We start from the raw sequence: 57671 nt of genomic DNA on the forward strand, positions 1-57671 counted from the left end.
CACGCCGCCAGCGTTCATCCTGAGCCAGGATCAAACTCTCAAATTAAAGTTTAATCATTTCAGAATTAACATTGGCTATTTAGAAGCTTTGGTTTATAACATAAACCAAACTTTAAACAATCGTTAATTTCCGTTAGTCTGTGATGCAAATCACACACTACTTTACTGTTTTTTTAGGTCGTATCATTTCTGATACTGTTCTTTTTCAAAATCCAAAGCCGAAGCTTTCTATTTTGAATGAAATTTTAAAGAAAATTTCAGGGTTGTTTCACTGTTCAGTTATCAAGGTTCTTGTGGACTTTCAAGCTGTTTTTCTTTGATTTTTTCTACCAGCTCGTCAGTGCTTTATTACTATACCATGGAGTCAATTGTTTGTCAACACTTATTTTTAAGTTTTTTTATCAGACATTTTATATTATTTACTGTAAATTATTAGATAATATATAAATCTGATATTCAATTTTCTCATCTGGCATAAATCATATCTTTTCTGTAACCATTGTAGTTCCTGTTTCACTGCCCTGTTTTATAGGCGCTTGGTTATATTACCACATTCATTATTGTGTGTCAATACCCTATTTTTTAAATCATTATCTGATTATTTGCCTTTATTTTAACAGCGCAGGTTCATAGGATACCATCCTTAATGCCAAATGTCAACCTTTTACCACAAATTTAACTTTATTTTTTCATCCTGATAGCTTCTTATCCAATAACCTTCAGCACGAATACATAGGCTCCCTCTTTCTTTGATATCTCAAATTCCTCCAATATCCTGTATTTACTATGGTTATATGACTTATGGACATAATCACGGTTATGGGAATACAGAATTATGATTCCTCCCTTATTTAGATGCTCACTTGTTTTTATGAAAAAGCGCTTATAAAGTTCATAAACCTCATCTTCTTCCCTTTGCCCAACAGCTCTTGGCATGTTTGTAATTATTTCATCAAAGGGATACTCATGCTTAAAATCAAAAAAATTACGGTTAATATAGTATATTTTATCACCGTTGGCAGCTGTATTTTCCTTTGCTCTTTCAATTGCTTCACCAAAAACATCAAGCCCGTACATAGTACCAGCCTTTACTGCGCTATTCCTTTCAATCAGCATGGTTCCCACACCACAAAAAGGATCCAGCACCTGTGCTCCTTCTTTTAAGTAATCCTTTGCAAGAACTGCAACAAGAGCTGCTACGGAGGGTTGTATGCTGGCTGCGATCACATTCTTTCTGTAACGGAACCTTTCATCTGTCAATGTATATAACTTAACAAGTACATTCAGTCTGCCTTCTCTGTTCTCAATCAACCTAAGCTCCCATTCGTAATCGGAGGTACTGTTGATCATCCGCCTGCCGGTAAGCCTCTCTAATTCAGCTGAAAGTTTTTTGGTAAAAGTGCTTCTCTTACTTAAATCCACCTTTGCTTTAAGCTCTATACGAAAATAAAAAGGAGGTAACCCCTCATGTCTTTGCTCTAAAAATGCAAGAAGACTGCTCTCTGCGAGAGCCTTTGCTCCCAAAACGGCATCAAATTCAATATTTCTTATATCCTCTAACATAAATAACAATTCGGAGTAAGTACGCACAGGCAGAATTTTATTCAAATCCTTGCATTCTGCTATAATACCCGCATTGAATTCCTTTGCTTTTACGCCATCTAATTGTCTAAGGGTAGCCTCAGTATGATTCCTGTTTGTCAGCAGAACTACCTGTGAAGGTACCTGATATCCACTAAAAGTATGTTTTTTTACACCCTTTAACTTTCGAATGAGTTGCGATAGAATCCTCATCTCTTCTTCTACATGTTTTTTATTATCACTGCTTAATGTGGTAGCTCCAAGCTCTTCCACCCTTTCTTCAAACTTATCTAAATAACAGGTATAATCAAAATTCTTCATGGCCGATAAATAAGCGCTTCTGACAAACATCTGCTCTTCTTTTTCGTAGGCATCATAAAGGCTTGAAAGAGTTTCTTCTATTCCCAGTTCTCCTATTATTAAAGCAGCATTTTTTCTGACCTTAGCCTCTTCATGGGAAAGCAATTCAAGCAACACCGTATAGTCATTTCCCATATAATACAAAAGGGCAGTCTTTCCGGAAGCTTCCTTAACTTCTGTTTTTAATAGTATCAAATTTTCCCTGATATTTTCCTGTGCCTTAATTTTATCAAACGTATCACGTATCATAAATTCTCCTCAACCTCTGTTTCTTTTATTATAGCAGGAAACAATATAAATGTCAGCCTAATCCGTAAAATCCTCTGTATTTAAGGCAATAGCGTGTATTAAAAGTGATTTTACAGTCCAATTCATGGGTTTTACGGTGTTGAAAAATGTGGTTTTTTATTGACTTCCCTCCGCTTTTATGCTACTGTTAAAGGTAATTAGATGTTGGGGGAGTAGTCAGCGTATCCAGATAAATCAGGCTGTATTTAATGGATATGCAGTTAAATTATCAGCTTGGACATAGACGCTCTGGTTTAAATTTGAATCGACAAGACCTGTGTCCCGTATAGGGTACGGGCTTTTTTTATGCATAGGGACTATGAGTGAAAGGCTGTTGTTTGATACAAGTGGCAAAATCCTATTAATCAAAAGTTGTACAAGTACGAAGGGAGATTTACAATGGACTTTTTACTATCGGGCATTACCTCTGTTACCATCCCGCAATTACTCATGTATTGCGTAGGTATCCTATTAATTTATCTTGCTATCGCCAAAGGATATGAGCCTTCCTTGCTCCTTCCAATGGGCTTTGGTGCAATCTTAGTTAACCTTCCTTTATCCGGTGTTATTGACCAGGTGCTTCCCGGTATTGGAAATACACACGGTATCATCCAATGGCTCTTTGAATCAGGTATTGAAGCTTCTGAAGCTCTTCCTTTGCTGTTATTTATAGGTATTGGTGCCATGATTGACTTTGGGCCTCTTTTATCAAATCCTATTATGCTATTATTTGGCGCTGCTGCCCAGTTTGGTATCTTCTTTACGATTTCGGCTGCCGTTCTGATGGGATTCTCACTTCCGGATGCTGCATCCGTAGGTATTATCGGTGCCGCTGACGGTCCCACTTCAATTCTGGTGTCCCAAATACTAAAATCCAATTATATCGGTCCCATTGCTGTGGCGGCCTATTCGTATATGGCACTCGTTCCATTGGTACAGCCTATTGCCATCAAAGCGGTCACTACAAAAAAAGAACGCCTTATCAGAATGCCTTATAACCCGGTATCCGTATCCAAGAGATTAAAGATAATATTCCCCATTGCCGTAACAATTATTGCAGGTTTTGTAGCTCCCCAGTCAGTTTCACTGGTCGGCTTCTTAATGTTTGGTAATCTCTTAAGAGAATGCGGTGTCTTAGCTACTCTTTCCGATGCAGCGCAGAATATTCTGGCTAACCTGGTTACTCTTTTATTAGGTATCACCATTTCCTTTAGTATGAGAGCAGAAGCCTTCGTAACCTGGCATACTCTTTTAATCCTGCTTCTCGGTTTGGTTGCCTTTGTGTTCGATACCGTCGGCGGTGTTATGTTTGCTAAATTTATCAATCTGTTCCGTAAAAATAAAATTAATCCTATGATAGGCGCAGCCGGAATATCTGCTTTTCCTATGTCAGCCCGTGTTGTTCAAAAGCTTGCCATTAAGGAAGACCCCACCAACCACTTGTTAATGCATGCAATCGGTGCAAATGTATCCGGTCAGATTGCTTCCGTATTAGCCGGAGGTATTATATTGAACCTGCTAACTACCATTTTAAAATAAACCGGCTGCCTGACAGGAGCTGTTTAGCTTAAACGAAAGGAGTTCTATATGGAAGAGAGATTTTTAACTTCACTTGATATTATGTGGAAGGGTATGCTTAGTATTTTCTGTGTTATCATAATCATTACATTGCTCGTAATGTTATTCCAGTGGGCGGAGAAAAAGATAACAACATTCATTGAGAACAAACGTCAAAAAAAGACCGAATAAATAAGAAATGTATTTCAGCAAAAACTCCATGTCTTTCAGCCGGTATTCCGGCGAAAGACATGGAGTTTCTTTTTGGCTTCTATTTTTATTCTATTCTGCTTTCTGTGCTGCCAATGCAATATAGCTATAAGGCTGGTTAAAATGCGGCAGGAAGAAAAGGTCCACAAGCTTTAATTTATCAATGGTTACTTTCTCCTGAATTGCCAGTGAGAACATATGAAGTCCCATGGATATATCATATTCAGAAGTCATCTGTGCTCCTAATACCACTCTGGATTCCTTATCATAAACGATTCTTATTTTTACCTTTTGGTTATTTTTCTCTATGAAGGCAGGTTTTTGTAGGTCTTCATAATCCACTGCCGCCGCAGGCATCCCCAGCTTTAGGGCCTTGGTAAGGGTAAGTCCTGTTGAAAGCATATGAACTCCCCAAATACTGATACCGTTTGAACCCTGGACACCTAAGGATTCCACTTCTTTTTTGCAGCTGTTATGGGCAGCTACAATACCGGATCTTACTGCATTGGAGGCCAGGGCAATATAGTTGACTTCCTGTATGGAGTTATCGTATACGGTAGCACAGTCGCCAATGGCATATACTCCCTCTGCACTGGTTTCCTGATGCTTATCTACCAGGAATGCCCCATTTCGGAACAACTCCAAATGTCCTCCGCCAAGGGCCGTGTTTGGCTTAAAACCAATCGCCATAATAACCATATCTGCCTTGTACCCGCCTTTATCTGTTACTACTCTTTCGACCTTGTCGGTACCTTCTATTTTTTGCACTGTTTCTCCAAATGCCAGCTTCACACCATGGTCTTTCAGGTTATCCCTCATAATGTCTGTGAAATCTTTGTCATAGTAACCGGAAAGGCATGTCTCCACACAGTCAACTAATGTAACTTCCTTGCCGCAGCGTACAAAGGCTTCTGCCAGCTCCACACCAATATAACCTGCTCCTACCACTACTACATCTTTTATGGCTTCGTCCTTTAGTTTCTCAATTACTTCTTCTGCATTCTGATACAGCTTCACAAGCTGCACATTCTTTAAGCCTATTCCTTCTATTTTAGGTACAATGGGAACGGAGCCGGTAGCAAGGATAAGCTTATCATAGCTTTCATGGTATTCTGTGCCGTCTTTTCCTTTCGCATGGACTATTCTTTTATCATAATCAATTGCTTCCACCGGTGTCTCCATGTATATTCTGGCACCCTTGCCCTCTAACTTTTCCTTATTGGAATAGAACAGACCCTCCGGTCCGCTTATCTGCTTTCCTATCCATAATGCCATTCCACATCCCAAGAAGCTGATATTGGAATTAGAATCAAATGCAACAACCTCATTTTCTTTATAATTATCTAATATTGTATTCAGCGCAGCCGTTCCGGCATGGTTCGCTCCTACTACTATTATTTTACTCATATGCCTTCCTCCTATCAAAATTTGTATATTTCTTTAGAGACATTTTAATCCAAGATTGTTAAATTTGCAACTAGTTATTATTACTATTATAAAATTTTTAACAAATGGCCTCCCTTAAGAATATGATAATATGGCACATTCTTTATTTTATGCATCCTTTTTTTAATTAAAACGAAGGGAGTCTCTTTTTATGATAAAAATCAACCGGTTATTAAAACAAAAAATTGCTGTAAAGAACGCCAGAAAGAAATCTTTACTGATATCCGAAGATGCAAGCCTGTATCTTCCACTGGTAAAAGCAACCAGTTTTGAAGAAGAGGAAACACTGATGCTTCCAATTGCAGATGCACAATCCACACAATTTGTTGACATCAACAAGGATATAAAACCCTTTGGATTTGCCTACTACCGCCCCCAGAACATGTTCTATTCCCTCATGTACTGCTGGCAGCGCGAATTTGGTTATTGCAGACTTTATGATGAAGGCTGCGCTGCCTTTAGTATGATTATAGACTGTGAACCCATTTACTTTGATTATGCGGGTAAAAAATGGATGATTGAATTCTGGAAGGGCCAATATGGAATGACAACAGGCTGTGAAATTGGTGTATACAATACTACGATTCCGTATATCGATATACCCAACATCTTCCATGGTACCTTTTATGAAGCTGTCCCCGACGAAGACAGAATGCCCATGGCCTTTACCCTTATCAAAAAAGACAAGATTCTTTTCTACCGCAGTGAGCTCCACTGGTGGCTTACAGGCTTTAGACTGGGGGAATTCTCCGAGCCCGAGGAATTGACGATGCATGCACAGATTACCTTAAAAGACAATGAAATGAGAGATGCTTTTATTGGAGGTCTTATGCGGGCCGGTTATAAAAAAAATGAAATTGCCTACAGAGAAACTACCGTGGGATTTGTTTATGATAAACCAAAATCAAAGCAGCCCTTTACCCGCACTCCGATTCTGGAATTTATGATGCAAACCAATAATAAACGGAATTGTTTCGCATATAATGAAGCAACGAAATTAATCGGGGATCCGCTGGATAAGTTTGTCTTTGTTAAAAACGAAGCTCCAAAAATGTACAACAAAATGCTTAATATACGTCAATCCCAGAATATATTTAAGGATTTTGAACTGCTCAACAAATACAACCTGGAGAGTAAGGCAGCAGCTATGGGTATAAAAGAACAAAAGTAGCAAAGGAGGCGTTTTATGTATGCAGAGAAAAGGCTCAATAAAGCCTATGTAAATGCAGAGGAAATTCCTATAAATAAAGATACCAAAATCGTCCTTATCAGCGACTGCCACAGGGGAATAGGCAACTGGGGTGACAACTTATTTAATAACCAGAACCTTTATTTTGCTGCCCTTAATTATTATTACGAAAATAATTACATTTATATCGAATTAGGCGACGGAGATGAATTATGGGAGAACCGTTCAGAAGAAGATATTATAGCTACCCACAGCTATGCCTTCTGGATGATGTCAAGGTTCTATGAAAGCAAACGTTTTTATATGCTCTATGGCAACCATGATATCGTAAAGCGTAATCCTGCTTTTGCAAAAGATCATTTTACATCCTACTTTAACGAAAGCTACAAAAAGACCATCCCTCTGCTTCCTGATATCCGTATAAGGGAAGCTTTGGTGCTTCGTATTAAGAACTCTGACCATAAAATCCTATTGGTGCATGGTCATCAGGCCGACTTCTTTAATAACACCCTGTGGCGTCTTGCCAGATTTCTTGTGAGGTATTTGTGGCGGCCTTTTGAGCTTATCGGTGTAAAAGACCCTACCAGTGCTTCTAAAAACTATAATAAAAAGGAAAAAATAGAAAAATATATGATGGAATGGGCAAAAAAGAACCAGCAGATGCTGATTGCCGGACACACCCACAGACCCGCCTTTCCTGCTCTGGGTGAACCCCTGTATTTTAATGATGGAAGCTGTGTTCACCCAAGATGCATTACCTCTATTGAAATCGAGAACGAAATGATTACTCTGGTTAAATGGTCGGTTACAACAAGACCGGACCGTACACTTTATGTTGAAAGAACACCTCTTGAAGGCCCTGTCCCGCTGCTGGACTTTTTCTCTGCCTGAATACATGGGGACTGCTGTAAGAAAACGGAGTATTCAGCAGTCCCTGCGTAGAAATAAATTACTTCGTAATTAATTTCATAAATTACTTCGTAATTAATTTCATAAATCACTTCATAATCATCTAGGACATTTCACTCAATTTTAACAGCTTAAACATATTTGATACAAATTCTACTGGTATTCTTTTCATAAAGAATACATTTATGGAAAGGAACAAAGAGTGGACAAATGAAAAAAAGACATCATTCACTATCAATCAAAATCAAAATTTCCCTGTTGTGCGCCGCATTCATTATTATTGCATCTGTGGTAAACTTTACTGTTATAAACAGAGTATCCAAAGATACTATCACAAGCAATACACAAACGACTATGAAAAACCTGGCAGATTCTTATAGTAAAAATGTGAATGAAGCAGTTTCCAACATCAGCAATTCAGCGCAGTTTTTAATGCAGTCACAGGAAATAAAGGCGCTGATGCAATCCGGTGATGCATCGAAAGAGGCAGATACCGGCAGTATAGACGGCTACATCTCCATGTTTCTTACCATGGACGAAAACAGGGAGGATGTAAGCCTTGTAAATACAGATGGTATTATACTCTATAGCTCTAATGATTCTTTAAAGGGCAAGGATATATCCGACAAAGATTATTTTACAAATACTCTGAAAAATGGTACAAGTGCCCAGAGTGACGTATTTGTTTCCGATACCAGCAATACTCCCTCTATCACCTTCTCAATCCCTTTCCGAGACATTGAAATGGGACAGGGTATGGCCCCCATACAGGATAATACCGATACCATGCAAGCTTCCGGAACTGCAAACAACACGGCAGCTGCTTCATCGGAAGATTCGGCAGCCACTCCGGATGCCAATCGATCCGATGCGGAAATTCTCGGTGTAATCACCGTTACCGTCAAGGTCTCTGAATTCAGCAGCCTTTTATCCGATATTTCTTTATCCAGCATGGATAGTGCCTATGCCTATCTATTGGATACCAGCGGAAATGCTATCTATTATCCGAAGTCCGAGGTTATCGGCTCCAGTTTAGATATTGATTCTATTGATAATCTGGTAAAAGGAATAAAAACAGGCGAAACATCAAAGAACACTACATTAACTTACAGCTATGACGGTAAGACACTCTTTGCTTCTTACAGCCTTCTAAAAAGCAACAACTGGATTCTGGTCCTTGCGGCAGAAAAGCAAGAAATAATGGCTCCCCTTGAAAAGGCCACCTTCAATTCCCTGGTCATCACACTTATTCTTACTGTCCTTTTAAGTCTGCTGGCGTATCTGTTTGCAAGCAGCATTACCAAGCCGATCAGGAGGCTTACAGGCTATATTAATAAGACCGCAGGATTGGATTTTACGGAGGATTCCTCCTTCCGGTCACTGCTTAAGAACAAGGATGAAACCGGTGAAATGGGCAGAGCAATTGAAACCATGCGTGAAAACCTAAAGAACATGATCCAAAAAATCGGACAGGCCTCTGACAACATGCTTCAGACCGCTGACAGCCTGAATGGTATTACAAAATCCGTAAACGATTACGCTTCCGATAACAGTGCAACTGCCGAAGAGCTTTCTGCCAGCATGGAAGAAACCGCCGCCACCACAACCCTTATCTGCAATAACATTGCAAATATTGAAAACCACTCTGCGTCCATCTATACAAAGGCTACGGAAGGAATCAATAAATCCGGCCATCTAAAGGACCGCGCAAGCCGGCTGAAAGAAACCACGGAGAGTGCCGTTATCAGAATAAAAGAAATCTACGAACAGTTTAAATCTGATACCTCCTTAGCAATCAGCCAGGCCGAGGCAGTAAATAAGATTAATACCTTAACCAATGTCATCAAGGAAATCGCAGACCAGACCACTCTGTTAGCCCTGAATGCTTCCATAGAAGCCGCCAGGGCAGGAGAAGCCGGCAGAGGATTTTCCGTAGTAGCCAACGAAATCGGCTCACTGGCAGACCAGTCCGCAGGCACTGTTAAAAATATTAATGCCATTACCGCCGAAGTGAATACAGCAGTAAAGGCATTAACAGAAAGCCTCAGCCGCTCTCTTACCTTCTGGGAAAAGGATATCCTGACAGACTATAGCGCTTTTCTTGAAACCAGCAGCGAGTACGGCGAAAATGCAACGGAAATCAACCAGTCCCTGGAGGCAATACACGGCGGCATTGATTTGCTAAAAGGTGAATTAAAAAACATCAGTACCTCCATTGTCGAAATCAATAACATGGTTGAGGATTCCTCTGCCGGTGTCGGAGATGTCGCTGCAAGAGATACCGATATCGTCACCCTTACCTCCGATACCCGAAAGATGGTGGAAAGTAACAGGCAAAATGCCACAGAGCTTGATGAAATCGTCAAGTCCTTTAAGCTCTGATATAAAAATCAAGAAACAATTTTCACTTTTGTATAAAATTTAATTCACCTGATTGATGGGCTTGCCAAGAAGATAAGCATGGATATTATCTGCCAGCATATCAATGAGCCGCTGTCTCGTTTCGAGGCACTGCCAGCCGATATGTGGTGTCAGGATGCAGTTATCAAGAGAAAACAAAGGGTTGTCCAAAGATGCCGGTTCCTTTTCCAGTACATCCAGGGCAGCCCCTGCTATCTTCTTATTCCGAAGAGCCTCCACAAGGTCCTCTTCCTTGATAATCGCCCCTCTTGAAGTGTTAATCAGATAAGCTTCCGGCTTCATGAGAGACAGCTTCTCTTTATCAATTAAATACCTGGTTTCTTCTGTTAACGGACAGTGAACGGTTACAAAGTCACTGTCCGTTAGCAATTCTTCTAATGTAACAAAGCGGATATTCTCATCCATAAAATCTCTCCGGGTTCTGCTGTACACTAATACCTTCATATCAAAGGCTCTTGCCTTTTTTATGACATCTCCCGCAATCTTTCCTGCTCCGATTACGCCTAAAGTTTTACCGCTTACCTCAAAATGGTTCACCTGAAGATGCTTTGTAAAATTATCAAACTTCCCTCCTCTTATCATAATCTGCTGTTCCGAAAGAGAAGAACATAAAGACAGAATGAAAGAAAAAGCCAGTTGGGCAACTGCCGCAGAACTGTAGGAGGGGATATTGCATACGGTTATATTCCTTTCCCTTGCTGCCCTTATATCGATATTATTATAGCCTGTCCCTGCCTCGCATATTAACTCTACGCAGGAAGGAAGCTTCTCTATCAGCTCCCTTCCCATAGGAATTTCCTTGGTAATTACTATCTGCTGATCTTTTGCTCTTAAGAGCATATCCTTGGGGTCGGTTTTCTCATAGAGAGTAATGTTAACTTCTTTTTTTAAGTTATCCAGATTTAACTTTTGGTCAAAATCTACCTTTGAGGAGTTTAAAAACACTGCATTTTTCATTTTTCTTACCATGCTCCTTTCAACCTTTTTTCTTTTTTCCTGTAGTGTAGCACCAACTTTTTAATGATGCAACAGGAAAGAGCATAAAAACTTTTGAAAACGTTGTAAAAACAACAGATTTATCCCTGATATCCTGTATAATGGTTATATCAGCAAAAGTTCAACCACTAATGGATGTAAAATGGAGGGTATAAATATGCTTAGAAAAATTATTAAAATAGACAAAGAAGCCTGCAACGGCTGCGGATTATGTGTAAACGCCTGCCACGAAGGTGCTATCGGCTTAGTTGATAACAAAGCAGTTCTTCTTCGGGATGATTACTGTGACGGACTGGGTAACTGCCTTCCCGTATGCCCCACAGGAGCCATTACCTTTGAAGAAAGAGAAGCTCTGGAATACAATGAGGAAGAAGTTCTTAGAAAACAAAAAGAAGCGAAAGAGAAAGAACAAGTGAAGGTTCCCTTTCACGGCTGTCCGGGTTCCCAGGTCAAAAGCCTTCGCCCTGCTGTAACTCCTGCCACAGAACAAAAGTCTGCTCCTGCCACAGAAAGTATCTCAAGGCTGATGCAATGGCCCGTCCAGATTAAACTGGTGCCTGTAAATGCTCCCTACTTTAATGGTGCCGATCTTTTGATAGCTGCAGACTGCACCGCTTATGCCTATGCGGGATTTCATGAGGAATTTATGAAGAACCGGATTACCGTTATTGGCTGTCCCAAGTTAGACGATGTGGACTATTCTGAAAAGCTTACTCAGATATTCTTACAGAATGATATTAAAAGCATTACGGTCGTGCGTATGATCGTACCCTGCTGCGGCGGTATTGTTAACGCTGTAAAAGCTGCCATGCTGGCAAGCGGAAAGATTATTCCCTGGCAGGTAGTCACCATTTCCACCGATGGTACACTTATAAATTAACAATCTGCCCATTAAAAAGAGGATATCCGCAAAATGATGAATCTGTCATTTTGCGGATATCCTCTTTCTTATTTATTTCGCAAACTTACTTTGTTTAAGTTAAATACAGTCATACCTGCTTAGTCGGAAAATAACTGTGAACAGTATACGGTACCATTTACTTCATATACACCGATACCAATGTGACGGTAACTTGCATTCAAAATATTTGCCCTGTGTCCGGTAGAACCCATCCACTTATCCATAACCTCTTCCGGTGTATTAAAACCGTAGGCAATATTTTCACCCGCTGCACCTACACTGACATTGTATTCCGAAAGAACTGTACTCCATTCTGTTCCATTCGGTCTTGTATGGGAGAAGGATTCCTTAATCTCCTTTGCACGTTTGTTTGCCGGTGCAACCAGCTCCTGGGACATGGTTAAAGCTGATACTCCTGCCTTGGCGCGTTCTTTATTTACTATTTTAAGAACCTGGCTTGCATAGCTGCTGTCATAGGTGTTTGTATCTTTATTTGAACCTCCTGTAGTAGGAGTCGGTGTTGCTGTGGGAGTTGGCGTCGGAGTAATCGTACTTCCGGAAGATTTTACAGTAACGGAAGCTTTCCCGGAATACACACCATAATATTTTACGCCCTTGGAACTCTTTACAGCTCTTACTTTATAATAATAGGTCTTTCCGCCGGATACGGATTTATCCGTATAGCTTGTACAGGTTGAGCTTCCAACATACTTGTAAGTTCCGTCTGCACTTGATGCACGGTATACATAATATCCGCCGGCACCGCTTACTGCTGACCATGCTACTGCAGCTGTACCGGATGTGCTGCTCTGGGCTGCAATGTATGCTGCTTTTTTAAGAGTAGGGGTTACACCTGCTGCCGCAGAAGTCTTACTGTAATACTTCACACCGCTTACTGTTTTATAAGCTTTTGCTTTGTAATAATAACTCTTTACAGAAGACAGCCCTTTATCTACATAACTGCTGTTTGAAGTCTTTCCGATATATTTGTAACTTCCGTTAGAAGATGCCGCACGGTATATTTGATATCCGCCGGCCTTGCTCACGTTCCCGGCCTTTAAGGTGACCGTTGTGGCCGTTCTTACTGTTGCTTTCACTTTGGGAATTGCTGATTTCAAAGGATTTACTGCCGCTGCTTTTGCAGTAGCCGTTGTGACAGATGCTGTAACACCGTTTGCAGCATTATTCATATCGAGATCCGGAATAAAGACGGATGCAATTGTCAGAGTTGCTATAAGAATTGAAGATATGAAAAATCTTTTCATATATTTTTGCCCTCCTAATTGTTCATCACAAGTAAGTTGCTCATTCAGGTTAACATAATGACATAGGAGGGTCAACACACAGATTCTGGAAGCCATTATTAACCAAAGTCTCTAGGGGCTTCCCCTTTATTCGCCGATAAAACTGTTATCCAACGTTACAACAGGTTCATATCTTTCATTCAATTTCTTTAATTCCTTGTCCATATCGGAAAGTAATTGCTTCCTTTGCTTCTCACCGTAAGAATAGGGAATCAGCATATCAAATATTAATTTAACTTTATCATCTTCTTCTATAATACGAAAATCATGAACGGATGCTTCCGGTTCAATTTTCTTAATAATATCTATAATCTCTTTTTTTCTTGACAGGCTCTCTTCATCCTCTAAATTCACCGGGTCCACGTGAATCACGAGAAAGATACCCATTTCTCTTAGAATATCCCGCTCAATCCTGTCAATGATTTCATGGACTCCCTCCAGGTTTTCCTTTGCCTGTACCTCTACGTGTATGGTAGCCATAATATGGGAGGGTCCGTAATTATGGACTATAAGGTCATGGCATCCCAAGATTCCTTTATAACCCTCAACCCTTTTCGTAATATTTTCATAAGTTTCCTTATCGATTGCTTCGCCTAAAAGAGGCTCTAAGGTCTCCTTTGCAATGTTAAAGCCTGCAATAATAACGACCGCGGATACCAAAGCTCCCATCCATCCGTCAATTTTTAATCCCGTCGCCTTCCCTATTACAATAGAAAGAATCGTAACGGAGGTAATTAACACATCTCCAAAGGCATCGGTCCCGGTAGCTTTTAATACGCCGGAATTAATCTTTTTTCCAAGCCCTCTGTTAAATAATGCCAGCCATAGTTTCACCAGCACAGAGAGAATAAGAAGGACTAATATTCCACTGTTAAATACTACAGCTTCCGGCTTTAATATCTTCCCAAAGGAATTCTTAAAGCAGGTAAAACCCACCTGCAATACCAGGAAGGCAACAATAAAAGCGGCAATGTATTCCGATCTTCCATGCCCGAAGGGGTGCTCCTTATCCGCAGGCTTTTGGGAAATCTTCGTGCCGACTAAAGTCACGATAGAAGAGGCCGCATCAGAGAGATTGTTAAAAGCATCCGCTGTGACAGAGATACTGTTTATTAGAAATCCGCCGATGAACTTCACGGCAAACAGCAGAATATTGCAGATTACCCCTATAAATCCCGAAAGCATGCCATAGGAACTGCGCACCTTGGAATTATTGGTATTCTCATAATCTTTTACAAATTTCTTTACCAGAAACTCTGTCATTGCAACCTCCACAAATCTGTAATAGTTAATATATTACCATAATTTGAAAGGAAATACCATAGAAGGAAAATAAAAGCTTCTAACAGCAGTCATTTGCCTGTGCCGTTAACGGCAGGGGAAACCAGCTCTTTATGCAATTTCTTTTATCAGCATTCAGCCTTTTGCAATACTGGGGCAATCTGATTTCACCGGCAGCAGAAAACAGCAGTGCCGTTGCTTCAAGGGCCGTAAGATTAAGGTCAGGTTCTTTGTCTTCGCTATGCACAGAAGGCTCATTTTCTTTTACGGTAATCTCAAGTATGGTTTCATCAACAGCCAGGGTAATGGACCCCTCTACCAGGGGCTCCGCTGCTGCCTTTGCTTCCAGGAATGCCCGTATAACCGCTTCCCAGTCCAGTATCCGGTAGCTTTCACAGGTAATTACCCGAAAAGATTCCGCAATCTGAATCAGTACATTTATCTTATCCCTTTCAAGGGGAGAGGCCGCAAAAATATGCTTCCCTTTTCCTGCAAAGGAGAACAGTGCTTTTAATACATAGGGGTAATAGTCTGCATCCTCGAGTAAAAACTCCGAAATACGGCCATCCTGCCCCAGGGCTAAATATCCTATAAATTCCGAATCCAAAAGCACGGCATAGGGCTTACCCTGCCAGGAGCAAAGGATGTCATAAAACTCTTCTGTTTCACGTATTGCTTGGTTCTTCTGTTTCTCATAAAGAGAATATGCCTTCTTAATAAGACTGTCTTCTTCCAAAGGCACAAGCTTTACCTGTGAGGTGTCAAGCTCTTTCAAACAATGGCGTATATTTGTATCCGTAACTTCAAACTCTATTCGAATACCGGAGGGTTCAAACCCAAAATATTCATACCGCTGCCTTTGCCCTCCCAGGAAGATATACTGATACCCCTGATCCTTTATTTCTTCTATTACATAGCCCATAAGCTCTTTCATATAGCCCTTGCTTCTGGCATAAGGGTGAACGGATACCACACCGATACAGCAGGCCTTTAGACTGCTTTTACCCATCCGGTAAGATATGGGCATGGCACACACCAACGCCTTAATCTTTCCTTCTTCCATTATCAGATAATGATAATCGGCATAATTCTTACCATCTGCGTACAGCTTTGGAAGAAGTTTTTTAAAGTCATGGGGACACTGATCCTGGCTGAAAACATAATTTATAAAATCAATGATATCCTCATATTCCTCTTTATTTGCCCTTCTGCAACAAATCATTCCATTCCTCCTTATCCTTTCTTTTATCTGGTCTTCTGTCTCCGGTTGTTTTTGTCAGCTCTGTCACCATCTTTTGCAGCCAGTACAGAATTATCTTGAAAGCAGTTGTTCTAAAAATTCTTTTCCTTTTATAATATCACGTTTTTGCTCTTCTCCTTCGATTTCACGTTCAATAGTGATAGCACCGGTATATCCAATTTCTTTAAGTTTTCCGATAAAGGCCGGGTAATTCACGCGCCCTTCTCCAAGAGGTCTCTCTTCTCCTAAATGAACTCCGTCCGCCGGATAAAGACCGTCCTTTCCATGAACCCCCATAACATATCTTCCCAAGATATCCAGGGCATCAACAGGATTGGCCTTACCATACATTAGAAGGTTGGCCGGATCAAAATTAATTCCGATATTGTCCATCCCGGTATCTTCAATGGCACGCCTTAAGGTAACCGGGGTCTCCTGCCCTGTCTCAAACAAAAAATTCTGCTTATTCTTTTGGCATACCAAAGCAATCTGTTTTACTGCTTCTACAACCCGGCGGTAATTTTCATCATATGGATTTTCTGGCAGAAAGCCCACGTGGGTTACAAAATCCCTGACAGGAAGCTTTGCTGCAAACTCGGAGCCTCTGATAAGCGCCTCTATACGCTCTTTTCTGTATTTTTCAGGAACCAGTCCCAGGTTAAGCTGCCCCTCGTAGAAATCCCAGGTGATAGGTCCCGGCCATCCGCACCAGAAGGCAGTAATATCAATCTCAAGCTCTTTGATTTCCGTGTTTATCCTCTTAGCCGTATCCTCTGTCATCATCCCCTGATTCCAGCAAACCAGCTGACAATTATCCATTCCCATTGACTTTAATTCTTTCATTTGCTCAGGAAAAGATTCATTTAAATGCACCAATACCCCGATTCTCATAGAAATACCTTCCTCTCTCCAGTTACTTTTAGTTGTTACCAAGTGCCATCTCAAGTTCTTTTAAGCAAAGCCTTACGGAACCTACTCCTTCGGAAAGAGGAAGCACCGCTATCTCTTTCTCCTGTGTCAGACAGTCCGCCGCATCCGATAACTCCTGCTCTCATCTTCTCCACCACCTTTCTTGTTAATTAATTAGTCCAGTGTCTTTACTAATTAATTATCATAAATCGAACGCTTTGTCAATACATACGGCTTGACTTTTGATTAAGAGAATTTTATAGTTATCTTAATTGTTCCTAGGCCTTTAAAGGCAAAGGTCATGCTCTGCACCACGCGGAAGTATCAATGGATATGGGGAATACTCATGAAGATAAACCAGCAGTATATTAAAAATACCAATATGAAACAGCTCTACCAGCTCCTTAAAGATAATACGGTTGCCTCACGGGCCTACCTTGCAAAGAAAACCGGTTTAAGCAAAACCACCGTATCTTCTCTGATTGACGAGCTGATACAAAGGGGATTCGTGGCAGATAACGGAGCTGCTCTTAGCACGATGGTCGGAAGAAAACCCAACCACTTAAGCCTGACCGGAGAAAAACATTGTGTGGCAGCCATATACTGGGAATCCGAGGAAATGACCGGCGCACTTGTCTGTTTAGACGGAGCGGTACTAAATAAGCAAACTCTTGCATTAGGGGGTACTTCACAATACAATAAGTGTCTGCGCCAATTATTTGAGGCTCTTTTAGAAAAGAGGAATAGCTCCTGTGAAATTATCGGCCTGTGCATTATATTGCCTGCCATGATAGATAAAAAGAACAAAAAGATTCTCTCCACGATACTTTCCTTAGAAAACGAAACTTCGGTCATAGAGAATATAAGAACGGAATTCGAAGGATTTCCCATTGCCTTCTTTAATGATACTGCCTGCATGGCTTATGCAGAAAAACCCCATACAAAACAGGAGGAGAATACCTTTACCTATGTCAACCTGGATCAGGGAATCGGCGCTGCCCTCTTTGTTGACGGAAAGATATTGGGCGGTGCCAGCGGCACCAAAACACAATTCGGGCATTATTCCGTCGATGCAAACGGGATGCCCTGTTCCTGCGGGAACAGAGGATGCCTGGAGGTTACAATTGGAGAGAGAGCCCTGGACAGGCTTGTCAGAGAATACGGAGGCAGCACAGCTTTAAAAGAGCAAAAAACTCTGTCCTATCTTGACATCGGAAGTGCTGCCCTTGGCGGAGACTTTGCCGCCCAGCGTGTTATCCGCTATATCGCAGAGAATCTGGCTGTAGGCTTAAGCAACCTTATCAGCCTCTTCCGCCCGGAAAAGATTATCCTTGGCGGCTCCGGCAAAGGTCTTGGCACACCGTTTCTGGAGGAGCTGACCCATACCATTAAAAGCCACGGCTTTCAAAAAATGGTGGAAGAGGTTCAGATATCTTATTCCGCTTTGGGAGACGATGCCTGTTTTATCGGGGCAATGGAATATTATTTTGATAATTGCTTCTGTTTTACAGCAGATTCCGGGGAGCAGATCTTTCTGGGCTAGATGATGCAGATAAGTCTGTCCCTTTACACAAAAACCATGCATAAAAGGAGTCTGATTTCTCTTCTATGCATGGTTCTTATTTATTTTACAGCAGTTTCTTTTCTTAGCATTCTGTGTTTTGCATGTTAGTTATATGTTCCAATTCCAGCTGGTTTATCCTGTCGACTTTGGGAGCAGAGCTGCCTCCTGTAAAGTCAGATTTTAACCATATGTCCACCAGGTATTTTGCCAGTTCTACGCCAATGACTCTTTCTCCCATGCACAGAATCTGTGCGTTGTTGCTTTTTCTGGCTCTCTCCGCAGAAAAGGGATCATGGCAGACAGCTGCTCTTATGCCGGGTACCTTGTTGGCACAGATAGCCATTCCGATTCCCGTACCGCAAAAGAGGATACCCCTGTCATATTCTCCTCTGGCTACCGCATCTGCAACCGTATAGGCAACATCCGGATAAAGCACGATATCCCCTTCCACAGCCCCAAAGTCAGTGAGTTCCAGATTTTCTTTCGTCTTTAAGTAATTCAATATTTCCACTTTAAGCCTGTATGCGGCTTCATCACATCCAATTGCTATTCGCATAGTAACCTCCTTTCTGCATGCCGCATGTTTACTTGCGGAACTGCCTAAATCAAAAGTGAAAAATGTATTCTATTTTTCACACTAACCGCCATGTCTTCCTCAGTACACCTCAAGTTTGTGCCGAGGATTTCGCAGGCATTTGTGTGAATTATGCTTTTCAATAATTCACACTAGAGCCTTAATTACTACAGTACTCCGCCTTCTTTTACTGCAATAATACGGCAGGGGCAAGCTTCGATTCCCAGAATCTTTAAGGGCAGCATAAATACCAGTGTTCTTTCATCCTTTATTTTATCAAGGTTTGTAAGAGATTCTACTATTGCCAGGTTGTTCTGAAAAGCCAGGTTGTGGTTAGGCTGATCGGGTACATGAAAGTTCTCCAAAGAAGTTGCATCGGTTCCGATAGCAATAATCTTCTTCTCTTTTACCAGCCATTCCATGGCATCACAGGCAACGTAAGGGTAGGGTTCCCATTCTTCTGTCCTCCATTTTTTATCAAGTCCCGTATGAAGAAATACGATATCGCCTTCCTGTATCCTATCCTCGTACTGTTTAAATTCCTCCAGCGACATACAGTCTCCGGCTTTTTTATCCGTAAAATCCAAAACTACCGCTTCACCGATGAGACTGGTTAAGGGAAAGCTCGCTGCATCCATTCCGCCTTCTACATGATGGAGTGGAAATTCCACATGGGTGCCGCAGTGGGTTTGGAAGGCTACATCTCCGGCTACATACCAGGTGCCGGGGCTGTGAGGCTCTCCTCTTTCTCCCAGCTCATTTACGTCATAAATCCTTGCACTTAGGGTAAAGGGCTCCTCGCCCGGAATCATATCGTGGCTTAATTCCACGACCTTAGTAAAATCAATTTTCATCTTAATAACCATGCCCTTTCCTGTACCTGCAAACTTTGGGCCGCAGGCACTGATTTGATATTCCTTCTGTTATTTTTCATTGCCGGATATATTATTTATTATATTTCATTGTTTCTTAGTGCTTTAAAACGGTCGATTGCAATTGCTACCAGAATAACAATACCGGTAATAACCTTTTCCCAGTAAGTGGAGACGGCAAGAATGGTAATGGCATTGGAGATGACTCCCATGAAGATACCACCCACCAGCGCTCCGATTATTTTACCTTTTCCTCCCGCCAGGGAAGTTCCGCCGATACAGGCTGCCGTAACAGAGGGCATTACCCAGTCAGAACCCACTGAAGGCTGTGCAGTTCCAAGACGGCAGGTTATTAATATTCCTGCAATAGATGCCATAAAGGCGCATATTCCATAGGTCAGGATTATCACCTTTCCGGACTTAATACCTGCTATTCTGGCAGCCTTAGGATTGCCGCCTACTGCATAGATGTAACGTCCAAAGGGTGTATAGCCGGCTATGTAGGCTAATACAATACAGCTTAAAATCATAAACAGGGCAGGATAGGGTATCACATGAAACAGCATTCCCTGTCCTAACTTTACTGCCGATTGCGGTATTCCAAGTATGGGCGAGCCTTTTGTTATAACATAGATTACACCTGTAAAAACAGACCCGGTAGCCAGTGTTACAATAAAGGGTACCATATTAAGCTTTGTAATTAAGATGCCGTTTAGGCAGCCGCAGCCAAGGGCCAGAACTAACACCAGCACGATTGCCACAAATGGGTTCATTCCCGTATTAACCATCAGATATGCACTGATTACACCGGACATTCCGGCTACTCCGGCTACGGACAAATCAATTCCGCCGGTTAAGAGTACCAAGGTCTGCCCAAATGCTACTATAGTGGTCCACGATATGGTTCTTATCAGTGTTGACAGATTATATTGGCTGATAAATGCCGGTTTTATAAGAGCCAAAACCACACACATTACAATTAGGACTATAAAAATCATGCCCTCCGTAGGCATATCCAAGAGGCTCCATTTCTTCCTTACTTTCTCCATTTTCACTTCCTCCTCTACTTTAAAGCTATCTCTAAGATATCCTGCTGCTTCATCTTTGCTGCATCTTCAATTCCTTTTACTCTTCCTTCATGCATAACCATGATTCTGTCTGCCAGGAGTAAAAGCTCTTCGTGCTCGGAGGAAACTATTATAACTGTCATGCCTTCTTTGGTTAATTGATGAATCAGACTGTATATTTCACTCTTTGCATTTACATCAATTCCTCTGGTGGGTTCGTCCAGAAAAAGAATCTTAGACTCCCTTGCCAGCCACCTTGCAAGAATTACCTTCTGCTGGTTTCCGCCGCTAAGGCTCTTTATCTGCGTTTCGGTAGAGGGTGTTTTTATCCTGATTTTTTCGATATAGCTGTTAGTAACGCTTCTGGCTTTCTCTTTCTTTAAGAAAAGACCGTTAAAGATTTCATTCAAAGAAGAAATCACCATATTTTCACGCACGGACAGCATGGGAAAGATTCCGTGGTTTCTTCTTTCTTCCGGAACAAAACCCATTCCAAGGCTGATGGCCTGTGTGGGATTCTTTATCTCCACTTCCTTGCCGTCTATATATATCTGCCCCGTACTTTTTTTGGTAATGCCAAAGATCGCACTGATAAGTTCCGTACGCCCGGAACCGACAAGTCCTCCGATACCAAAGATTTCTCCTTTTCTTACTTCAAAGGATACCTCGGAAAATTCCTTCTCCCTGCTGAAATTCTCTATCTTTAACAGAATATCCGGCTTCAATTCCCGTATGGCACGCTCTGTTTTCACAACCTTTTTTCCTGCCATATGCTCAATCAGGAGGGATTCATTCATATTCACCGTATCATCTTCATATACCACCTGCCCGTCCCTCATAATGGTAATACGGTCTGTTACCGCTAAGAGTTCCTCCAAATGATGGGTTATGAAGACAATCGTCTTACCCTGGACCTGCAGTTTTTTCATCAGCTTAAGCAGTACCTCTGTCTCCTGGGTGGTAAGAGAAGCCGTAGGCTCATCAAATATCAAAAGCTTTGCACCGGTTGCCAGAACTCTTGAGAGTTGGATCAATTGCTGTTGTGCGGTACTTAACCTGTATACTATATCAGACGGATCAATATTTAATCCGATTATATTCATAACCTTAACTGCTTCTTTTTTGGTTTTTTCCCAGTTTATCATTCCGAACTTGTTCTTTATTTCATTTCCTAAAAATATATTTTCTGCAACGCTGACATATGGATTCAGATTCAATTCCTGGGGAACCATTCCGATTCCCTTTGCTATAGCTTCTGCAGGGGAACTTATTTCTATTTTTTCTCCGTCCAAAAACAATTCTCCCTGCTCGGCCTTATAAATCCCCATCAATACATTCATTAAGGTACTTTTGCCTGCACCGTTTTCGCCAATTAACCCGCGTATCTCCCCTTGGGGTACAGCAAGGTTTACATCTTTTAAAGCTTTTACACCCGGAAATACTTTCGTGATTCCTCTCATTTCCAACAATAACTTTTCCATCCGGTACTCCTCCAGGGATATCCGAGTATCCCGGAAAAGCCGCAGCCTTTCCAAGATACTCTATCATTTCTATTTTGTTAAAAATTGGTCAACATTATCCTTTGTCACGAAATTTGCAGGTAATTCAAAATTTGATGCGATTGGTTCTTTTCCGTCGGCAAGCATCATCATATTGTAAACACTGTTATATCCATATGCCGTAACGCTCTGCTTTAAAGTACAAAGGATTGTGCCATCCTTTACATAACCCATTGCTTCTTCATCCTCTGCCATTCCTACAATCAGTACCTTTCCGGACTTTCCGGCATCTTTTACCGCTCTGGCTGCACCATCGGGTGCTGCACCGTTACAGCCATAAATACCTTTTAAATCAGGGTATGCGGACAGATAGCCCTCGGTAATGGATAATGCCTTTTCTACGGAATCATCGTCCGCCTGAGTATCAACAATCTCTATGTCCGGATAGTTCTCTGCAATACTATCTTTAAAGCCTTTTACACGGTCCTGATGATTGGAAGCACTTAAGCTTCCTGCAAGTACTGCCACCTGTCCTTTTCCGCCGATAGCATCTGCAAGTACCTTTGCAATATCATAGCCATCCTGATAGTTAGTGGAATGTCCGCAGTAGAAAAGCCTGTTGGAATCGGGAGCATCACAGTCAAAGGTGCTTACCTTGATTCCCGAACCTACCAGCTCATTAATTACAGAAGTGGTTGCAGAAGGATCAATAATAGCTACGGATATACCATCCGGCTGTGAAGCTGCTGCTGATTCCATCTTAGCAATCTGGTCTGTTACGATTGCTTCTGCGGGAGCATCCCAGGTATACTTAACGGTAACTCCTTTTGCTGCAAGCTCTGCAACCGCCTGGTCAATACCTACCTTAACGTCCTCATACCATTCATGTACAAGTTTCGGAATAAATACAAAATTATAACTGGTTTTTGCAGGTGTATAACTGCTGTAATCTACTTTTGTCAAATCAATCGTCTGGTTATCATCTGTTGCTTCCTTTGTGGCCTCAGGTGCTTTTGTTGCATCTGCTGCCTCCGTAACCTTAGCCGTATCCCCACTGCCCTCGGTTCCCTTGTTGTTTTCTTTTGAATTGCTGCAGCCGCCCATCATAAGGACTATCATTGCCACACATAAGATTCCTGTTAATACCTTCTTCATTTTTTCGAATCCTCCTTTAAATTAATATCTATATTTACCTTATCTCCCAGGTAAACATCTTAAATCAGAAACGGGAATGCCTGCCCATCGTATCTTTTAAATCCATATATAACTGCTTGTACATTTCAAAATATTTTTTGTAAACCACATTATTTTCTATCACAGGATTAACGGGAGGATTCATTTTGACCCACTCCTCAATCACCGAAGTTTCCTTTATATTTTCCGTACCCATAGCTGCCATAAAGGCGTCTCCTAAAGGTGCTTCCACGGGGTTTACCGGTGTGTATACCGGAAGTCCCGTAACATCCGCAAAAATGGATTTCCATAATTCCGATTTGGAACCGCCGCCTACCAGGATTATCTTGTTGATTTTGTCTTTTCTTACATCATCTTCGTCTCCGGTCATAGCTTCCATAATGTGCAGCAGTGAGTATGCTACCGATTCCAGGACCGCCCTGTATATATGCGCTCTTGTGTGGGACAGGGTAAGCCCGAATATCAGTCCGGTTGCATTCTCATCCCAAATTGGAGTCCTCTCCCCCATAAAGTATGGAAGAACAATAATCCCATTGCTTCCTGCTCCTATCTGGTTTTCTGCAATCTCCTTTTCCAGCAGTTCATAGTTAGATGCATCTTCATTTCCAAAAAAGCTCTTTACAAACCATCTGGGCAGGGCACCAGCCGTTGAAGCACCGCCATAGGTATAGCTTAGCTTCTTACTGTCAAAGCCATAAGGCATGGATACCAGACTCGGATTGTCCGGCAAACGGTCATGAAGAAATCCCCAATTCAATGACGTGCCTAGCACTGCGGCATTATCTCCATTTCTTACGATGGTTGCACTTATCATAGAAGCAATACAATCTACCGTACCGGCACATATCTTTACTTCATGGTTAAAACCAAGCTTTTCCTGATATTCTGCATTCAGCGTTCCTATGATTTCACCGGGCGCATGAAATTCCTTGGGAAGTGCTTCATAGGGGATTCCAAGCTCCGTACACATTTCTTCCGACCATTCCCGCAAGCGGTAATCAAAAATTCCGCCTACATTTCCGGCTGAGCAGTAATCAACGGTTACCTTACCGGTCAGCTTGTATAAAATGTAACTGTGCACCGGAAGGATAAAGCGTATCTTCTTCCAGTTTTCCGGTTCATGGTTTTTAACCCACAGGAGCTTTGTAAACCCAAAGTAAGAGTCAATTCCATTTCCGGAGATTTCAAATATCCTGTCTTCACCGACATTCTTTCTTATCCATCTGCTTTCCTCTTCTGCTCTTCTGTCCATCCAGATAATAGACGGCCTGATAGATTCCATAGAGGCATCACACATAACCCCGGTTCCTCCGTAAAGGGCACTGATGCAAATTGCTTCCACGGCTTTTTCATCAATCTTTTTCACAACAGCCTGAATGGTTTCTGCCGCTGCCTCAAACCATACTGCCGCATCCTGTTCCGCCCAGTTATGATGCTTTTGGATGATGCCGTAGCTTTTTACCGCCTGGGCAAGTACTTTACCGTTAATATCCACTGCCACTGTTTTAGTGCTGGAGGTGCCGATATCACAACCGATAAAAATTTTCTCTTTCACGAAAGTTCCTCCAATGCCAGAAGGTACTCTTCCTTACTGGGCGTCTTTCCATGGAATTCCACTACATTTTCCATAAAGGAAACTCCTTTGCCCTTTACCGTGCGGCACAGTATGGCAGAAGGCTGTCCTTTTGTCTGCTTTGCTTCATCAATTGCCTTAAAAATCTCTGTAAAGTCATGTCCGTTTATATCAAAGGTCTTCCAGCCAAAGGCTTCCCACTTCGCTCTAACATCCAGCATATCCTTTACCTGCTTGGTGGAGGCATCGTTTTGGAGTCCGTTCATGTCAATGAAGGCAGTTACTGTATCAAGCTTATACTGTGCGGCTGTTGCTGCCGCTTCCCATATCTGGCCTTCGTTAATTTCTCCGTCTCCTAACATACAGTAAATCCTGCTGCCAATATTCTGGTGCCTGTTCCCTAAGGCCATGCCGTTTGCTGCAGACAGCCCGATTCCTAAGGACCCGCTGGTCATTTCCACTCCGGGAGTTTTATTCATGGCCGGATGCCCCTGAAGCATTCCGCCAATGCAGCGAAAAGAGGTCATCAGCTCTTCTCTCGGAAAATATCCTACATCGGCAAGTACTGAATACAACCCCGGTGAAGTATGCCCCTTTGAAAGTACAAATCTGTCCCTGTCACTTCTGTTTGGATTTTGGGAATCATAATCCATCTCTCCGTAGAATAATGCAACCAGGACGTCCATCATGGAAAGAGAACCGCCTATATGCCCTGACTGGGCACTGAATACCATTTCAATAACATCCCTTCTTAATTGCTTTGCTTTCTGTTCCAATTCGACAATATTCCTTGTCATCTTACCCTCTTTCCCGAATATCCAATCTGCAATTGGATATTCGTTAATTCGTAATTGAAAAATTTATTTTTCAACTTACTATTTGCCTTTTTGCACTGATTGCGATTCTGGCTTCTTCCATAATCCTTTCAGCCGTGAGTCCGTATTTTAAATACAGCTCTTCCTGAGAACCAGATTCTCCAAAACGGTCATTTACGCCGACTCTTCTGATAGGAACCGGATGATCCTGCCCTATAAGTTCAGCTACCGCTCCGCCAAGTCCTCCTGCTTTCATATGATCCTCTGCAGTTACTATGGCGCTTGTTTTGGATGCATATTCAAGAAGCAGTTTGTCATTCATGGGTTTAATGGAATAAACGTTTAGAACTGCGGCACTTATTCCCTCCTCCTCCAGTGCCCTGGCAGCCTTTAGAGCCGGCTCAACCATCATTCCGCAGGCAGCTATGGTAACATCCTTTCCGTCCAAGAGAACATCTGCTCCCCCCGGAATAGAAACCTTATCCTCAAAATAGATATCTTCTGCCATATCTCTTCCCAGTCTTAAATAAGCAGGTCCGTCATACTTCATCATGGCATCAACAATTGATTTGGTTTCCGTCACATCTGCTGATACAAATACTTTAAAGTTCGGCAGCATCCTCATTATGGCAATATCCTCTAATGCCTGGTGAGTAGCACCGTCCTGTCCTACACATAGACCGCTGTGTGTAGCAATAATCTTAACATTTAGATTAGGATAGGCTATTGACTGCCGTATCTGTTCAAAGGGTTTCTCTGAAACAAACATTGAAAAACCTACTACTACAGGTATTAATCCTGTTGCTGCCATACCTGCTGCTGTGGAGAGCATGTCTGCTTCACTGATTCCCATGCCGTACATTCTATCCGGATATGTAGCAGTAAACTTCGTCAGACTTAACGCTCTTGCCGAGTCAGCGTTTAAGACCACAAGATTAGGATAGTTTTCTGCATTCCTATTAAGTGCTTCAAGCAAAACAGCTCTGAATGATCTTTTCATATTAACCTCTTTTCTGAATATACAATTATCAATTGTATATTCGTTTATTGGTAGTTGAAAAAACAGCTTTTGTTTTTTCAAACTAACCCTTTTGCATATTACAATTATGCACATATTGCATTACTTTCTTTCACTCCACATTTCGTTTTTATTTCTGGATTACGCTTTAAGTATATATTTATCTTTCAATATAAACAATGCGCATATTATACGAATTATCGTCTTTATTATTGTGCATTATGCACTATTATATATTTATTTTTCTCTTGTATATTGAATTTTTTCCAAATTAATGTATAATGATAGCAGATGAACAGCTTCATTTTTCATTTATATAAATGGTTTTAATGTGTATGGGAGGAATTTTAATATGGGTACTATCGAAAACAAAAGAAACATTCTGGCCACAACCCAGTTTCTTTTATCCAGTTTCTCATCGGCAGAGCGAAAAGCCGCCGATTATGTACTGGCCAATCCCCAGGAGGTTTCAGCAATGTCCCTCCAGGAATTTTCCAAGAAATGCGGCTGCGGACAAGCTACTATTATGAGGTTTTGCAGAACCATCGGAGTTTCCGGCTATTCTGAAATGAAAGAATTGCTGGCTGCCCAGCTTTCAGAGCATACCGACACCAGAGAGCCCATAGCTATAAAACCCGATATCGGCATGACTGAAATTGTAGAGAATATATTTGAAATTAATATCATGACATTAAGAAGAACCCTGGATATTGTGGCTATTAAGGATTATGAAGCCGCCTGCGACGCAATCATCCGGGCCAAGCGGATTGTATTCCTTTCTTTGGGAGATGCCATTCTTCCCTGTGAATTCGCAAACAGGCGCTTTCGCCGTATCGGTCTGACTTCTTACGTGGACAGTGACCCGGATATGCAGCTTATCAATGTATGCAATATGTCTAAAAACGATGTTGCCATAGCCGTATCCCACACCGGCAGCAGCAGACATGTGGTGGAAGGCATTAAGCTTGCAAAACAATTCGGTGCAACCACCATCTGCATTACCCAGATGGGAAAGTCAGAGCTTACAAAATACAGTGATATCAAGCTTTACAATGTTACTACCGACACTACTGCCGGGAAAGAAATTATCGCAAGGCGCATTGCAGAGCAGGCTATTCTGGAAGCTCTATGCATGGGTGTCGTCTCCAGGATGCGCAAAACTGCCGAAGAAAAGATGCTAATTACAGCCAGGGGGCTGCGTGTAAATAAGTTAAAAAGCAAAACTCCCAGGGATTAAAAACCATCACTCCATCAACGCCGCTCCATTTTGGAGTAAAAGAAGGGCTGCTTGCATTTTGACCGGATTAATCAAAATACAAACAGCCCGTTATATATTTATTGCAATTGCAATTCATACAGCTTTCGATAGATTCCATTTTGGTTTAGTAATTCCTGATGGGTTCCGCTCTCCCTCAACCTGCCCTTATGCATTACCATGATGATATCTGCATGCTGTATGGTAGAGAGCCTGTGGGCTACCATAATGGTGGTCCTTCCCGTCATAAGTTTTTCTAACGCTTCCTGAATAAGCTGTTCCGTCTCAGTATCAATATTCGCTGTAGCCTCATCCATAACCAGAATAGCCGGGTCGAAAGCCAGGGTTCTGGCAAAGGACAAAAGCTGCCTTTGTCCGGCAGAAAGGGTACTGCCCCTTTCCGTTACCGTTTCTTCATAGGTATTATTTAACTCTTCAATAAAATGGTCTGCATTGACATATCTTGCAGCACTTTTAATTTCTTCCTCCGCAATCTCTTCATTCCTAAGGCGGATATTACTCTTGATATCACCAGTAAAGAGAAACACTTCCTGCTGTACCTGTCCGATTGCTCCTCTTAGCTGGTCCGTATCCATATCCTTAATATCCACGCCATCTATGGTAATACGGCCCTTCTGGATATCATAATACCTGCCGATAAGGTTCAAAATCGAGGACTTGCCGGCACCTGTAGCTCCCACAAAGGCAGCTCTCTGCCCAGGCTCTATCACAAAGCTTACATCCTTTAGTATCCAGTTCTCTTCCTCATAGGCAAACCAGACATGGTCGAATTCTATCCTCCCCCTGATAGCAGACAGCATTGTGGGACTTTCTTTTTTTACCACCAGCGGCTCTTCATCCAGAATGGTAAAGATTTTCTCCGCACTGGCCATGGCTGACTGGAGAGTTCCTATCTGTTCGGATAATTCCTGAATCGGATCAAAAAAGGAACCAATATACTGGATAAAAACATAAAGGGTCCCAATTGTAATCGCGCCCTTAATAACAGCGCTTCCGCCTACCCCAATAATAATTACCATAGCAATAACAGAAAGCATGTAGATGGAGGGACGGAAAATGGCAAATACCATCATTTCCCGAAAGTTTGCTCTCAATAAGTCTTTGCTTTTCTCTTCGAACTCCTTCTGCTTTTCCTTTTCCCTTACAAATATCTGTATTATCTTCATCCCTGATAAATGTTCGGAAAGATAGGTATTAATAGCAGTAAGTCTGGTTCTTACCTGCCTGTAGGTCTTTCTTGATATGTGGGTAAATAAGGAGGTAAGGGCAATAATTACAGGGATCAGTAAAAAGGCATAAAAGGAAAGCCTGACATTAAGGCTTAGCATCACCACAGCAAGGCCTATAATCTTAACAACATTTTTAATCATCTTAACCAGGATATTGGCATACATATCATTCAGTGCCTCTACATCATTGGTTACCCTGGTTACAAGCCTTCCCACTGGCGTAATATCAAAGAACCTTAAGGATAATTTTTGTATGTGCTCAAAGACCTCCTGACGGATATTGTAGATAATATTCTGCCCTGTTAAGGACAATATCCAGGTCTGGAGGAAATTGCAGACAAAACTTGCCAGCAGCACCAAAAGATAGATAAGTGCTATATGCCTTACTCCGGAAAAATTCTTCTTCGTAATAAATTCATCAATTACCTGTCCTACTAAAATCGGGCGGTACAGTTCCAGCCCCGTAATGCATAATACCAATATTAAGGAAAAGGCTACCCAGAGCCAATAGGGCCCTGCATATGCCAGCAGCCTTTTCAGCACATTCCGTTTCTTACCGGTGCCATATTCTAATGTTTCTTCCATATTCTACCCCGTTCTAAGCGCATATTACTATGATTAAAATAATCCCGCCATAATGAATCCAAAATCATACGGCTTCCAGCTGCTTTTCCAACTGCTGTTTTTCATACATTCTGGCATAGATACCATCTTGTTTTAAAAGTTCTTCATGGGATCCGTACTCTGCCATTTCCCCGTTATCAAGGATCAGGATCCGGTCTGCATTCTGCACGGTAGATATTCGGTGTGCTATCATGATAGTAGTTTTACCGGCACGGTCCCGCTTTAAGTTTGACAATATCTCTTCTTCTGTATTGGTATCCACCGCAGAAAGAGCATCATCCAAGATAAGTATCGGCGCATCCTTTAGCAAAGCTCTTGCAATGGAGCTTCTTTGCTTTTGCCCTCCTGAAATGGTAACCCCCCTCTCCCCTACCAGAGTTTCATACTGGAGAGGAAATTCTATAATATTGTCATGGATGCAGGCGGCTTTTGCTGCCTCCTGCACCTTAATCATCTCGTTTCCTGTGGTACCAAAGGCAATGTTATTGCGGATAGTATCCGAGAACAGGAAATTATCCTGGGGCACATAGGCAATGTTTTCCCTAAGGGTCTTTAGGGGAATCCTGTTGATATCATGCCCGTCTATGGCAATCATTCCAGGCTCCGTATTATATAAACGAAGGAGAAGATTAGCAATGGTGGACTTACCGCTTCCTGTTCTTCCAAGCACCGCTAAGGTAGTGCCTTTTTCAATATCAAGAGTAATGTCTTTCAGAACTTCTGATGTTACCTCGGTAAAAGCAAAAGTAAGACCGCAAAAGCTGATATCGCCTTCCAGGCTTTCAACAGGCAGCACATCCTCCCCATCAAAAATCTCCGGTTTCTCTACGAAGATCTTTTGTATTCTCCTTGCAGAAGCAATTCCCTGGGAGATAAAGGTAATGCTGTCTCCTGCTGCCAGCATGGGCCATACCAGCATACCGACATACTGGTTAAAGGCAATAAAACGCCCCAGGGTAATCTCTCCCTGAATTACCAGATATCCGCCGTAAAGCAGGGTAATAAGGCTGGAAATTCCGATAACGATATCCAAAAGAGGAATCACCGTTGCCTGAATTCTTACAACTCCCATGTTCTTATCCTTATTCTCCTTATTTGCCCTGGCAAAGGCGGCAATTTCTTTTCTTTCCTGAACAAAGGCCTTGATTACCCTTACACCGGATATACTCTCCTGTGCCATGTCAGAAAGGTCGGAAAAGGCTTTTTGCTTCTCATCAAATCTTTTTTCAATGGATTTTCCGTAAAATACTCCTCCTACCGCAATAAATACCAAAGGTATGGCAGCAAGAAGTGTCAGCCCTAGGTTCACATGGAGTATCATTTTGCACAGCACCATAACTGTCATGATAACCGCATCAAAGGTGCAGATAACTGCCGGTCCCGCTGCCATACGGATAGCATTTAAGTCATTGGTAAAGTGGGCCATCAAGTCCCCTGTCTTATTCTTATTGTAATAGCCCATGGAAAGAGTCTCCAGGTGGGCAAACATATCATTCCGTAAATCACATTCTATATTTCTGGCAGAGCCAAAGATAAAATAACGCCAGGCAAATCTTCCGACAGCCAAAATAATTCCCACAATAAGTATCTTTACAATACCGTTAAGAAGCCCGTCCATTCCAATAGTCTGCATTTCCAGTCCGTCAGTAATATCCCCGGTAAATTGGGGTATGTAAAGGCTTGCAAAATCCACTATAAACAGGGTAAGCACTCCCAAGGAATAGGACAGCCAGTATTTCTTTATATGTTTTACTATTTTATTCGCTTCTTTCATCCAAAAAACCTCCCTTATCTTCCGCACATCTATTTATTATGGAGTAATTCAGAGAGGATTTCAAGCGTTATTTCACAACTCATTTACACTTTACCTTTAACGTGCTAAACTACAACAAAGGAGGACAGCCATGAGTGACTTTTATATTGATCCTGTTATGTATACAACAAGACCTTCCGGGGAGGGACGTCTCCAAAAAGAGATAAGGGTGTATGACCTGCTTGAAAAGCTGCAAATTCCCTTTATCCGGCTAGACCACGATGTTACGCCTACCATTGAGGCCTGCCATGACATTGATAAACTTCTTGCTATTAATATTTGCAAGAACCTATTCTTATGCAACTCACAAAAAACAAAATTTTATCTCTTATTGATGCCAGGTGATAAAAAGTTCAAAACCGCCGAGTTGGGACGCCAGATTAACAGCCCAAGACTTTCCTTTGCTCCGGCTGAATATATGGAAGAACATCTTGACATCACGCCCGGCTCTGTCAGTGTACTGGGACTGATGAATGACAGGAATAACCGGGTGGAGCTGTTGGTTGATGAAGACGTCTTAAAAGAAGAATACTTCGGCTGCCATCCCTGTATTAACACATCCAGCCTTAAGCTTAAAACTTCTGATTTAACAGATAAAATCCTTCCCTTTATTCATCATACAATAACGGCGGTAAAGTTACAGTAATATTGTTCCGGTGCAAGCGGTATAATAATATAGGCTAAAAGAAGTTTAAAAAGAATGGGGGATGTTAATGAAGATATTAGTCGATGCGGATGCCTGCCCGGTAAAGAGCATCATAGAAAATGTGGCTAAAAGCCTTAATATAAAGGTCCTTATGGTGATCGACACCAGCCATATATTAGAATCAGATTATTGTGAAATACTACAAGTCAGCAAGGCGCCGGATGCCGTGGATATCGCCCTTATCAACCGCACCAAAGAGGGAGATATCGTAGTAACACAGGACTATGGTGTTGCCTCCATGGCCCTTGGAAAAAAGGCTTACGCCATCAATCAAAACGGCAAATATTATACCGAAGAAAATATTGACCTCATGATGTTTGAACGGCATCTTGCCGCAAAACAAAGAAGAGCCGGAGGCCGCATCGGCACCATCAAAAAGCGTTCCAAAGAAGATGATCTTCATTTTGAAACCGCCTTTCTAGGGTTGTGCAGCCAGGCTCTCCTAAAAGGATAATTGCTTTTTAAGTTATGCCCTGCTCTCTCTGGCGTTTCTCTTTACAAAAGCATCCAGAGCCCGTGCAATGGCTGTTCCAATAACAAAGCAGGTAACTGCCTCTACCAGACCATTAATTCCTACAAAGGCAATTACAAACTGAAAGATATTTCCGCCTCCAAGGCTCTCTGAAATGCCCTGGATATAATCACTGCGGTAAAAAAATGCTAGCAGCGCTGTCATAAAGAATAGGGTATTAAGTAAGGCTCCGCTAAGGCTTGCCGCAGGATAAGCAATTTCTTTCAGGCCGCTCTTTCTTAACCCAATAAATATAAGGCCGGAAAGCCATCCCATCAGAATACGCGGTATCAGGCAAACCACAAAGGTCGCTACCGGATTAATGCCAAGAAGTGCGGCACCAAAGGGGCTCATGCCAAAGCACTGGATAAAGCTTGTGATACCAAATACTCCGCCTAAAAAAGCTCCGGCGGCGGGCCCGGCTACAATAGCTCCTACCGTAACAGGTATAACAATCAGCGTAATCTCGAGTCCAAAGGTTTTAATATATCCAATAGGGGTAAATGCCATCAGAATAATAATGGCAGTCAGTAATGCTAATTGTGTTAATTTTTGTGTATTTACTCCGGTTTTTGTTTTCATTTGAATTCCTCCTTGCTTCTCTCTTATTATTCTTCGTTTTTCACTTAAATATGTTTCCGGTTCTGCTGTTATTGTTTTATCCATCTTAACCTGATATTCATGGCCTTACCGCCAAAAAATCAATTTTTAACAAAAAACGCTGTCTGCCTCACGGATTACCGGTAACCTCAAGGCATAACAGCGTTCTTTTTCTATGTAACTTTGCTGTTTATGCCAAAGCACAACAGCAGAAACTAAAAATTCGCTTACTCGTTTTCCTTTAGTTCCCGCCGTTCTTACCGCCCGGTCAAGACTGTTAAGATTCCCAAAACAATAAACAGAAGTGCTTTTCTTTCCTGCCCTTATTCTACCGCCCCATATGCCAGGTACAGTGAATGGTTTCAGGATGGAACAGCCGGAAAAAGGGGTATCCCCTCTTGCCATAGCAACTCCTCCTTATGTTTTTGTTCTTTTATTTTAGCTTTAATTAATAAAAATAGCAAGAAAAAATTTTCGGCCAGGATAAATCACGGTAGTGTTTTGAAAAAAGTTAATGTATAATAAAGCAAACCAATATCAATGGGGGATATTATGTTTGAAAATTTTATTCAAAAGGTCAAAGAAAATAATTGGCCTGTTTACGGCATAGAAGTCTTTTATCAGGGACTGGTTGTTAATAAGTACGATTTTGTTCCCGAGAACCGGCATCCTATTTATTCGGCAACGAAAGTATTTACTTCAACTGCTGCAGGCATCGCTGCAGAAGAGGGTAAATTTTCAATTGATGCTTCCCTTTACGATTATTTAAAAGAGGAAATACCAACTGATGTCACCCATGAGCAATTAGAGACCTTACGAAAAATAAGCATTAAGAGGCTGCTCACTATGTCAGTTCCAGGATACCCCTTCCGCCCGGAGGGTAATAACTGGCTTGACTTTTCTCTGACTTTTCCTATCCAATACAGCAATACGCCTGTCTTTGATTATTCCAATATCCCGGCATATCTGGCGGGAGCGGCTGTGGAAAAGGCTGTGGGTGAACATCTTATAAAGTATCTGGATACCAGATTATTCAAACCGCTTGGTATCGAAAATCCCGAATATATGAATTGTCCCTCCGGACATTTTTATGGAGCTTCCGGAATATCTCTGACAGTAAATGAATTGAGCAGACTGGGACAGCTATATCTGCAGAACGGCCAGTACAATAACAAACAAATCCTCTCTGAAAGCTGGGTTAAGGAGGCTACCGCCATCCAGCAGATGAACCGCGAAGGAGGATACGGTTATTATTTCTGGAAATACAAAGACGGATACAGCATCAACGGTAAATGGGGTCAAAAATGCTATGTCTTTCCAGAACAGCAGCTTATGATAACCTATCTGGCAGATCTTGAAAAAGGATCGGATGCTATCAGGCTTACAATGGAACAGGAAATTCTGCCTGGATATGGAATCTAATGCGAAAATTTGAAAAGCAATTTTCACGTTCCATTTGGGCAGCACCGCAGATTGCGGGCAATCTGCTGGCAAGCCTGCAAAATGCATGGGGATTAATATGAATTTCTTTTACGGAAAATATAAGTAACAAAAAGCCCCTGTCATCCTGATTTTCCGTATATTTAATTAGCTCAAAGGATTTCTCCATATCTTTAAAATCAGTCGGTTGGATTAAATCTTCCTCTTTTATTTTGGAATCCGCTTTGTGTTTATGTCCAAATCCGCTGATAAACAGGAGGCCATAATCTGCAATATGGCTTTCGACTTCCCTTAGCTGCTGTTTATCCGGTCTATAATGATTAATCAGAATATTATCAAATATCCCAAGAGCAGCTAAAGAGTCTTTAACACTCAAATCAATCTGCCTTGTATTTACCGGATACCCTTTTCTTTTTGCAAACATATTCAAACGCTCAAGTGCTTTGCAGCTAAAATCCACTCCGGTAACACCAAATCCTCTTTCCAGCAGATATAAAGTATTTCTGCCATCTCCGCACGCTATATCAAGAACCGTGCCGGTTTTAAAGTATTCAATATTTTCAGTCACTGACTCTTCCGGACTTAATGGATTGTCACTTCTGTTTGCAAATTTTTCATCCCAATATTCTTTGTTTCCCATATACTCCATACTCATTGCCTCCTGCCTGTCTGTTCTGCCTTCTGACCGCTCTATAGCCGGCACAATAAACTGATCTTAAAAATATACCGGCAGTATTTCCTGGGTCTTTGCATCGGCAAGACCCTTGGTGGTCAGCTTGATCTTTGGAATCACAGAGAGCGAGAGGAAAGCCAGGGTCATAAAAGGGTCGATTCCCGCCTTGATGCCAAGCTTATAAGTCTCTTCTTTTAATTTTTCAAGGATTTTATCCACAATCCCGGCATCTTCCTCACTCATTAATCCACCGATAGGAAGAGGTAATTCACCAAGTACTTTTCCATCCCTAACTACTGCCAGTCCTCCATTGCCAGCCCTGACACAGTTGGCCGCAAGACTCATATCCTCCTCCGTGGTTCCCGCTACAATAATGTTATGGGAATCATGTGCAATGCTGGAAGCCACTGCTCCCGCCTGCAGGCCATATCCTTTCATAAGCCCGATTCCGATATGACCGGTATTTAAGTGCCTCTCTATTACCGCAAGCTTAATGATATCTTCGGATACCTTAATTCCCGACCGGTAATTTTCTTCCTCGTCACAGGGAAGTATCAATTCCTTTGTTATCAGCTCACCGGGAACAAGCTCCATAATCCGTTTAAAGCTGCCCTGGTTTTTAAAATAGAAATCCGAAGGCTTTAATTCGCTGCAATGAAAAGACCTGAAGATTCTCTTCCTGTCCTCTGTAAAAGCGCAGTCTGCATCTCTTTTGACCACAGGATTTCCATCCTGTACCGCTCCGCCGTCCTTTGCTACAAGCTTTCCGTCCTTATATACGGAATCAACCGTAAAATGAACCAAGTCCTTCAAGATTACCATATCTGCACAATAGCCCGGTGCTATGGCTCCCATGTCTTTTAGCCCGAAATACTGTGCAGGGTGCAGGGTTACCATTTGAATGGCAGTAATCGGATTGGCTCCATATTCAGTTGCCTTACAAAGCAAATAATCCAGATGTCCGGTATGAAGTAAGTCTCCCGGATGTCTGTCATCCGTTACCAGCATGCAGCGGTTTGAATAAGGAGGCTTTAAAAGATCCTTTAAGCTCTCCATGTTTCTGGCTGCTGTCCCTTCTCTTATCATAATCCACTGCCCTCTTCTAAGCTTTTCAAGAGCTTCGGACTTTTCACCGCACTCATGGTCCGATTCAATTCCAGCCATGCAGTAAGCATTGATATCCTTCCCCCTTAAGCCCGGTGCATGCCCATCTGCTATCTTTCCATAATACTTTGCCAGTTCCAGCTTTTTTATCAGCTCTTCTTCTCCGCTTACGGTTCCTAAAAAGTTCATTACCTCTGCAAGTCCCAGAACTTTTTTCTCTCCCATGAATTCCAGCAGTTCTTCTGCCTGCAATACTGCCCCGGATTCCTCTAAAGGGGTAGCCGGCACACAGGAGGGTAACATCACGTAGACTTTAACCGAAAGCCCCTCCGATTCTTTTAGCATATACCGGAGTCCTGCTCTTCCGGCCACATTTACAATCTCATGGGGATCGGTAATGACGGCGGTTGTACCGTGGGGAACCACTGCTTTTGCAAAAGCCCCGGGGGATAGCATGGAGCTTTCTATGTGGATATGTCCGTCAATAAAACCCGGCGCTATGAATCTATTGCGGCAGTCTATTATCTTTGCCTGCTGTCTGATTAGTGATTCCGGCTGCACATACCGTCCGACTCCAACTATCTTTCCCTTATAAACAGCTACATCTCCAAACTCCAATTCCCCTGTAAATACATTCACAATTCCGGCGCCTTTAAAAATAGTATCCGGCTGCCTTTTCCCGGCTGCAGCCTGTATTCTCTCCTGCTGTATGGTTACTGACTGCTTAAATCCTTCTGATTGCAGCAACTCATCTGCCTTTATCCCTTGAAACACTTCCATACCTGCTACCTCCTTACTAACGGTTAGAATCCTTCTAAGAATCTTACTATCTGCAAATACCCTGATAGCTGCTGAATTTTTTAAATACTATATTACTCAAATGTCTATGCAATTGTCAAATAAATTATTTATGAATTATTCTCCCTTCAAAAAAAGAGCCTTATCGGCTCTTTTTATGTTATAAATATAGAAATCCTAACCCATTGTAACAATAACCTCATGTACCCTTCCATCACCTGCAAAGGGTATCACCGCAGAAACTATTTCCTTACCGTCTACGGACATTCTTTCAATACCCTTTGATACATGGTTGGGATTATTTACAGTAATCCTGTAAATATCTCCTCTGAATTTTCTGGTCACCTGGTAAGTATCCCATTCTTTCGGAATAGCAGGGTCTATAAGTATTCCGTCATAATCCGGCTTAATGCCAAGGATATATTGTGTTATGGCAACGAAGTTCCAGGAAGCAGTACCAGTCAGCCAGGAATTCTTGGCTTCGCCAAAACGCTTTGCGTCCTTTCCTGCTATCATCTGGGAATAGACATAGGGCTCCATGCGGTGTATCTCACTGTATTCTTCCGTATACGCCGGGGCAATTCTGGTATAGTAATCAAATGCTTTATCACCTCTTCCAACAACCGCCTCCGCGCACATGATCCAGGCATTGTTATGGCAGAAAATACCTGCATTTTCCTTGTAGCCCTCAGGATAGGTGGATATTTCACCATACTCTACATAATATTTTGTAAAGGCTGGGTTATTTAGCACAAGGCCATACTTGGTTCCAAGCCTTTCCTCCACTGCATCAAGGGCATTAACAGCCTTGCCGTCCGACAGCCCAAGACCGCCCATAATACAAAGTCCCTGGGACTCAATAAATATCCTGCCTTCCTTACATTCCCTGCTGCCAACCTTCCTTCCAAAATCATCGTAAGCCCTTAAAAACCACTCCCCGTCATAACCATACTTCATGATAATTTCTTCCATCTCATGGACTTCTTTTTCTGCTCTTAAGCCTTCCGTCTCATTTCCGGTCTTCTTCATAAGAGCTGCATATTCCTTACCGATGTAAACAAACATTCCCGCTATCATAACAGATTCTGCCACTCTGCCATCCTTGCTGGTAGTTGTCTGAAAAGATTCTCCCGGTTCCAGGGAAAAGCAGTTTAAGTTCAGGCAGTCATTCCAGTCGGCCCTTCCGATAAGGGGCAGCCCGTGGGGCCCCAGATTGTGAATGACATGATCAAAGGCTCTTTTTAAATGGTCAGCCAGTGGCGCTGCCTTGCTTTCATCATTATCATAGGGAGTGGATACGTTAAGAATGCCGCAGTCCCCGGTTTCCTTAACGTAGGCAGCCACAGCAAGTATAAGCCAGAGCGGATCATCATTAAAATTTCCTCCGACTTCATCATTTCCCCTCTTGGTTAAAGGCTGGTATTGGTGGTATGCCCCGCCGTCTTCTAACTGGGTGGAAGCCAAATCTATAATACGTTCTCTCGCCCTGTCCGGTACCTGATGCAAGAAACCCAATAAATCCTGGTTCGAATCCCGAAAGCCCATACCTCTGCCGATACCGGATTCAAAGTAAGAAGCACTTCGGGATAAATTAAAGGTCACCATGCACTGATACTGATTCCAGATATTCACCATACGGTTTAACTTCTCATCCCTTGAAACAAGAGTATATCCAGAGAGTAAATCTTCCCAGTAGTCCGCCAGTTTCTTAAGAGCCCCGTCTGCCTTCTCTGCCGTGGAAAATTCCTCCATCATCCGATAAGCTTTTGTTTTATTAATTACATTCTTTAATTTCCACTTATCCTCAAGGTCATTTTCCACATAACCTAAGATAAATACATATTCTCTGGTCTCACCCGGATCCAGGCTTAATTCCAGACTATGGGAAGCAATGGGGGACCAGCCGTCAGCCACAGAATTTTTTGATTTGCCTTCCAATACGGCGTCAGGATTCTGGAAACCATTATAGGTACCAAGGAAACTCTCCCTGTCAGAGTCAAAACCGGCAGTAGGAGCATTTACCGAAAAGAAAGCATAGTGGTCACGCCTTTCTTTATATTCTGTTTTATGGTAGATAACGGAACCTTCTATTTCCACCTCTCCGGTATTAAGATTTCTCTGGAAATTCGTCTGGTCATCCAAGGCATTCCACAGGCACCATTCTATGAAAGAAAACAGGGTTATATTCTTATTGGAATTTCCTGTATTCTTAATTACTACTTTATGTACTTCGCCATTGAAATCAAGAGGTACAAAGAAGGTGATTTCCGTCTCTATGTGGTTTTTCTCACCGGTTATTTTGGTATAGCCCATTCCATGGCGGCATTCATAACGCTCCAGCTCTTTCTTGACAGGTGCATAACCGGGCGACCATACCTCCTTACCGTCATTAATATAATAATAGCGGCCTCCTCCTAAATCCAAAGGCACATTGTTATAGCGAAAGCGTGTGATTCTCCTTAGTTTCGCATCTTTATAAAAGCTGTAGCCGCCTCCTGTATTGGAAATCAGAGAAAAGAAATCCTTAGACCCTAGATAATTTATCCATGGATAAGGGGTAGCAGGAGTGGTAATAACATACTCTTTCCTGGCATCATCAAAATAACCGAATTGCATATTGTGCTCTCCTTTACATTCATATTTTCACTAAACTTTCGTAACAAAATCCGTAACCTTCTATATTCTCCATTATACATTATAACTCATTGTGATGCAATAATCATCCAAGTACAAACATAAATCGCCTCAAAGTATTTTACGAAACTTTCGTATTCTCTTATGAATCTTCCTGTTTATATATTATAATTTTCATATCTCCTATTCATTTTTCATGAATATTTTAGAATTAATTCCTTTTTTTATTGATAATATTGTGATAAACTACTCATAGTAAATATATAAAATATATGAACGGCGGTAAAAGCACCGCCTTTTATCAGAAATTCGAAAAGCAATTTCTGATAACCTATATTATCCGGAATGGAGAGATTAGCCATGATGAATGAATATAAATTAAAGGATTCCACCCTGGATGATAATGCCGCTATTTATGCCACCAGGGAAGAAAAAAGTGAAAAACAGAAATTAAAGGAGATGAACTTTAAAGAAAAAGTTTCTTATCTAAAGGACTATTATCTTACAAAAACACTTATTGGATTAGTCGCTCTTGGATTGGCTGCTTATTTCATATATACCGTCGTAACTCCAAAGCCCGAAACCCTTCTGGATGCCGCTATTGTTAATTATGCTTTTTCCGATGGTGCAATAGATAAAGTACACGAGGATTTGAATAAATTGCTGGTGAAAGATCCAAAGAAAGAGAATATTATGGTCGATGCCTCCTTTTATCTGGGGGACGGAAGTAATCCTTCTGAATTTACAATCGGAAGCATGCAAAAGCTTCAGACCTTTATGTCCACCGGAGAGATTGACGTTATTATTGCACCGGAATCTGTCTTTCAGACCTATGCTACGGCAGATTTCCTAAGCAAGCTGACAGATGTTCTTCCAACAGAGCTGTTAACTACTCTTTCAGATTCCATCTTTAACTCTGCTACAGACAATAATGCCGTATCCGGAGCTTACGGCATTTATCTCGATAACACAGCATTGTTTAAGGATCTTTCCATTGCTTCGGACAGGCCTGTACTTGGAATCCTTGTAAACTCCAAGCACCAGGATAACGGAGTGGCATTTATCAAATATCTTTTTGACTATACGAAATAACAGGAATTATAAATGGGCTGATGTCCAAAAGCCGGTTTGGCATTTTGGCAGCAGCCCATTTTGTAAGTATCTTATTCTTTTGCTGTGATATAGTTCTTTGCTGTCAGAAGCTCTGCAATTAATACAGCTCCTCCTGCGGCCCCTCTTAAGGTATTATGTGAAAGTCCGACAAACTTGTAATCAAATACGGTATCTTCCCTTAATCGTCCGATGGATATCCCCATTCCGCCTTCATAGTCCCTGTCAATTCTGGTCTGTGGACGGTTATCCTCCTCTAAATACTGGATAAACTGCTTGGGTGCCATTGGAAGATTTAATTCCTGCGGAAGACCTTTAAATTCCTTCCATGCTTTTAAGATTTCTTCCTTGGAAGGCTTCTTCTCAAAGTCTACAAAGATAGCAGCGGTATGTCCGTCCGTTACCGGCACTCTGATACATTGAGTTGTAATAACAGGACTCACAGCCTTTTCAAGCTTTCCGTCTACTACTTTTCCAAAGATTTTTAACGGTTCCTGTTCACTCTTTTCTTCTTCCCCGCCGATATAAGGGATTACATTATCCAGCATTTCCGGCCATTCAGCAAAGTTTTTACCTGCTCCCGATATTGCCTGATAGGTAGTGGCTACCACAAGCTTCGGACCATATTCCCTTAAAGCATAAAGGGCAGGTGTATAGCTTTGGATGGAACAGTTTGGCTTAACAACGATAAAGCCCTTCTTCGTTCCCAAACGTTCTCTCTGATAAGGAATCAGCTCCAGGTGCTCGGGATTTAATTCCGGAACTACCATTGGTACATCAGGAGTCCATCTGTGGGCACTGTTATTGGATACCACCGGTGTTTCATTCTTGGCATATGCTTCCTCAATAGCCTTAATCTCTTCCTTGGTCATATCTACTGCGCTGAACACAAAATCAACCTGACTGCAGACTTCTTCTACATCGTTGACATTTTTTACAATAATATTCTTAATAGCATCAGGCATTGGAGTAGGCATCTTCCATCTGCCGCCAACGGCCTCCTCATAGGTCTTTCCGGCACTTCTGGGACTTGCAGCTATAACAGCCACTTCAAACCACGGATGATTTTCTAATAAGGATACGAAACGCTGGCCTACCATACCGGTACCGCCAAGAATACCAACTCTTAACTTACTCATACAAACCTCTTTCCGGCAATCCACCCTGTACTAAGACCCACACGTACCGCAAACTTGCTTGCGATACTGCCCAAATAAGAAGTGTGAACAGCCTATTCTGCCTATTCCATATTTATGCGGCAAATGTAATTGTGTGTGTTCGCGCATCACGGACATCTGTCGCTCCAATGAATATATTACTATTACAATCTATAAAAATCAACCTTTTTCTATTAAATATTCATTTATTGTAAAATTTGTTGAATAATTTTCTGTTTTTACGATTATCATTGGCACTTATTTTCCCATGTTTTCAATGGATTCATAATAGGAAAGCAGCTGCTCTTTGAGCCCGGCATAGGTTTCTATCTTATTAACGCTCTGTCTGAACCTGGCAGCCATAGGATAACCGTAGGTATACCAGGCAACATGTTTACGCATCTCCCTGATACCGATATATTCCCCCTTATATTGTACGGCCAGCTTTCCATGATACAGCATCATATCTACCGCTTCCTTTAAGGAAGGTTTTGGAGACAATGTATTATTATTCATGTATTCCTTAATTTGCTTAAATATCCAGGGGTTTCCCTGGGCTCCTCTTGCTATCATGACAGCATCGCAGCCAGTTTCTTTTTGTATCCGGATGGCATCCTCCGGTGAAGATACATCTCCATTTCCGATTACCGGTATAGCTACGGCTTCTTTTACCTTTCGGATAATTTCCCAGTCAGCCTTACCGCTGTAATATTGCTCTCTGGTTCTCCCATGAACAGCTATGGCAGCGGCACCGTTTGCCTCTGCAATCTTTGCCACCTCTGCGGCATTTACTTCTGCTTCATTAAACCCACGTCTGATTTTTACAGTAACCGGCTTATTAATTGCCCTGGACACAGCGTATACAATCTCTCCAATCAACTTAGGTTCCCGCATAAGCGCAGAGCCTTCTCCGTTATTTACTACCTTGGGGACAGGACAGCCCATATTGATATCCAATATATCAAAATTCCTGTGCTCAATTTTCCTGGCAGTCTCACTTAAAATAGCCGGGTCCCTCCCAAATAACTGCAAAGCCACCGGTCGCTCCTCTTCCTTTACAAGAAGAAGCTCCTCTGTATTTTTATTATGATATTGTATACCCTTTGCACTGACCATTTCCGTATAGATCAAATCGGCTCCCTGTTCCTTGCAAAGCAGACGAAAGGGTAAATCCGTTACCCCGGCCATTGGCCCAAGTACCAGATTCCCCCCTATCTCAACATTTCCTATTTTAAAACCCATCGTAACCCCTTTACCTTTTATTTTTACTGTAAATAATCCGAAGTCCTTTTAAAGTAAGCTGGGGGTCGTAAACATGAATATCCTCTGTGGAATCGGCGATTATCTTTCCCAAACCTCCTGTTGCAATTACTTTGATATTCGGTATCTTGGATTCCTCCATGATTTTGCGGATGATATATTCAGTCTGACCGATATAACCGTATACCAACCCTGCCTGCATACTGGATATCGTATCTGTTGCCAGAATGGATTCCGGCTTTCTGATCTCGATTTTCGGCAGTTTGGCCGTTTCGTTCCAAAGTGCATCCGCACAAATACGTATGCCTGTGCTTGTGATACCGGCAAGAAAAGTCCCATCTTCTGATATCAGGTCATAGGTAGTTGCCGTTCCAAAATCAATAACAATTAAAGGACCGCCGTAAATATCATAAGCAGCCACCGCATCTACTACACGGTCAGCACCGACTTCCTTGGGGTTGGCAACATTTATCTTAATGCCGGTCTTGGTACCGATGCCAACCTCCATGGGATTTCTTTTGAGATATTTCACAATACCGTTTTTTAGGGAGTGCATAATACCAGGTACCACACTGGCTATAATAACCGCCTCCACCTCTGATGGTGCAATCCCTCTATAATTTAACAATTCACATATGGTAAGGCCATATTCATCCGAGGTTCTTTGAAGCTTGGTCGTAATACGAAAACTCCCGGCCAATTCCTCTTCCCTAAATACTCCACAAGTTATATTGGTATTCCCTACATCTATTACTAATAACATACAAACTCCTTTCCTGCCAGCTAATGCAATCTATAATTGTTCTCTGATTTAATAGGATATTTCTTCTCCCAGAAAAAACACCTTATAAAATAGTTCCAGAGATTCTAACAATTCCTCTTTGCTTCTCTGCAGTTCCTTTATCTTTAGAACGCTTCCGATTTCATCAAACAGAATATCTCCTTCATCGCTGCTTACATTAAATAAAAGGGTTCCTTCTTCATCAAATTCCAGAGTCAGGACTCCTCCCACATCCTCTGTAAAAAGAACACACATAATCTTTAGTTCTTCCTTAATACTCTCCGGCAAACTGTCAAAATCCCCACTTAAATAATACTTTTGTTCATAGGCACTGCTTGCACATAAAATAATATTCTCCTGATACATAAAAATAGCCATGTCCCTTCCTGTCTTATCTGATTTCAATTCCACCCATTAAACATGTTCCGCGTATATACACCGTAAATATGCTTTCTTTTCTGTTAGCAGAACCGTTTATCCTGCTCTCTACTCCTCCCATAATGGGAACACAGCTTACGGATACCTGCACACCGGAAGGCAGAAAGATATCAATGGAACCCATAATACAAATTACGTCAATCACAATATCTCTGGTGATTACCGCATTCCGTAAATCCAGCTCTATTCCTCCCAAAATGGCGGTAATCTCCCCTCCAGTGAATTCTTCCGTACATTGGACATTATGTGAAGACAAAATACTGGTATAATTCTTCTTCCCGGAACCTGTCCTACTTGATCTCATATCCACATTCTCCGCGTTGCTGTTTGGAGGCACATCTTCTGTAAAGCCTTCCTCCGAATAGCTCTCTCTGTAGAACTCTTCTTTCGCAGTATATTCTCCGGCACGGCTTTCATCTGACTTATCCTCAATGGTGTTATTCTGGTCCTTCTCTTCCTGCCTGCCTTTTAAAATAATCACAACGCCGAAAAGTATCAATATGAACGAAATAAGAAGTCCCTTAACTGCACCTTCTCTTAGTATTCCCAGGTTGGAACCAATCCACATAAGCCCAAACCCAAGAAAAAAGACTCCCCATAAAAATTTTGATGTTGTATTCTTCATATATAAAACCCCTTTACCTTCTGAACTTCCATATAATAATGCCCGGGAGTTCTTCCCTATATCATATATAAAAATTCAAAATAATTCAAGAAAAAACTTATGACAGGGCAGGACAAATGCATGAAGGATGTCTTTGGTAATGCACAGCAGAATTCGAATCAAAAAAACTTCCCTCTAAAACCGGAAGCTCCTTTTGATATCCCTAATATTTCTGTTCCTAAATCAGTGTTTTTGAAATGCCTGTGCCGCAAAAACAGCGCTGGTGCCAGCCGAATAATACTTTATACATATCCAAAGATACCCCTGACAGATACTTCCCCGGAAACAACCGTGGTTATCTCCTTTTCTTTTGTCTCCACCAAAAGCGCTCCCTGCTCGTTAATTCCAAGGGCTGTACCTGCGTACTCTCCTTCTTTTGCTAATACACGTACCTGCTTTCCTCTATTTATCAGATACTTTTCATATTCCGCTTTCAATTGTGTCAAATCGCCCTGCTCTGTAAATTCTTCATAATACTTTTCCAGGCTATTGCAGATTTCTGCAATTAACAGGCTGCGGTTAATATCTTTTCCCTTTTCAAGGGACAGGGAAGTGGCACTAGAGCTTAACTCTTCGGGAAAATCCTTCCTGTTGGCGTTAATCCCAATACCCAGGATTATATTTGGTTCTTCGCTTAAAAGTCCCGTAGCCTCCGTTAATATACCACATGTCTTTTTCCCGCTTATCACAATGTCATTAGGCCATTTGATAAAGGAATCAAGGCCGCTCACCCTGCGTATGGTGTCATTAACAGCTATCGCTGCTACCAATGTTAACATGGGACAGCTTTCTGCAGGCAGTTTGGGCCTTAGAATAAAGGACATCCAGATACCGCCCCGTTTAGGCGAGCTCCAGTCCCTTCCCAGTCTTCCTCTTCCGCTTGTTTGTTCCTCTGCGAGGATAAGCAGGCCATGCCTGGCTTTCTCCTCTGTTTCCCCTTTTATCAGTCTTTTTGCCTGTGTATTGGTGGAATCAAGCTGTTCAAAAAGGAGTATCTTTCTTCCCAGGCTCTTGGTTTTTAGCATTTCTTCCAGATAGGCTGTATCTATCTTATCTTCTTCCATTCCCATACTTCATCTCTATCTTTCTTAAATTTGCGGCAGCTTTCCTCCTAAAACTGGAATAGGAGAAAGGCAGACATCAAGTAAACAAATGCACCTACAACAAAAAATCCAATGCTCGCCTTATTGTTATGGTCCTTTACCCTTTTCACTCCGTTTAATACATTAACGGTACCGGCAAGCAGTAATACACTTATCAGAATACCATAATTCTTCGGATGCAGAAAATATATCACCGCAAGTATCACCGTGAGAATCCCGATTACTACATTTATAATGTCCAGAATAAGCTTTTGTTCCTTTATTATTCTAATCAAATTTTGCATATTAATAGCCATGCCTTTCCTGTATCTGCAAACTTTGGGCCGCAGGCATAAATTTGCGTGTGAAAATTTATTTTTCACACTAACACCCATGCATGCCACATCTGCTTGCAGATGCGGCACTGCTTAAATGAAAAGTGTGAAATGTCTTTTATTTCACACTAATCCCCATGCATATCGCAAGCTCGCTTGCGATACTGCCCAAATAATAGACTATCCGGTTTTAGGATAATCCTTCCTTTCTTATCATATAGAATGGCTGTCCCCCCGTCAAGTAGCAATTTAACCTTCCAGCAGCAAAACAGATTGCAGGTATCCTCTTTTATCCACTGCCAACGTGGGAAAGATATTTTTTAAAATTAACGATAATCGTACTAAAAAAATTACCTGCCGGCGGCTTATTATGAACTCCGGAATCTTTATACAGATTCCAGCATCCGAATCATAGCCGGCTGGCAGGCAAGTTTATGTTGTAACTTTATATATTTCCCAGGGTAGCTACCATTACTGCTTTTATGGTATGCATCCTGTTCTCCGCTTCATCAAATATCACGTCTGCATGGGCCTCAAAGACATCTTCTGTCACTTCGTAACCTTTAACTGCAGGCAGACAATGAAGGAATATGGTATTTTCTTTTCCTATCTTATTCATAAGCTCTGCATTTACCTGATAGGGCTTTAACAACGCTATCCGTTCACCGGCTAATGCTTCTTCTCCCATGGAGCACCAGACATCCGTATACACGGCGTCTGCTCCCGTAACATCTTTTATGGAGTCTGTGACGGTAACTGTTCCTCCGGAGATCTTATTATACTCCCGGCACTCGGCAACAAGCTTTTCATCCGCCCATAATACTTTGGGAGATAATATGGTAAAATGAAGTCCCATCTTGGCACTGCCTATCATAAGGCTGTTTGCCATATTGTTACGGCCATCTCCAACATAGACCAGATGAAGCCCTTTTAAAGTACCAAACTGTTCCTTTAAAGTAAGAAAATCAGCTAAAATTTGTGTAGGATGGTCAAGGTCCGTTAAGCCGTTCCATACCGGAACCCCACTATACTGTGCAAGCTTTTCTACGGTTTCCTGTTTAAAGCCGCGAAATTCAATCCCATCAAACATTCTTCCTAATACCCTGGCCGTATCCTCAACACTTTCCTTGTGTCCCAACTGGATATCATCCTTTCCCAGGTACTCCGGATATCCTCCTTCATCATTACATCCCACGGTAAAGGCGCACCTTGTTCTGGTAGAGGGCTTTTCAAAAATCAGTGCGATATTTTTTCCTTTAAGGCTGTTACCGGTAATTCCCTGCTTCTTTTTCTGTTTTAAATCCTTTGCCAGGTCAATCAGATATTCAATTTCTTCCGGTGTATAATCTTTTAAGGTTAGAAAACTGCGTCCTTTTAAATTCATACTTTATACCCATTGAATATCGCAGGCATACCTGCGATACTGCCACAAATAAAAATGAGTGAAAGAATCTAAACGTGGCATCCTTTCATTTTTAAATTTTCTTTCACTCTTGTCTCTTTTTTGCTATTTTATGGTACACGGTTATGTTTATTTATACATATTATCTTATTTTTATTCATATGTCAAGGAGAATTCCCGTAGTTATTACAGCAAAAAGCTGGTTATCTTAATCAACTTAAGATAACCAGCTTAATAATAAGTGTTTGAAACAAAGGAATTTCAAAATTCTTTTTCTGACTCCGTTCATAATTCGTCCGTATGCGGTTTATGAACTCCTCTTCTGTATAAACAGCAAATTTTGATACATGCAGAGTTTTAGCCGCCAGTTCTAAAAGACTGATGTATAGCTCTTCATAAGTCCAGTCCTTTGGAAGCTTTAAGCTTGCCGCCAGGTTCTGACAGACTCCCTCCAGGAATCGTCTTGTATAAACCTCCGGATTACCGTAATCCAGCCTGTAATATTCTAACAATGCCATCTTTACCGCTTCGTTTAAGTGTATAAACCGTTTTATACATTCCTCTTCCAAAAGATGGATGTCCAAATAATAGATTTTTCCGTTTAAGGATTTTAGACAACGCAGACCGTCAAAATACCCAAGGTCAATATTTCTCTTACTCTTTTCCGTATTAAATTCCAATATTCCGCCCAATTGAATTCTGGGTGATATCTGAGTGATATGAACATCTTCCGGGATCTTAACATACTTTTGCAAACCTATTCCAAATATACGTACAACGAGAATATCCTTGTAGCCTCTGTTCACCAGCATGTCCACGGGCACATTATTAAACATGCCGCCGTCTAAGTATCTTTGCCCATTCATCTTTTCATTTTTAAAAGCCGGCAGCAGGGCACTGGCCAGAAGATAATCCTTTAAGCTGTCCTCCCCAAGTTCCTGTGCGGTTATTTCCAGTTCTTTTAATTTGTTCACATGAAATGTTCCGAAAACAAATTCAATTGGAGAGTTTTTAATCTTCTCCTCATCTATTTTCTCTTGCAGCAGTTCTTTTAAAGGCGTTATATCAATCCCTTTTTCTGTGATGACCCGGTTGGTATCCTTTGTTAAGGATCTCAAATCCAGGTTTTTGATATCCTTCTTTATAAGGTACTGCATCTGCTGATCATTGACATTCATAATATCGGAGTATGTAATGTTCTTCCAGAGCTCTTCCGCTGCTTCATAATTCCCCATACACATTAAAGCCCCGTTTAAAGCTCCTACGGATACTCCCGATACCCCTTTTATTTTAACGTTACATTCTAAAAGAGCCTTCCAGACACCAATCTGGTAGGCTCCTTTCGCTCCGCCGCCTTCGAGAACAATTCCATATTCCTTGTCAAAGTCAAACGCTTTTACCATGTTTTACATTAGCTCCCATGCATATCACAGGCTTACCAGCAGATTGCAAGCAATCTGCTATACTGCCCAAATAAGAAGTTTCAAAAATACATCGTATTTTTCACACTTTTCTGCGATTATTAGATAGGTTTACGAGGTTATTCTATATGTTTGTGGCGATGTTTAATTTATTTACTTTCTTCTTCCTTTTCCGTTGTGGTTCTGTGTACATAATTCTTTATTAAATCCTGATTCAGTATTTCCTCGGAAGTCTTCTTTATTGTAATTGCCCGGTTATAATCCTCTTCATACTGGAAGGCATCTAAAGGTGTATCCGTTTTGATATCCCATGCCCTGCTTCCGTCAAAAACACCTTCCCTGGAGATTTCAAACATTGTATTATTATGGATAAAAGAACCTCTGAATAAATATGCCGTAAAGGCTACAAATCCATCCTTTGCATTGCATAAATCCTGCCCAAGCACATAGGGCTGGTTAAACTTAAGCCCCATAATGTTTGCAATAGTCGGAAGGAAATCTATCTGACCTCCGGTAGTGTGTATGGTTTCTTCTACACCGCTGCCGGGAACGTGTATCATAAGAGGTATACGAAGCATCTCGTCGTAATCATAGGTTCTTCCAAGATATTTCTCCATCATCTCCTTATTATTGTCCATATTAAGGTTTAGTGCATGATGGTCACCATAAAGAGCGATGATTGTATTGTCATACAGCCCCGCACTCTTTAATTCCTGAATAAACTGGCCAAATGCTTCATCAAAATAGCGAACCGTCTCTAAATAGGATCCGAACTTGGTACCCACGTCCTCTTCCTTTAGTTTTAAGGTAACATCTTTATCATCTATTACGAAAGGATGATGTGATGTGAGAGTAATGATAAAGCTGAAAAATGGCTGCTTTTCTTTTTGCAGGACTCCTATCGCCTGATGGAACATGGATTTATCGGAAATACCAAGGCCGATGATATCACTCTGGTCCAGGTCTTCCATGCTGTAGAAATTTTGAAAGCCCTGTCCGGGATAAGCCGCTTCACGGTTCCAGAATTCTCCCTTGTAGCCGTGGATAGCAAATGCATCATATCCCTTGTCCCTTAAGAGCCATGGAAGCCCGTCAAAGGTATTGTTCTGATACAGGGTATAGCACTCCCTGTCGATTACAGGATAAAGACTGTTTAAAGTAGAAAACTCTGCATCAACCGTATTTCCTTTTCCGATATTGGTATAATAACGGTCAAAATATAGAGTGTCCTGCTTTAAGAAAGCATTCAGGTTAGGAGTCAGGACTTGCCCGTTGTACTCTGCATTGATTACAAAATTCTGCAGGGCTTCCACCTGAATCAATATGAGGTTCTTGCCTTCCCCGATATTCTTATATTTCGGACCGCTGACCTGTGGTGTCACTTCCTTAACCGTATCCAGAACTTCCTGCTCCGGTACCTCTTCCGTTATCACACTTTCAGCAATTGCATTATAAATATCATTTACGTGGTTGGAGAAAAACTCCACACTGTTTACTTTATCAATTGTTTTGCTGTCAAAAGGATTAACGACCAGCAGAACAAATATACTGACAAAACCTATGGCAATGTATTTTAACTCTCTTTTACTGCTCCAGGCTGCCCTCTTAGTGTTATCCTTTAATAGCTTTTTAAAATAGTAATAGATAACAGGAATATCTGCAAACAGCAAAAAGCTTGCAGGTATCAGAGTTGCAATAAAACTATCCGGAACCGCAGCAACATTTTTCGCCTGCCACAATTGTTTTATGGACACTGTCTGATTATAATAATTGTAATACATAGCATCCGCAAACATAAGAAGGCTTAAGAGGCTGTAAATAATTATGAATATAATATTTTTTCTTTTCAGCCTGCTCCTTATAAAGCTTAGGAATATAAGCCCCAATGCAGCGACACTGACCAAAACGAATACAATGTCAGAAACATCTACATCAATCAACTTATAATATACAACCAGCTTTATTGCGAAAAACAATAAAATCATATAGGGAGACTTTATAATCTCCTTCACTTTTTCCACTTTCATCCTCTCCTTAACAGCAACCTTACAAATTATTTACGAATATTGACTCTAATTTATAATATCTCATTGCCAATTTTTTATCAAGAAGGGAATTCTTAAGTTTATCTTAACGATTTCAAAATTTTTACTCTTTCGCCTTTATTTTTTCTAAAGGTTCTGAAACGTTAACCGCATATTCCGGCCTCGAATCCCCTCGTTTTATCGGTGCTACATAGTTTGCTGCATTGATAAGCACCTTCTTTATATCGTCCCTGTAAAAGGTAGGATATTCCTCATGCCCCGGTCTGAAATAGAAGACTTTCCCTCTTCCTCTGTAAAATACACATCCGCTCCTGCATACTTCTCCTCCCTCAAACCAGCTGATAAAAACCAGCTCGTCCGGGTTTGGTATTTCAAATTGTTCGCCATACATCTCTTCCATAGGCAGCTCAATGTATTCTCCGATTCCTTCCGTAATAGGGTGACCGGGTTCAACCACCCACAAACGTTCCTTTTCATCTGCCACCCGCCATTTCAAATTGCAGGAAGTTCCCATAAGCCTGCGAAAGATTTTGGAGTGATGTCCCGAATGTAATACGATAAGTCCCATCCCATTTAAGACTCTATTTTGAACTTTCTCTACAATTTCATCGGATACTTCATGGTGTACCATATGTCCCCACCAGAACAAAACATCAGTGCTCTCAAGCACCTCATCAGTAAGGCCATGCTCCGGCTCATCCAATGTAGCCGTCCTCACCTCATAATTCTCATCATCTTGAAAGTACTCTGCCAGGACCTTATGTATGCCCTCCGGGTAGATTTCTCCTACCTTTCCTCCCATCTTTTCATGACGGTATTCATTCCATATTGTAACACGTATTTTTTCACTCATATTTAAATTTCCTTTCTCTTGGCATTAATATTTCCAAAATGCCTCCATTTTATAAAAAATCATTTTTATATGCAGGTATTTTTTTAAATACAATCCCGTTCTTTCAACAATTAACCTTACTATTCCTAAGCTCTGTTGTCAATTGCTGTTTTATAATTTTTTTTTATATTTTCAAGAGCCCAAAGTATTCTTAGATAATTCAAACTTCTGCAATACGAGCAAGGGCAGAAACCGCAAGAAACCGGCTCTGCCCTTAATAATTATCAGCATATTTTATATTCATCTTAGAATTTACACAGAACTCGAAATGCTTATACGTTAATTTGGTCCAGTAATTTGATTACCTTTTGAATCCTAACAATATCATTGGGTTCAATGCTTCTAATTTCCTGTGCAACAATAGTCTCGATTTTTTTGATTGCATTCTTAATTTCATCGGAAACTCTGTTAATCACGTCGTTTGCCACCATTGATTCAATTTCTCCGTCATTTAAGCTTAACTTGTATTCACCCCTGCCAGTTTTTACGATAATTTTACGTTCATTGGCCCGCTTAATTATTCCTGTCACCTTTCCTGATGTAAATTTATATGTATCTTGTAAATACGTTTGAATTTCTGATGCTTTTGCCGCATATCCAGATTTCTGATGGCTAAAATACTCAACAAGTTCTTTGAATCCTTCCGGACTTAGTGAATTATTTCTTTTATTATCACTATCCATTTCTTCACACTCCCTTTTTTATTTCATTATACACCATCAATTCTTTTCAGTCAATCTTTTGTTATTCAAAACTTTGGAATTTTTGAATTAAAAATATAACTGATTTAAACTTAACTCCTTACTATAAACGTTCAAAAAACAATAGTTGGAGATTAAAAAGACCCCGAATTAATTCGGAGTCTTTAAATAGTATAAACTTTAATTATTAATGTTATAAGGATAATTTTTTATTATTTGTCGCTTATTACTTCTGTGATGGACTTTGCAAGACCTGCAATCCCCTGAATATCGGAAGGGATAATAATCTTGGTAGCTTTTCCGTCAGCTGCCTTCTGGAAAGCTTCCAGACTCTTAATCTGAAGTACTGCTGTGCTGGGGCTTGATTCATTTAAGAAACGGATACCGTCTGCATTTGCTTTCTGGACAGTAAGAATAGCTTCTGCCTGACCTTCTGCTTCTCTGATGGTAGCTTCCTTTACAGCTTCTGCATGGAGAATGGCTGATGCCTTCTCTGCCTCTGCTTCCAGAATTACGGACTGCTTCTTTCCTTCTGCCACAAGAATTTGAGAGGTCTTTTCACCTTCTGCGCGAAGGATGGCTTCTCTTCGTTCACGTTCTGCCTTCATCTGCTTCTCCATGGCATCCTGAATAGCTGCCGGAGGAATGATGTTCTTTAACTCTACACGGTTTACCTTGATTCCCCAAGGGTCTGTAGCAACGTCAAGGGATACTCTCATCTTTGTATTGATAATCTCTCTGGAGGTTAAGGTTTCGTCTAACTCTAAATCACCGATAATATTACGAAGAGTAGTAGCTGTCAGGTTCTCAATAGCAAGAATGGGACGTTCTACACCATATGCAAAAAGCTTGGGGTCTGTAATCTGAAAGAATACAACCGTATCGATCTTCATGGTAACATTGTCCTTTGTAATAACGGGCTGAGGAGCAAAGTCTACTACCTGCTCTTTTAAGAGCACTCTCCTTGCTACCTTATCAATAAAGGGCACCATAAAATGAATACCTACAGTCCAGGTTGCCTGATATCCTCCAAGTCTCTCCAATACATAGGAATGAGCCTGGGGAACAATACGTACACAGGATGCTACAATAATTAGTACAACTACTAATAAACCAATAATAACCGGCATTTAAACTCCCTCACTTTCTTCTTCTACAATTAATTTTACACCAGAAACTTTTTTAATGAGGACTTTCTTTCCCTCTTTGATAACAGCCGAATCCTCATAAGCTCTGGCTGTCCATTCCAGACCGTTTACCTGAACAACTCCGGTTCCATTAAAATTATCAATGGTTTCAAGAACCTTTCCGGTGCTTCCTTCCAAGCTTTCATAATTTGTCTTTACTCTCTTGCCATTAAAATATTTTACCGCAATAGGCCTTGTAAAGTAAAGCAATACAAAGGATACCACGATAAATGCCAAAATCTCCAGAATAATATTATCTGAAAACAGAGAAATTATAAAGGATATCACGGCTCCTCCGGCAAACCATATGGATGCCAGTCCCAGGGTAAATATCTCGATAAGTAATAAGATAATAAGTGCAACTAACCAATAAATGGAATCCACGGAACATTTCCCCCTTCCGTAAGTTTTGATATATTCATTTTACTTCATAATCTATAAAATAACAACATCCGCCTTACTTATTTTAGGATTTTAAGTGATTTTTAATCCTTCTCTAATCTATTCCTCTTCTGGCGGTATATTTCGTACATCAGCAAAGCCGCCGCCACTCCGGCATTTAGGGATTCTACCTTTCCTTCCATTGGTATAATGACATTACAGGTAGAAAGTGCCGCAGCTTCTTCACTTAAGCCTTTTGCTTCATTTCCAATAAGGATGGCTGACTTCTTAGGATAGGAAAAAGAGTCATATTCCACAGCGGCTTTTAAATGGGCTGCATAAACTTCAATTCCTGCTGCCTTTATCTCCTTTAAAGCCAAATAGAAATCCTTTACATAGACAAAGGGCATTCTGAAAATGGCCCCCATAGTAGCCCTGATTACCTTAGGATTATAGATATCCACAGAGGACTGGCTTAGAACAATGCCGGTCATTCCTGCTCCTTCTGCTGTTCTTATGATAGTCCCCAGATTCCCGGGGTCGCGAAGGTCTTCTAAAAGCAGCAGGTTTACGTCCGTCTTGTTTACTATTTCTGCAAGCTCATATTCTTTTCTTCTTACCACCGCCAATACTCCCTGTGGAGTTAATGTATCACTTGCGGCTTTCATCACCTGCTCTGTTACTGTCTCATAAGATATTCCCTTAAAATAATCCGTATTATTTCTGGTCTTTTCCTCATAGAGCTCTTCTGTTACATAAGCCTTTATAAGATGTCCTCCGTCCCTTGCTTCTTCAAACATCTTGATTCCTTCCGCCACAAAGGCATTCTGTTCCTGACGTTCCTTATGTCTGGCCTGCAGTTGGATTAAATTCTTTATCTGCGGATTTGATGTGCTGCTAATCATAATTTACCCCGTTTCTGCGCTTATAATTGCACCTTCCAACCGGCACTGCAGCACAGACTTATGCTTGCTGCTTCTACTGGTAATAGTGCTTAAGGTAATCCATCCATTCGTTATATATTTCTCTTTCGGACTTTCCAAGAGAAGTCTTCCAGTCTTCTGTTTTGATAAGCTTTATAACACTGTCCCATCCATATTCTTCTTTCAGATATTCAATATAGGTGGTAGAAAAAGTATAACCGCCCATATCAGAGAACTTAACAGGATTTTTTGTTCCTGTATCCTTATAGGAAGGCACCTGCATCTGACTAAGATATTCCTTATAAAAAGGTTCCCCATTGGCAAGGTACAGGGCCATACCTTCCGTAAGCCATAGCCTTATACCGGGATTTAGCGTACTGATGCAGGCATGAACCATTTCATGAAGAACGGCTTGTTGAATATCATTATATTGATGCACCTTGCCGGGATTGGCAGGTGAAGTCAGTATAACTTTCGTTTTGATATTATCTCCTATGTACCAGTCCAAATGCAGAAACAGTGCCAGATAGCCGTATTTCTTACACTGCATGGTTTTCTGGCTGTCATAGATATAAATGCTTATCTTCTGCTGTGTGTTAATTCCCAGCGCTTCCATAAGCTTTGGTGCTCTTTCTTCTGCAAGGTGAAAAACATCCTCTGCCGCTTCTTTTTCCTTTTCATAATAAACCTTTACACAAGTTCCCTTCAAGCATTTCATTCCAGGTTCTTTTAACCGCATTGCCGGTATAAAGTTAAGAGTGATTATTACTATGGCAAATAAGAAGAACCCTCCCGTAAAGATCGCAGCCTTTCCTATAACGGATATTTTTCCCTTTTCTTTTTGGCTCTTAATTCTTTTATTCATTATATAGTATTTCCTTTCCTTTTTGGTAAATAAACCTTACCTGAAAAGGAAATTTATAAGAAGTAACCGGAGTCATTTTTTACATGTGACCGGGGTCATTTTCATTAAAATACCGGTTAAGTTTAAGGGCAAGAGCTGTCCGGTCCTTTATTCCGGTCTTTTCATATATGACACTGACATAATTTTTCACAGTTCCTACGGAAAGATATAATTGCTTTGCAATTTGCGCATTTGTACAGCCATAGGATATCAGCCTGCAGACCTCCCTCTCTCGTTCTGTCATGGTATGCAGGATACCGGTATCCTCTGCAGGCTGCGGGATGGTATTTTCTTTCTTCTCTTCCTGAAAGCTGCTAAAGCTGCTGATATATTTTCTGCAATGGCTGACGAGTATGTTGATAATAACCGCTATACAAAGATATTCCAGCACTCTTGGAAAAGCTCCGTAAAGCATTATGACCTTTACTCCTTTAAATGGCTCTATCCATGGCTGTAAAAGATAGAATCCTGTGACAAAATGAGAAAGCAGAATCGTCAGTACTGTGGATCCATAGCAAAAATACAGTATCTTTTTTTCTAAATACAAGGCAGCTATTATTGTTGGTAATATAAATAGGAGCAGCACCTGAAAGGTCAGGAAAATATAATAAATCCCAGTTACTGCTGTCACAGACCCTATTAAAAGGTACTTTACCCAGGCTTCATCAATGTGTAAGATATCAATCATGACGGTTGGCAGCAACAGAGGGATTACTGTTGCCGCTATGGTCCCATTTACAATACTGGTCTGGAGGTCAAATATTTTCAGCCAGCAAAGAATTGCTACCAGGAATTCAAAATACAGTACTATT

51 protein-coding genes (1 of these 51 running past the window's edge) are annotated in these 57671 nt (G+C 41.3%); 12 read left to right on the plus strand and 39 right to left on the minus strand.

Annotation, left to right across the window (positions count from 1 at the left end):
* Positions 1 to 705: 705 nt before the first annotated feature.
* Complete coding sequence (locus BUF11_RS22305) at positions 706 to 2190, minus strand: methyltransferase (protein WP_073591101.1); 1485 nt, start codon at positions 2188 to 2190, stop codon at positions 706 to 708.
* 438 nt (positions 2191 to 2628) lie between these two features.
* Here BUF11_RS22305 and BUF11_RS22310 point away from each other — a divergent pair, with 438 nt between their 5' ends.
* Together BUF11_RS22310 and BUF11_RS24530 are read left to right on the plus strand one after the other, a co-directional pair.
* On the plus strand, positions 2629 to 3768 hold the full coding sequence (locus tag BUF11_RS22310; protein WP_073591102.1) for a sodium ion-translocating decarboxylase subunit beta: 1140 nt from the start codon (positions 2629 to 2631) through the stop codon (positions 3766 to 3768).
* A 48-nt stretch (positions 3769 to 3816) separates the two neighbouring features.
* Entirely contained in the window at positions 3817 to 3978 is a 162-nt protein-coding gene (locus BUF11_RS24530) for a hypothetical protein (RefSeq protein ID WP_175562129.1), read from the plus strand.
* 90 nt (positions 3979 to 4068) lie between these two features.
* On the opposite strand, the gene nox is transcribed toward BUF11_RS24530, so the two are convergent.
* Positions 4069 to 5403 carry a H2O-forming NADH oxidase gene (gene nox, locus BUF11_RS22315; protein WP_073591103.1) on the minus strand — a complete coding sequence of 445 codons (1335 nt, stop codon included), beginning with the start codon at positions 5401 to 5403 and terminating at the stop codon, positions 4069 to 4071.
* Between the two features lie 190 nt (positions 5404 to 5593).
* On the opposite strand from nox, the gene BUF11_RS22320 reads away from it, so the two are divergent.
* From BUF11_RS22320 to BUF11_RS22330, 3 genes are all read left to right on the plus strand, one after another.
* Positions 5594 to 6613 carry a DUF4474 domain-containing protein gene (locus tag BUF11_RS22320; RefSeq protein ID WP_084558827.1) on the plus strand — a complete coding sequence of 340 codons (1020 nt, stop codon included), beginning with the start codon at positions 5594 to 5596 and terminating at the stop codon, positions 6611 to 6613.
* A 15-nt stretch (positions 6614 to 6628) separates the two neighbouring features.
* Positions 6629 to 7522: a metallophosphoesterase gene (locus BUF11_RS22325; RefSeq protein WP_073591104.1), complete on the plus strand. Its 894-nt coding sequence runs from the start codon at positions 6629 to 6631 to the stop codon at positions 7520 to 7522.
* A 228-nt stretch (positions 7523 to 7750) separates the two neighbouring features.
* On the plus strand, positions 7751 to 9922 hold the full coding sequence (locus BUF11_RS22330) for a methyl-accepting chemotaxis protein (RefSeq protein ID WP_073591105.1): 2172 nt from the start codon (positions 7751 to 7753) through the stop codon (positions 9920 to 9922).
* 39 nt (positions 9923 to 9961) lie between these two features.
* On the opposite strand, the gene BUF11_RS22335 is transcribed toward BUF11_RS22330, so the two are convergent.
* A complete protein-coding gene (locus BUF11_RS22335) occupies positions 9962 to 10918 on the minus strand; it encodes an NAD(P)-dependent oxidoreductase (protein WP_073591106.1) in 957 nt (318 codons plus the stop codon).
* A 196-nt stretch (positions 10919 to 11114) separates the two neighbouring features.
* On the opposite strand from BUF11_RS22335, the gene BUF11_RS22340 reads away from it, so the two are divergent.
* Positions 11115 to 11837, plus strand: a complete 723-nt coding sequence (locus tag BUF11_RS22340; RefSeq protein WP_073591107.1) for a 4Fe-4S binding protein — start codon at positions 11115 to 11117, stop codon at positions 11835 to 11837.
* Between the two features lie 119 nt (positions 11838 to 11956).
* Here the strand turns inward: BUF11_RS22340 and BUF11_RS22345 are convergent, their stop codons facing one another.
* The 4 genes from BUF11_RS22345 to BUF11_RS22360 all read right to left on the minus strand — a co-directional run bounded on the left by BUF11_RS22345 (position 11957) and on the right by BUF11_RS22360 (position 16574).
* Positions 11957 to 13123 (minus strand): CAP domain-containing protein, encoded by a 1167-nt coding sequence (locus BUF11_RS22345; protein ID WP_073591108.1) that lies wholly within the window; start codon positions 13121 to 13123, stop codon positions 11957 to 11959.
* Between the two features lie 126 nt (positions 13124 to 13249).
* Positions 13250 to 14425 carry a cation diffusion facilitator family transporter gene (locus BUF11_RS22350; RefSeq protein ID WP_073591109.1) on the minus strand — a complete coding sequence of 392 codons (1176 nt, stop codon included), beginning with the start codon at positions 14423 to 14425 and terminating at the stop codon, positions 13250 to 13252.
* A 79-nt stretch (positions 14426 to 14504) separates the two neighbouring features.
* Positions 14505 to 15665 (minus strand): GNAT family N-acetyltransferase, encoded by a 1161-nt coding sequence (locus BUF11_RS22355; RefSeq protein WP_073591110.1) that lies wholly within the window; start codon positions 15663 to 15665, stop codon positions 14505 to 14507.
* 90 nt (positions 15666 to 15755) lie between these two features.
* On the minus strand, positions 15756 to 16574 hold the full coding sequence (locus BUF11_RS22360) for a sugar phosphate isomerase/epimerase family protein (RefSeq protein ID WP_073591111.1): 819 nt from the start codon (positions 16572 to 16574) through the stop codon (positions 15756 to 15758).
* Between the two features lie 364 nt (positions 16575 to 16938).
* Here BUF11_RS22360 and BUF11_RS22365 point away from each other — a divergent pair, with 364 nt between their 5' ends.
* Positions 16939 to 18135, plus strand: a complete 1197-nt coding sequence (locus BUF11_RS22365) for an ROK family transcriptional regulator (protein ID WP_073591112.1) — start codon at positions 16939 to 16941, stop codon at positions 18133 to 18135.
* Between the two features lie 103 nt (positions 18136 to 18238).
* Here the strand turns inward: BUF11_RS22365 and rpiB are convergent, their stop codons facing one another.
* The 8 genes from rpiB to BUF11_RS22405 form a co-directional block, all read right to left on the minus strand.
* Entirely contained in the window at positions 18239 to 18712 is a 474-nt protein-coding gene (gene rpiB / locus BUF11_RS22370) for a ribose 5-phosphate isomerase B (protein ID WP_073591113.1), read from the minus strand.
* Between the two features lie 185 nt (positions 18713 to 18897).
* Entirely contained in the window at positions 18898 to 19596 is a 699-nt protein-coding gene (locus BUF11_RS22375; RefSeq protein ID WP_073591114.1) for a cyclase family protein, read from the minus strand.
* Positions 19597 to 19682: 86 nt separating this feature from the next.
* Entirely contained in the window at positions 19683 to 20651 is a 969-nt protein-coding gene (locus BUF11_RS22380; RefSeq protein WP_073591115.1) for an ABC transporter permease, read from the minus strand.
* A 14-nt stretch (positions 20652 to 20665) separates the two neighbouring features.
* Positions 20666 to 22150 (minus strand): sugar ABC transporter ATP-binding protein, encoded by a 1485-nt coding sequence (locus BUF11_RS22385; RefSeq protein ID WP_073591116.1) that lies wholly within the window; start codon positions 22148 to 22150, stop codon positions 20666 to 20668.
* A 69-nt stretch (positions 22151 to 22219) separates the two neighbouring features.
* Positions 22220 to 23323 (minus strand): substrate-binding domain-containing protein, encoded by a 1104-nt coding sequence (locus BUF11_RS22390; protein ID WP_073591117.1) that lies wholly within the window; start codon positions 23321 to 23323, stop codon positions 22220 to 22222.
* Positions 23324 to 23387: 64 nt separating this feature from the next.
* The gene (locus BUF11_RS22395) at positions 23388 to 24917 is read right to left on the minus strand and encodes an FGGY-family carbohydrate kinase (protein ID WP_084558830.1); all 1530 of its coding nucleotides are present in this window, start codon (positions 24915 to 24917) and stop codon (positions 23388 to 23390) included.
* Positions 24914 to 25732: a transketolase gene (locus BUF11_RS22400; protein WP_073591118.1), complete on the minus strand. Its 819-nt coding sequence runs from the start codon at positions 25730 to 25732 to the stop codon at positions 24914 to 24916. Before BUF11_RS22400 ends, BUF11_RS22395 begins: the two co-directional genes overlap by 4 nt.
* A 70-nt stretch (positions 25733 to 25802) precedes the next feature.
* Positions 25803 to 26750 carry a transketolase family protein gene (locus BUF11_RS22405; protein ID WP_073591119.1) on the minus strand — a complete coding sequence of 316 codons (948 nt, stop codon included), beginning with the start codon at positions 26748 to 26750 and terminating at the stop codon, positions 25803 to 25805.
* 370 nt (positions 26751 to 27120) lie between these two features.
* Between BUF11_RS22405 and BUF11_RS22410 the strand changes: the two genes are divergently transcribed.
* Entirely contained in the window at positions 27121 to 28005 is an 885-nt protein-coding gene (locus tag BUF11_RS22410) for a MurR/RpiR family transcriptional regulator (protein WP_073591120.1), read from the plus strand.
* Positions 28006 to 28103: 98 nt separating this feature from the next.
* On the opposite strand, the gene BUF11_RS22415 is transcribed toward BUF11_RS22410, so the two are convergent.
* Together BUF11_RS22415 and BUF11_RS22420 are read right to left on the minus strand one after the other, a co-directional pair.
* On the minus strand, positions 28104 to 29858 hold the full coding sequence (locus BUF11_RS22415; protein ID WP_073591121.1) for an ABC transporter ATP-binding protein: 1755 nt from the start codon (positions 29856 to 29858) through the stop codon (positions 28104 to 28106).
* 64 nt (positions 29859 to 29922) lie between these two features.
* Positions 29923 to 31671: an ABC transporter ATP-binding protein gene (locus BUF11_RS22420; protein ID WP_073591122.1), complete on the minus strand. Its 1749-nt coding sequence runs from the start codon at positions 31669 to 31671 to the stop codon at positions 29923 to 29925.
* Between the two features lie 130 nt (positions 31672 to 31801).
* On the opposite strand from BUF11_RS22420, the gene BUF11_RS22425 reads away from it, so the two are divergent.
* Together BUF11_RS22425 and BUF11_RS22430 are read left to right on the plus strand one after the other, a co-directional pair.
* On the plus strand, positions 31802 to 32356 hold the full coding sequence (locus BUF11_RS22425; protein WP_073591123.1) for a prolyl-tRNA synthetase associated domain-containing protein: 555 nt from the start codon (positions 31802 to 31804) through the stop codon (positions 32354 to 32356).
* 67 nt (positions 32357 to 32423) lie between these two features.
* Positions 32424 to 32870 (plus strand): YaiI/YqxD family protein, encoded by a 447-nt coding sequence (locus BUF11_RS22430; protein WP_073591124.1) that lies wholly within the window; start codon positions 32424 to 32426, stop codon positions 32868 to 32870.
* A gap of 12 nt (positions 32871 to 32882) precedes the next feature.
* On the opposite strand, the gene BUF11_RS22435 is transcribed toward BUF11_RS22430, so the two are convergent.
* Together BUF11_RS22435 and BUF11_RS22440 are read right to left on the minus strand one after the other, a co-directional pair.
* Positions 32883 to 33509, minus strand: coding sequence for an ECF transporter S component (locus BUF11_RS22435; RefSeq protein ID WP_073591181.1), 627 nt, complete (start codon positions 33507 to 33509; stop codon positions 32883 to 32885).
* Between the two features lie 126 nt (positions 33510 to 33635).
* Complete coding sequence (locus tag BUF11_RS22440; protein WP_073591125.1) at positions 33636 to 33932, minus strand: hypothetical protein; 297 nt, start codon at positions 33930 to 33932, stop codon at positions 33636 to 33638.
* Between the two features lie 147 nt (positions 33933 to 34079).
* Here BUF11_RS22440 and BUF11_RS22445 point away from each other — a divergent pair, with 147 nt between their 5' ends.
* A complete protein-coding gene (locus BUF11_RS22445) occupies positions 34080 to 34949 on the plus strand; it encodes a serine hydrolase domain-containing protein (RefSeq protein ID WP_073591126.1) in 870 nt (289 codons plus the stop codon).
* Here the strand turns inward: BUF11_RS22445 and BUF11_RS22450 are convergent.
* The 3 genes from BUF11_RS22450 to BUF11_RS22460 form a co-directional block, all read right to left on the minus strand.
* Positions 34909 to 35616: a class I SAM-dependent methyltransferase gene (locus BUF11_RS22450; protein WP_139243489.1), complete on the minus strand. Its 708-nt coding sequence runs from the start codon at positions 35614 to 35616 to the stop codon at positions 34909 to 34911. The two genes, BUF11_RS22445 and BUF11_RS22450, sit on opposite strands and share 41 nt — an antisense overlap.
* 66 nt (positions 35617 to 35682) lie before the next feature.
* Entirely contained in the window at positions 35683 to 37524 is a 1842-nt protein-coding gene (ade, locus tag BUF11_RS22455; protein ID WP_084558833.1) for an adenine deaminase, read from the minus strand.
* Positions 37525 to 37719: 195 nt separating this feature from the next.
* Positions 37720 to 40158, minus strand: a complete 2439-nt coding sequence (locus BUF11_RS22460; RefSeq protein ID WP_073591127.1) for a GH36-type glycosyl hydrolase domain-containing protein — start codon at positions 40156 to 40158, stop codon at positions 37720 to 37722.
* Between the two features lie 378 nt (positions 40159 to 40536).
* Between BUF11_RS22460 and BUF11_RS22465 the strand changes: the two genes are divergently transcribed.
* Positions 40537 to 41268, plus strand: a complete 732-nt coding sequence (locus tag BUF11_RS22465; protein ID WP_073591128.1) for a hypothetical protein — start codon at positions 40537 to 40539, stop codon at positions 41266 to 41268.
* A 71-nt stretch (positions 41269 to 41339) separates the two neighbouring features.
* Here the strand turns inward: BUF11_RS22465 and asd are convergent, their stop codons facing one another.
* From asd to BUF11_RS22550, 17 genes are all read right to left on the minus strand, one after another.
* Positions 41340 to 42425 carry an aspartate-semialdehyde dehydrogenase gene (gene asd, locus BUF11_RS22470; protein ID WP_073591129.1) on the minus strand — a complete coding sequence of 362 codons (1086 nt, stop codon included), beginning with the start codon at positions 42423 to 42425 and terminating at the stop codon, positions 41340 to 41342.
* A gap of 276 nt (positions 42426 to 42701) precedes the next feature.
* Positions 42702 to 43685, minus strand: a complete 984-nt coding sequence (gene dusB / locus BUF11_RS22475) for a tRNA dihydrouridine synthase DusB (protein ID WP_073591130.1) — start codon at positions 43683 to 43685, stop codon at positions 42702 to 42704.
* A gap of 10 nt (positions 43686 to 43695) precedes the next feature.
* Positions 43696 to 44466, minus strand: a complete 771-nt coding sequence (locus tag BUF11_RS22480; protein ID WP_073591131.1) for a type III pantothenate kinase — start codon at positions 44464 to 44466, stop codon at positions 43696 to 43698.
* A gap of 48 nt (positions 44467 to 44514) precedes the next feature.
* A complete protein-coding gene (locus BUF11_RS22485; RefSeq protein ID WP_073591183.1) occupies positions 44515 to 44850 on the minus strand; it encodes a DUF6145 family protein in 336 nt (111 codons plus the stop codon).
* Positions 44851 to 44875: 25 nt separating this feature from the next.
* The gene (locus tag BUF11_RS22490) at positions 44876 to 45547 is read right to left on the minus strand and encodes a LiaF domain-containing protein (protein WP_073591132.1); all 672 of its coding nucleotides are present in this window, start codon (positions 45545 to 45547) and stop codon (positions 44876 to 44878) included.
* Between the two features lie 281 nt (positions 45548 to 45828).
* The gene (locus tag BUF11_RS22495; RefSeq protein WP_073591133.1) at positions 45829 to 46656 is read right to left on the minus strand and encodes a biotin--[acetyl-CoA-carboxylase] ligase; all 828 of its coding nucleotides are present in this window, start codon (positions 46654 to 46656) and stop codon (positions 45829 to 45831) included.
* A 41-nt stretch (positions 46657 to 46697) separates the two neighbouring features.
* Positions 46698 to 46985 carry a hypothetical protein gene (locus BUF11_RS22500; protein WP_139243490.1) on the minus strand — a complete coding sequence of 96 codons (288 nt, stop codon included), beginning with the start codon at positions 46983 to 46985 and terminating at the stop codon, positions 46698 to 46700.
* 463 nt (positions 46986 to 47448) lie between these two features.
* Entirely contained in the window at positions 47449 to 48387 is a 939-nt protein-coding gene (argF, locus tag BUF11_RS22505; protein WP_073591135.1) for an ornithine carbamoyltransferase, read from the minus strand.
* A gap of 230 nt (positions 48388 to 48617) precedes the next feature.
* A complete protein-coding gene (locus BUF11_RS22510) occupies positions 48618 to 49808 on the minus strand; it encodes a patatin-like phospholipase family protein (RefSeq protein WP_073591136.1) in 1191 nt (396 codons plus the stop codon).
* A gap of 167 nt (positions 49809 to 49975) precedes the next feature.
* Entirely contained in the window at positions 49976 to 51847 is a 1872-nt protein-coding gene (locus tag BUF11_RS22515; RefSeq protein ID WP_175562130.1) for an LTA synthase family protein, read from the minus strand.
* A gap of 127 nt (positions 51848 to 51974) precedes the next feature.
* Positions 51975 to 52724 carry a ThuA domain-containing protein gene (locus tag BUF11_RS22520; protein WP_073591138.1) on the minus strand — a complete coding sequence of 250 codons (750 nt, stop codon included), beginning with the start codon at positions 52722 to 52724 and terminating at the stop codon, positions 51975 to 51977.
* A gap of 311 nt (positions 52725 to 53035) precedes the next feature.
* Positions 53036 to 53446, minus strand: coding sequence for a hypothetical protein (locus tag BUF11_RS22525; RefSeq protein ID WP_073591139.1), 411 nt, complete (start codon positions 53444 to 53446; stop codon positions 53036 to 53038).
* A 230-nt stretch (positions 53447 to 53676) separates the two neighbouring features.
* The gene (locus BUF11_RS22530) at positions 53677 to 54594 is read right to left on the minus strand and encodes an SPFH domain-containing protein (protein ID WP_073591140.1); all 918 of its coding nucleotides are present in this window, start codon (positions 54592 to 54594) and stop codon (positions 53677 to 53679) included.
* Complete coding sequence (locus BUF11_RS22535) at positions 54595 to 55035, minus strand: NfeD family protein (protein ID WP_073591141.1); 441 nt, start codon at positions 55033 to 55035, stop codon at positions 54595 to 54597. It lies immediately after the preceding gene.
* A gap of 101 nt (positions 55036 to 55136) precedes the next feature.
* On the minus strand, positions 55137 to 55937 hold the full coding sequence (locus BUF11_RS22540; protein WP_073591142.1) for a TrmH family RNA methyltransferase: 801 nt from the start codon (positions 55935 to 55937) through the stop codon (positions 55137 to 55139).
* Positions 55938 to 56010: 73 nt separating this feature from the next.
* A complete protein-coding gene (locus BUF11_RS22545) occupies positions 56011 to 56820 on the minus strand; it encodes a gluzincin family metallopeptidase (protein ID WP_242952444.1) in 810 nt (269 codons plus the stop codon).
* A 79-nt stretch (positions 56821 to 56899) separates the two neighbouring features.
* Positions 56900 to 57671: the 3' portion of a LuxR C-terminal-related transcriptional regulator gene (locus tag BUF11_RS22550; RefSeq protein ID WP_073591143.1), read on the minus strand. Its footprint extends 74 nt past the window's final position; only the last 772 of its 846 coding nucleotides appear in the window; its start codon lies off the right edge, out of view; its stop codon occupies positions 56900 to 56902.

The sequence above is a fragment of the Anaerocolumna xylanovorans DSM 12503 genome (genome assembly GCF_900143645.1).
GTDB lineage: Bacteria > Bacillota > Clostridia > Lachnospirales > Lachnospiraceae > Anaerocolumna > Anaerocolumna xylanovorans.

Coding starts and splice junctions, on each gene's coding strand:
- BUF11_RS22305 (WP_073591101.1), bottom strand. CDS start 2,190: ATGATACGTGATACGTTTGATAAAATTAAGGCACAGGAAAATATCAGG.
- BUF11_RS22310 (WP_073591102.1), top strand. CDS start 2,629: ATGGACTTTTTACTATCGGGCATTACCTCTGTTACCATCCCGCAATTA.
- BUF11_RS24530 (WP_175562129.1), top strand. CDS start 3,817: ATGGAAGAGAGATTTTTAACTTCACTTGATATTATGTGGAAGGGTATG.
- nox (WP_073591103.1), bottom strand. CDS start 5,403: ATGAGTAAAATAATAGTAGTAGGAGCGAACCATGCCGGAACGGCTGCG.
- BUF11_RS22320 (WP_084558827.1), top strand. CDS start 5,594: ATGATAAAAATCAACCGGTTATTAAAACAAAAAATTGCTGTAAAGAAC.
- BUF11_RS22325 (WP_073591104.1), top strand. CDS start 6,629: ATGTATGCAGAGAAAAGGCTCAATAAAGCCTATGTAAATGCAGAGGAA.
- BUF11_RS22330 (WP_073591105.1), top strand. CDS start 7,751: ATGAAAAAAAGACATCATTCACTATCAATCAAAATCAAAATTTCCCTG.
- BUF11_RS22335 (WP_073591106.1), bottom strand. CDS start 10,918: ATGAAAAATGCAGTGTTTTTAAACTCCTCAAAGGTAGATTTTGACCAA.
- BUF11_RS22340 (WP_073591107.1), top strand. CDS start 11,115: ATGCTTAGAAAAATTATTAAAATAGACAAAGAAGCCTGCAACGGCTGC.
- BUF11_RS22345 (WP_073591108.1), bottom strand. CDS start 13,123: ATGAAAAGATTTTTCATATCTTCAATTCTTATAGCAACTCTGACAATT.
- BUF11_RS22350 (WP_073591109.1), bottom strand. CDS start 14,425: ATGACAGAGTTTCTGGTAAAGAAATTTGTAAAAGATTATGAGAATACC.
- BUF11_RS22355 (WP_073591110.1), bottom strand. CDS start 15,665: ATGATTTGTTGCAGAAGGGCAAATAAAGAGGAATATGAGGATATCATT.
- BUF11_RS22360 (WP_073591111.1), bottom strand. CDS start 16,574: ATGAGAATCGGGGTATTGGTGCATTTAAATGAATCTTTTCCTGAGCAA.
- BUF11_RS22365 (WP_073591112.1), top strand. CDS start 16,939: ATGAAGATAAACCAGCAGTATATTAAAAATACCAATATGAAACAGCTC.
- rpiB (WP_073591113.1), bottom strand. CDS start 18,712: ATGCGAATAGCAATTGGATGTGATGAAGCCGCATACAGGCTTAAAGTG.
- BUF11_RS22375 (WP_073591114.1), bottom strand. CDS start 19,596: ATGGTTATTAAGATGAAAATTGATTTTACTAAGGTCGTGGAATTAAGC.
- BUF11_RS22380 (WP_073591115.1), bottom strand. CDS start 20,651: ATGGAGAAAGTAAGGAAGAAATGGAGCCTCTTGGATATGCCTACGGAG.
- BUF11_RS22385 (WP_073591116.1), bottom strand. CDS start 22,150: ATGGAAAAGTTATTGTTGGAAATGAGAGGAATCACGAAAGTATTTCCG.
- BUF11_RS22390 (WP_073591117.1), bottom strand. CDS start 23,323: ATGAAGAAGGTATTAACAGGAATCTTATGTGTGGCAATGATAGTCCTT.
- BUF11_RS22400 (WP_073591118.1), bottom strand. CDS start 25,732: ATGACAAGGAATATTGTCGAATTGGAACAGAAAGCAAAGCAATTAAGA.
- BUF11_RS22405 (WP_073591119.1), bottom strand. CDS start 26,750: ATGAAAAGATCATTCAGAGCTGTTTTGCTTGAAGCACTTAATAGGAAT.
- BUF11_RS22410 (WP_073591120.1), top strand. CDS start 27,121: ATGGGTACTATCGAAAACAAAAGAAACATTCTGGCCACAACCCAGTTT.
- BUF11_RS22415 (WP_073591121.1), bottom strand. CDS start 29,858: ATGGAAGAAACATTAGAATATGGCACCGGTAAGAAACGGAATGTGCTG.
- BUF11_RS22420 (WP_073591122.1), bottom strand. CDS start 31,671: ATGAAAGAAGCGAATAAAATAGTAAAACATATAAAGAAATACTGGCTG.
- BUF11_RS22425 (WP_073591123.1), top strand. CDS start 31,802: ATGAGTGACTTTTATATTGATCCTGTTATGTATACAACAAGACCTTCC.
- BUF11_RS22430 (WP_073591124.1), top strand. CDS start 32,424: ATGAAGATATTAGTCGATGCGGATGCCTGCCCGGTAAAGAGCATCATA.
- BUF11_RS22435 (WP_073591181.1), bottom strand. CDS start 33,509: ATGAAAACAAAAACCGGAGTAAATACACAAAAATTAACACAATTAGCA.
- BUF11_RS22440 (WP_073591125.1), bottom strand. CDS start 33,932: ATGGCAAGAGGGGATACCCCTTTTTCCGGCTGTTCCATCCTGAAACCA.
- BUF11_RS22445 (WP_073591126.1), top strand. CDS start 34,080: ATGTTTGAAAATTTTATTCAAAAGGTCAAAGAAAATAATTGGCCTGTT.
- BUF11_RS22450 (WP_139243489.1), bottom strand. CDS start 35,616: ATGGAGTATATGGGAAACAAAGAATATTGGGATGAAAAATTTGCAAAC.
- ade (WP_084558833.1), bottom strand. CDS start 37,524: ATGGAAGTGTTTCAAGGGATAAAGGCAGATGAGTTGCTGCAATCAGAA.
- BUF11_RS22460 (WP_073591127.1), bottom strand. CDS start 40,158: ATGCAATTCGGTTATTTTGATGATGCCAGGAAAGAGTATGTTATTACC.
- BUF11_RS22465 (WP_073591128.1), top strand. CDS start 40,537: ATGATGAATGAATATAAATTAAAGGATTCCACCCTGGATGATAATGCC.
- asd (WP_073591129.1), bottom strand. CDS start 42,425: ATGAGTAAGTTAAGAGTTGGTATTCTTGGCGGTACCGGTATGGTAGGC.
- dusB (WP_073591130.1), bottom strand. CDS start 43,685: ATGGGTTTTAAAATAGGAAATGTTGAGATAGGGGGGAATCTGGTACTT.
- BUF11_RS22480 (WP_073591131.1), bottom strand. CDS start 44,466: ATGTTATTAGTAATAGATGTAGGGAATACCAATATAACTTGTGGAGTA.
- BUF11_RS22485 (WP_073591183.1), bottom strand. CDS start 44,850: ATGTATCAGGAGAATATTATTTTATGTGCAAGCAGTGCCTATGAACAA.
- BUF11_RS22490 (WP_073591132.1), bottom strand. CDS start 45,547: ATGAAGAATACAACATCAAAATTTTTATGGGGAGTCTTTTTTCTTGGG.
- BUF11_RS22495 (WP_073591133.1), bottom strand. CDS start 46,656: ATGGGAATGGAAGAAGATAAGATAGATACAGCCTATCTGGAAGAAATG.
- BUF11_RS22500 (WP_139243490.1), bottom strand. CDS start 46,985: ATGGCTATTAATATGCAAAATTTGATTAGAATAATAAAGGAACAAAAG.
- argF (WP_073591135.1), bottom strand. CDS start 48,387: ATGAATTTAAAAGGACGCAGTTTTCTAACCTTAAAAGATTATACACCG.
- BUF11_RS22510 (WP_073591136.1), bottom strand. CDS start 49,808: ATGGTAAAAGCGTTTGACTTTGACAAGGAATATGGAATTGTTCTCGAA.
- BUF11_RS22520 (WP_073591138.1), bottom strand. CDS start 52,724: ATGAGTGAAAAAATACGTGTTACAATATGGAATGAATACCGTCATGAA.
- BUF11_RS22525 (WP_073591139.1), bottom strand. CDS start 53,446: ATGGATAGTGATAATAAAAGAAATAATTCACTAAGTCCGGAAGGATTC.
- BUF11_RS22530 (WP_073591140.1), bottom strand. CDS start 54,594: ATGCCGGTTATTATTGGTTTATTAGTAGTTGTACTAATTATTGTAGCA.
- BUF11_RS22540 (WP_073591142.1), bottom strand. CDS start 55,937: ATGATTAGCAGCACATCAAATCCGCAGATAAAGAATTTAATCCAACTG.
- BUF11_RS22545 (WP_242952444.1), bottom strand. CDS start 56,820: ATGAATAAAAGAATTAAGAGCCAAAAAGAAAAGGGAAAAATATCCGTT.